The organism is Aeromonas sp. NJAU223 (assembly GCF_051125555.1).
Classification (GTDB): domain Bacteria; phylum Pseudomonadota; class Gammaproteobacteria; order Enterobacterales; family Aeromonadaceae; genus Aeromonas; species Aeromonas veronii_G.
In genome coordinates, this window is the sequence record NZ_CP144204.1 from 4,435,001 (window position 1) to 4,480,000 (window position 45,000).

At 60.3% G+C, this 45,000-nt stretch carries 41 protein-coding genes, 1 tRNA gene and 2 rRNA genes (2 of these 44 only partly in view); 18 read left to right on the forward strand and 26 right to left on the reverse strand.

Annotation, left to right across the window (positions count from 1 at the left end; genetic code table 11):
• Positions 1-1,564, reverse strand: partial view of a DNA polymerase I gene (gene polA / locus VZC39_RS20430; protein WP_434664758.1) — the 5' portion only. The gene continues 1,199 nt to the left of window position 1, outside the view; 1,564 of the gene's 2,763 nt are visible here — the first part of the coding sequence; the start codon lies at positions 1,562-1,564; its stop codon lies off the left edge, out of view.
• Positions 1,565-1,965: 401 nt separating this feature from the next.
• On the opposite strand from polA, the gene elbB reads away from it, so the two are divergent.
• Positions 1,966-2,616, forward strand: a complete 651-nt coding sequence (gene elbB, locus VZC39_RS20435) for an isoprenoid biosynthesis glyoxalase ElbB (RefSeq protein ID WP_434664760.1) — start codon at positions 1,966-1,968, stop codon at positions 2,614-2,616.
• Between the two features lie 86 nt (positions 2,617-2,702).
• On the opposite strand, the gene VZC39_RS20440 is transcribed toward elbB, so the two are convergent.
• The 4 genes from VZC39_RS20440 to fieF form a co-directional block, all read right to left on the reverse strand.
• A complete protein-coding gene (locus VZC39_RS20440) occupies positions 2,703-2,912 on the reverse strand; it encodes a cell division protein ZapB (RefSeq protein WP_349920353.1) in 210 nt (69 codons plus the stop codon).
• Between the two features lie 248 nt (positions 2,913-3,160).
• Positions 3,161-4,441, reverse strand: coding sequence for a hypothetical protein (locus tag VZC39_RS20445; protein WP_349920355.1), 1,281 nt, complete (start codon positions 4,439-4,441; stop codon positions 3,161-3,163).
• A gap of 6 nt (positions 4,442-4,447) precedes the next feature.
• Positions 4,448-5,227: a serine O-acetyltransferase gene (gene cysE, locus VZC39_RS20450; RefSeq protein ID WP_349920357.1), complete on the reverse strand. Its 780-nt coding sequence runs from the start codon at positions 5,225-5,227 to the stop codon at positions 4,448-4,450.
• Between the two features lie 8 nt (positions 5,228-5,235).
• The gene (gene fieF / locus VZC39_RS20455; RefSeq protein WP_349920359.1) at positions 5,236-6,147 is read right to left on the reverse strand and encodes a cation efflux pump FieF; all 912 of its coding nucleotides are present in this window, start codon (positions 6,145-6,147) and stop codon (positions 5,236-5,238) included.
• Between the two features lie 86 nt (positions 6,148-6,233).
• Here fieF and VZC39_RS20460 point away from each other — a divergent pair, with 86 nt between their 5' ends.
• From VZC39_RS20460 to trmL, 3 genes are all read left to right on the forward strand, one after another.
• Positions 6,234-6,926: a response regulator gene (locus tag VZC39_RS20460; protein WP_434664763.1), complete on the forward strand. Its 693-nt coding sequence runs from the start codon at positions 6,234-6,236 to the stop codon at positions 6,924-6,926.
• Positions 6,923-8,278 carry an ATP-binding protein gene (locus VZC39_RS20465; protein ID WP_349920363.1) on the forward strand — a complete coding sequence of 452 codons (1,356 nt, stop codon included), beginning with the start codon at positions 6,923-6,925 and terminating at the stop codon, positions 8,276-8,278. The genes VZC39_RS20460 and VZC39_RS20465 overlap by 4 nt, the downstream gene beginning before the upstream one ends.
• 69 nt (positions 8,279-8,347) lie before the next feature.
• Complete coding sequence (gene trmL / locus VZC39_RS20470; protein ID WP_434664765.1) at positions 8,348-8,812, forward strand: tRNA (uridine(34)/cytosine(34)/5-carboxymethylaminomethyluridine(34)-2'-O)-methyltransferase TrmL; 465 nt, start codon at positions 8,348-8,350, stop codon at positions 8,810-8,812.
• A gap of 61 nt (positions 8,813-8,873) precedes the next feature.
• Here trmL and dinF read toward each other — a convergent pair whose 3' ends face one another.
• The 4 genes from dinF to lexA form a co-directional block, all read right to left on the reverse strand.
• Complete coding sequence (dinF, locus tag VZC39_RS20475) at positions 8,874-10,244, reverse strand: MATE family efflux transporter DinF (RefSeq protein WP_434664767.1); 1,371 nt, start codon at positions 10,242-10,244, stop codon at positions 8,874-8,876.
• A 22-nt stretch (positions 10,245-10,266) separates the two neighbouring features.
• Positions 10,267-10,893, reverse strand: coding sequence for an SCO family protein (locus tag VZC39_RS20480; RefSeq protein ID WP_434664768.1), 627 nt, complete (start codon positions 10,891-10,893; stop codon positions 10,267-10,269).
• A gap of 227 nt (positions 10,894-11,120) precedes the next feature.
• Positions 11,121-11,411, reverse strand: coding sequence for a hypothetical protein (locus tag VZC39_RS20485; protein WP_349920371.1), 291 nt, complete (start codon positions 11,409-11,411; stop codon positions 11,121-11,123).
• Between the two features lie 470 nt (positions 11,412-11,881).
• Complete coding sequence (gene lexA, locus VZC39_RS20490) at positions 11,882-12,505, reverse strand: transcriptional repressor LexA (RefSeq protein ID WP_349920373.1); 624 nt, start codon at positions 12,503-12,505, stop codon at positions 11,882-11,884.
• 213 nt (positions 12,506-12,718) lie between these two features.
• On the opposite strand from lexA, the gene plsB reads away from it, so the two are divergent.
• Positions 12,719-15,142: a glycerol-3-phosphate 1-O-acyltransferase PlsB gene (gene plsB / locus VZC39_RS20495; protein WP_434664770.1), complete on the forward strand. Its 2,424-nt coding sequence runs from the start codon at positions 12,719-12,721 to the stop codon at positions 15,140-15,142.
• A gap of 88 nt (positions 15,143-15,230) precedes the next feature.
• Here plsB and ubiA read toward each other — a convergent pair whose 3' ends face one another.
• Positions 15,231-16,094 carry a 4-hydroxybenzoate octaprenyltransferase gene (gene ubiA / locus VZC39_RS20500; protein ID WP_349920377.1) on the reverse strand — a complete coding sequence of 288 codons (864 nt, stop codon included), beginning with the start codon at positions 16,092-16,094 and terminating at the stop codon, positions 15,231-15,233.
• Positions 16,091-16,642, reverse strand: a complete 552-nt coding sequence (locus VZC39_RS20505) for a chorismate--pyruvate lyase family protein (RefSeq protein ID WP_434664772.1) — start codon at positions 16,640-16,642, stop codon at positions 16,091-16,093. The genes ubiA and VZC39_RS20505 overlap by 4 nt, the downstream gene beginning before the upstream one ends.
• A 145-nt stretch (positions 16,643-16,787) precedes the next feature.
• Between VZC39_RS20505 and VZC39_RS20510 the strand changes: the two genes are divergently transcribed.
• Positions 16,788-17,213 carry a flagellar basal body-associated protein FliL gene (locus VZC39_RS20510; protein WP_349920381.1) on the forward strand — a complete coding sequence of 142 codons (426 nt, stop codon included), beginning with the start codon at positions 16,788-16,790 and terminating at the stop codon, positions 17,211-17,213.
• A gap of 69 nt (positions 17,214-17,282) precedes the next feature.
• Complete coding sequence (locus VZC39_RS20515; protein WP_434664774.1) at positions 17,283-17,453, forward strand: hypothetical protein; 171 nt, start codon at positions 17,283-17,285, stop codon at positions 17,451-17,453.
• Between the two features lie 58 nt (positions 17,454-17,511).
• Here the strand turns inward: VZC39_RS20515 and VZC39_RS20520 are convergent, their stop codons facing one another.
• The 4 genes from VZC39_RS20520 to VZC39_RS20535 all read right to left on the reverse strand — a co-directional run bounded on the left by VZC39_RS20520 (position 17,512) and on the right by VZC39_RS20535 (position 20,263).
• Positions 17,512-17,856: a DUF2799 domain-containing protein gene (locus VZC39_RS20520; RefSeq protein ID WP_434664775.1), complete on the reverse strand. Its 345-nt coding sequence runs from the start codon at positions 17,854-17,856 to the stop codon at positions 17,512-17,514.
• 185 nt (positions 17,857-18,041) lie between these two features.
• The gene (locus VZC39_RS20525) at positions 18,042-18,164 is read right to left on the reverse strand and encodes a hypothetical protein (RefSeq protein WP_349920384.1); all 123 of its coding nucleotides are present in this window, start codon (positions 18,162-18,164) and stop codon (positions 18,042-18,044) included.
• 71 nt (positions 18,165-18,235) lie between these two features.
• Positions 18,236-19,216 (reverse strand): acrylyl-CoA reductase (NADPH), encoded by a 981-nt coding sequence (gene acuI / locus VZC39_RS20530; protein ID WP_349920385.1) that lies wholly within the window; start codon positions 19,214-19,216, stop codon positions 18,236-18,238.
• A 24-nt stretch (positions 19,217-19,240) separates the two neighbouring features.
• A complete protein-coding gene (locus tag VZC39_RS20535; protein WP_349920386.1) occupies positions 19,241-20,263 on the reverse strand; it encodes a LacI family DNA-binding transcriptional regulator in 1,023 nt (340 codons plus the stop codon).
• A gap of 253 nt (positions 20,264-20,516) precedes the next feature.
• Between VZC39_RS20535 and VZC39_RS20540 the strand changes: the two genes are divergently transcribed.
• The 4 genes from VZC39_RS20540 (at position 20,517) to VZC39_RS20555 (ending at position 23,903) form a co-directional block, all read left to right on the forward strand.
• Entirely contained in the window at positions 20,517-20,960 is a 444-nt protein-coding gene (locus tag VZC39_RS20540) for a PTS sugar transporter subunit IIA (protein WP_349920387.1), read from the forward strand.
• 34 nt (positions 20,961-20,994) lie between these two features.
• The gene (locus tag VZC39_RS20545; protein WP_349920388.1) at positions 20,995-21,282 is read left to right on the forward strand and encodes a PTS sugar transporter subunit IIB; all 288 of its coding nucleotides are present in this window, start codon (positions 20,995-20,997) and stop codon (positions 21,280-21,282) included.
• Positions 21,283-21,351: 69 nt separating this feature from the next.
• Complete coding sequence (locus VZC39_RS20550; protein ID WP_349920389.1) at positions 21,352-22,608, forward strand: PTS ascorbate transporter subunit IIC; 1,257 nt, start codon at positions 21,352-21,354, stop codon at positions 22,606-22,608.
• Positions 22,609-22,838: 230 nt separating this feature from the next.
• On the forward strand, positions 22,839-23,903 hold the full coding sequence (locus VZC39_RS20555; RefSeq protein WP_349920390.1) for a glycosyltransferase family 9 protein: 1,065 nt from the start codon (positions 22,839-22,841) through the stop codon (positions 23,901-23,903).
• Here the strand turns inward: VZC39_RS20555 and VZC39_RS20560 are convergent.
• The 6 genes from VZC39_RS20560 to rfaD form a co-directional block, all read right to left on the reverse strand.
• The gene (locus VZC39_RS20560) at positions 23,854-24,936 is read right to left on the reverse strand and encodes a glycosyltransferase family 9 protein (protein WP_434664778.1); all 1,083 of its coding nucleotides are present in this window, start codon (positions 24,934-24,936) and stop codon (positions 23,854-23,856) included. The genes VZC39_RS20555 and VZC39_RS20560 overlap by 50 nt on opposite strands.
• Positions 24,936-25,613, reverse strand: coding sequence for a glycosyltransferase family 25 protein (locus VZC39_RS20565; protein WP_349920392.1), 678 nt, complete (start codon positions 25,611-25,613; stop codon positions 24,936-24,938). Before VZC39_RS20565 ends, VZC39_RS20560 begins: the two co-directional genes overlap by 1 nt.
• The gene (locus VZC39_RS20570) at positions 25,610-26,821 is read right to left on the reverse strand and encodes an O-antigen ligase family protein (protein WP_434668532.1); all 1,212 of its coding nucleotides are present in this window, start codon (positions 26,819-26,821) and stop codon (positions 25,610-25,612) included. Before VZC39_RS20570 ends, VZC39_RS20565 begins: the two co-directional genes overlap by 4 nt.
• 6 nt (positions 26,822-26,827) lie before the next feature.
• A complete protein-coding gene (locus tag VZC39_RS20575) occupies positions 26,828-28,588 on the reverse strand; it encodes a glycosyltransferase (protein ID WP_434664779.1) in 1,761 nt (586 codons plus the stop codon).
• A gap of 95 nt (positions 28,589-28,683) precedes the next feature.
• On the reverse strand, positions 28,684-29,805 hold the full coding sequence (locus VZC39_RS20580) for a glycosyltransferase (RefSeq protein ID WP_434664781.1): 1,122 nt from the start codon (positions 29,803-29,805) through the stop codon (positions 28,684-28,686).
• Positions 29,806-29,891: 86 nt separating this feature from the next.
• Positions 29,892-30,851: an ADP-glyceromanno-heptose 6-epimerase gene (gene rfaD, locus VZC39_RS20585; RefSeq protein ID WP_434664783.1), complete on the reverse strand. Its 960-nt coding sequence runs from the start codon at positions 30,849-30,851 to the stop codon at positions 29,892-29,894.
• Between the two features lie 156 nt (positions 30,852-31,007).
• Between rfaD and VZC39_RS20590 the strand changes: the two genes are divergently transcribed.
• The 5 genes from VZC39_RS20590 (at position 31,008) to VZC39_RS20610 (ending at position 37,146) form a co-directional block, all read left to right on the forward strand.
• Positions 31,008-31,652, forward strand: coding sequence for a TetR/AcrR family transcriptional regulator (locus VZC39_RS20590; protein WP_434664785.1), 645 nt, complete (start codon positions 31,008-31,010; stop codon positions 31,650-31,652).
• Positions 31,653-31,831: 179 nt separating this feature from the next.
• Positions 31,832-33,022 carry a glycine C-acetyltransferase gene (locus VZC39_RS20595; RefSeq protein WP_434664787.1) on the forward strand — a complete coding sequence of 397 codons (1,191 nt, stop codon included), beginning with the start codon at positions 31,832-31,834 and terminating at the stop codon, positions 33,020-33,022.
• 90 nt (positions 33,023-33,112) lie between these two features.
• Complete coding sequence (gene tdh / locus VZC39_RS20600) at positions 33,113-34,138, forward strand: L-threonine 3-dehydrogenase (RefSeq protein ID WP_349920399.1); 1,026 nt, start codon at positions 33,113-33,115, stop codon at positions 34,136-34,138.
• Positions 34,139-34,332: 194 nt separating this feature from the next.
• On the forward strand, positions 34,333-34,785 hold the full coding sequence (locus VZC39_RS20605) for a c-type cytochrome (protein WP_349920400.1): 453 nt from the start codon (positions 34,333-34,335) through the stop codon (positions 34,783-34,785).
• An 84-nt stretch (positions 34,786-34,869) separates the two neighbouring features.
• Positions 34,870-37,146, forward strand: a complete 2,277-nt coding sequence (locus VZC39_RS20610) for a putative bifunctional diguanylate cyclase/phosphodiesterase (protein WP_434664789.1) — start codon at positions 34,870-34,872, stop codon at positions 37,144-37,146.
• 37 nt (positions 37,147-37,183) lie between these two features.
• Here the strand turns inward: VZC39_RS20610 and rep are convergent, their stop codons facing one another.
• On the reverse strand, positions 37,184-39,196 hold the full coding sequence (gene rep, locus VZC39_RS20615) for a DNA helicase Rep (RefSeq protein ID WP_349920402.1): 2,013 nt from the start codon (positions 39,194-39,196) through the stop codon (positions 37,184-37,186).
• 152 nt (positions 39,197-39,348) lie between these two features.
• Here rep and VZC39_RS20620 point away from each other — a divergent pair, with 152 nt between their 5' ends.
• Together VZC39_RS20620 and VZC39_RS20625 are read left to right on the forward strand one after the other, a co-directional pair.
• The gene (locus VZC39_RS20620; RefSeq protein ID WP_349920403.1) at positions 39,349-40,569 is read left to right on the forward strand and encodes an aminotransferase class V-fold PLP-dependent enzyme; all 1,221 of its coding nucleotides are present in this window, start codon (positions 39,349-39,351) and stop codon (positions 40,567-40,569) included.
• Positions 40,570-40,582: 13 nt separating this feature from the next.
• Positions 40,583-41,020, forward strand: coding sequence for a SufE family protein (locus VZC39_RS20625; RefSeq protein ID WP_349920404.1), 438 nt, complete (start codon positions 40,583-40,585; stop codon positions 41,018-41,020).
• 95 nt (positions 41,021-41,115) lie between these two features.
• Here VZC39_RS20625 and tcdA read toward each other — a convergent pair whose 3' ends face one another.
• From tcdA to VZC39_RS20645, 4 genes are all read right to left on the reverse strand, one after another.
• A complete protein-coding gene (gene tcdA / locus VZC39_RS20630; RefSeq protein WP_434664791.1) occupies positions 41,116-41,922 on the reverse strand; it encodes a tRNA cyclic N6-threonylcarbamoyladenosine(37) synthase TcdA in 807 nt (268 codons plus the stop codon).
• Positions 41,923-42,086: 164 nt separating this feature from the next.
• Positions 42,087-42,163, reverse strand: a tRNA-Asp gene (locus VZC39_RS20635).
• 95 nt (positions 42,164-42,258) lie between these two features.
• A 5S ribosomal RNA gene (rrf, locus tag VZC39_RS20640) occupies positions 42,259-42,373 on the reverse strand.
• A 119-nt stretch (positions 42,374-42,492) separates the two neighbouring features.
• A 23S ribosomal RNA gene (locus VZC39_RS20645) occupies positions 42,493-45,000 on the reverse strand (it continues 381 nt past the right edge of the window).

Here is a 45,000-nt window from a genome sequence, read left to right on the forward strand (position 1 = left end):
GCTCTATCTCGGTGAATACCTTGGCAAGCTCCGGCAGTTTGCTCAGGTTGCCCCACAGGGTCTGATGCAGACGCAGGGTGATGTCGGCATCTTCCGCCGCGTAGGGGGCCGCCTGCTCCAGTTCGATCTGGTTGAAGGTAAGCTGCTTGGCCCCCTTGCCGGCGATCTCCTCGAAGGAGATGGTCTCCACGCCGAGGTACTTGCTGGCCAGGGAATCCATGTCGTGACGGCTGGCGGTGGAGTTCAGCACATAGGACTCGAGCATGGTATCAAACGCGATCCCCTGCAGATCGATGCCGTGATTCTTCAGCACGTTGCGATCGTACTTGAGATTCTGGCCAACCTTTAGCAGCGAAGGGTCTTCCAGCAGCGGCTTGAGCTTGCCGAGCACCAGCGCTTCGCTCAGCTGGGCCGGCGCGCCCAGGTAGTCGTGGCCGAACGGCACATAGGCGGCCTTGCCCGGTTCGATGGCGAACGACACGCCAACCACCCGCGCCTCCATGTAATCCAGACTGGTGGTCTCGGTGTCGAAGGCAAACAGCGGGGCAGCCTTGAGGCGCGCCAGCCACTCATCGAACTCGGCTTCGTCCAGAATGCAGCGATAGTCGGTCTCGATGGTCGCGGCTGGGGCAGCCTCTTCATCCACCGACTCCTGGCCGGCACTCGCACTGGCCCCCTCATCACCGGACTCCAGCTCCTTGATCAGGTTGCGCAGCTCGTATTCGCGGTAGACCGCCAGCAGGGACTCCTTGTCGATGGGGCCCAGTTGCAGTTGCTCCAGTTGCTGCTCCAGCTCGACGTCGGTCTTGATGGTCGCCAGCAGATAGGAGAGGCGGACCTGTTCCTCCTGCTCGCGGAACTTGTCCGCAAATGCCTTGGAACCGCGAAAGCCCAGCGCCGCCACCTTGTCCAGATTGGCGGCGATCTCGTCAATGCTGCCTATCCCCTGCAGCAGGGCCAGGGCCGTCTTCTCCCCCACCCCCGTCATGCCGGGAATGTTGTCCACCTTGTCCCCCATCAGGGCCAGGTAATCGATGATGAGCTCGGGCGGCACGCCGAACTTCTCGATCACCCCTTCCCGATCCGTGGTCACGTCCTTCATGGTGTCGATCAGGGTGACATGGTCGGAGACCAGCTGCGCCATGTCCTTGTCCCCGGTGCTGATGAGCACCGGCAGCTTCTTCTCGGTGGCCTGACGGGCCAGGGTGCCGATCACGTCGTCCGCTTCGACCCCTTCCACCATCAGGAAGGGGAAGCCCATGGCCTTGATCATCTGGTGGATGGGGGCGACCTGGCTGCGCAGATCGTCCGGCATGCTGGCACGGGTCGCCTTGTATTCGGGGTAGATGTCGTCGCGGAAGGTCTTGCCCTTGGCGTCGAACACCACGGCCACGTGGCTATCGGGATATTGCTTGCGCAGGCTGCGCATCATGTTCGCCATCACCCGGACGGCGCCGCTTGGCAACCCGGTCGATGTGCGCAGATCGGCCTGCTGGGAGGCGAAGAAGGCGCGATAGAGGTAAGAAGAGCCGTCGACCAGGATGAGGGGATTGCTAGAGGCCATGAAAATAGTCCTGCCAAGAATAAACAGTCGCTAGGATGCCACAGGGCCCGCGGCACACCAAGGGGCGTACAAGCATGCTTTCGGGTCGGGCGCGAGCACTTTTTCTGTGGATAACTCTGTGTTCAAAATTGCAGGCTCGCCGTTCCCACAGTGATCAAGCTGTGAAAAAAAAACAAAAACACAATTAAAACAATGACATGAAATCACACATCGAGAGCATCATTTCGTTAAGATGATCTCGATCAATGTGGAAAAAATTTCAAGGGGGTCAGTACGGCAGGATCCAAAACGAAACAATCCTAGCACAGCGGGATGACTTGACCAGCGAGAGGCAAGGGATAACCATACAAAAAACCAACAATCTACCCTGGCTCACATTTTCATCAATAAAGGAGTTCACCATGAAAAAAGTGGCAGTGATCTTGAGTGGCTGCGGCGTCTTCGACGGGAGCGAGATCCATGAGGCCGTCATCAGCCTGCTGGCGCTGGCCCGCCAGGGGGCCCAGGTCCAGTGCTTCGCGCCGAACATCCCCCAGTTGCATGTCATCAACCACCTGACCGGCGAGGTGAGCGAAGGGGAGAGCCGCAACGTGCTGGTCGAGGCGGCCCGCATCTGCCGTGGGCAGATCAAGGATGTGGCCGAGCTGGATGCGGCGGACTATGACGCCCTGCTGGTACCGGGTGGCTTCGGCGCCGCCAAGAATCTGTGCGATCTCGCCATCCAGGGGGCGGACTGCCGGATCCAGCCGGACGTGCTCAAGGCCTGCCAGAGCTTCGCCAGGGCCCGCAAGCCTGCGGCCTATATCTGCATAGCGCCAGCCATGATCCCGCTCATCTACGGGGCCGGCACCCTGGCCACCATCGGCCACGACGCGGGCACCGCCGGTGCCATCGAGGCCATGGGTGGCAAGCATCTCGCCTGCCCGGTCAGCGAGTTCGTGGTGGACGAGACCCACAAGGTAATCTCGACCCCCGCCTACATGCTGGCCCAGAACATAGTGGAGGCCGCCGATGGCATCGAGAAGACGGTCAAGCGGCTGCTGACCCTGTAACCGCTCACCCCGCGACAGTCTGTCATAAAACAAAAAGGCCGCTCATGAAGCGGCCTTTTTCGTGTTTGTCAGCAGAAACTGCCAGATTAGATGGCTTCGCCCATCTGATCCATCTTGCCCAGCAGGGCGCGCAGACGCTCTTGCCATGCAACATGCTCGTTGCGCAGCTGATGGTTCTCGTCTTGCAGCTTGCTGTTCTGCTCTTTCAGCTCGTCCAGCTCCATCTTCAGCAGGGAGATGTTGTCGACGGCGGATTGGACTTTGGATTCGAGTTGCTCAAGGACTTCTAGTGACATATGTGCATACCTGTTTGTTCAATTGCGATGCCCCGACGCGGGCGATTCAAGCGCGTGAGATGAGCATACCCCGATGCGCTCGGCACAAACAAGACGGCGCGCCGGAAAATGCGCCCTCCATCCCCGTATTGCCTAAATATGCGTCTGTTTTTCTCGCAGGCAGCATGAACAGCGGGTCAGGATAAGGGAAGCAGCACAACAACGCGGTGAAACACGGGATCGGGCAGCGTCTCATCTCACCGCAATCCTCACCCATTCAGGGCGATGAAGCCCCCCATCAACAGGCAGGCGACCCCGTACATCAACAGGCCGTAGAGCAGGTTCCAGCGTAGCAGCAGACCGGCACTCAGGTTGTAGCGCGATGCCAGAGCCAGGTTGGATCCGGACAACGGGCTGGTGCCGGTGGCGAGCCCCCAGCCGAGCAGGAAGCACATGCCGAGCAGGCTGGGATCCGGCGAGAGGGGCCACAGCAGGGGCGCCACCCCGGAGATGCTGATGAGGGGGTGAACGCCGACGATGGCCACCAGGAAGATCAGCAGCAGGGTCAGGCTCGCCTCCAGCCAGCCGAAGTGATTGAACAGCGGCAGGCCGTGGCCACCCCCGAGATCCAGCACCGAGAGCGCGCTGTTGATCCCCGCCGCCAAGAGGCCCGCCCCGAGGAACAGCACCAGCTGGCCGCCGATGGCGGGGAAGCGCTCCACCACCTGGCGCTTGAGGGCGGCCCCGCGCCCGGCGCTCGGCATGAACAGCAGCGCCAGCAGGGGGGCCACCAGAGCGATCACCGCCAAGATGCTGAGGCTCGGCCAGAACTGGTGCACCAGCAACACCAGCAGCGCCAGGGTCACCGGCAGCCCGAGCGTCTGCAGCCGCAGCGGGTAACCGGCAAAGTCCGCCACCCCGAGTCGCTCCACCTGCCAGGCGGTCAGCCCCATGGCCAGCAGGGCGGCCAGTATGCCGAACGGCAATATGCTGGCCAGCTTCAAACCGGGGGCATAGGTGAGCGCCACCGCCATGGCGACGAAGAAGGGGGACCAGAAGGCGGCGGCGCAGAAGATACGGCTCAGCACCATCACCTGACGCCGCTCCAGGGTGCCGTTTTTCTCCAGCCGATCGCCGATGATGAAGAGCACCGAGAGGTTGATGACGGCACCCAGCAGATTGAGGCTCGCCATGGTGCTCCACAGCCCCTTGCGCCCGGACCAGGAGGTGGTGCCGGTCAGCAGGCCCGAGGTGGCGAGGTTGAGGGTACTGACGGCGGCGAACATGGTGAGCATGTTGATGTTGGGGAGCAGCCAGTCCCCGGGACTGAGACTGGCCCCGCGCCACCAGGATAAGAGTAACAGCGGGAGCGCCGCCCCATACAGGGCCAGGGCCTGGCGCCGCGCGGCCCCCACCAGCCAGGGCCAGGTGAGCAGAGAGGCGGCCCAGGCGGCGATGGCGGCCGGCCAGGGGGAGAATCCCAGATAGAGATGCAGCAGGTTGAGCAGCCACATCCCCAGGATCAGAAAACCTGACCAGCGCTTGACCATGCGTCCCTAGATGTTCTGATTCATGTCGAAGGAGGGTTTGTCACACTCCGGTCGGCCCACTATCTTGGCGGGGACGCCGGCCACAGTGGTATGGGGTGGCACGGGATTGATCACCACGCTGCCGGCCCCGATCTTGGCACCCACCCCCACCTCGATATTGCCGAGCACCTTGGCCCCCGCCCCTATCATGACCCCTTCCCGGATCTTGGGGTGGCGATCGCCGCTCTCCTTGCCGGTTCCCCCCAGGGTCACGCTCTGCAGGATGGAGACGTCGTCCTCGATCACCGCCGTTTCACCCACGACGATGCCGGTGGCGTGGTCAAACATGATCCCCTTGCCGATCCGCGCCGCCGGGTGCACGTCGACCCCGAACACCACGGAGATCTGGTTCTGCAAATACAGCGCGAGGGAGCGCCGCCCCTGGCGCCACAGCCAGTTGGCGACCCGGTAACCCTGCAGGGCGTGAAAGCCCTTGAGATAAAGCAGCGGAGTGGAAAAGAGGTCGACGGCGGGATCCCGGTCCTGCACGGCGCAGATGTCGGCGGCGACCATGGCCAGCAGCTCGGGCTCGCTGCGCAGGGCCAGCTCGATCACCTCTCGCAGGGCGATGGCAGGCATGGTGGTGCTGTCAAGCTTGTTGGCCAGCTGGAAGCTCAGCGCCGAGCGCAGATCCCCGTGGTTGAGGATGGTGGAGTGAAAGAAGCTGGCCAGCATGGGCTCCTGGGCCGCCATGCATTGCGCTTCTTGCTGAATTTTTTGCCAGGTGTTGGCAACCAGATCGTCCATGTTACAGCCTACTGTTGTTCAGGGTGAGGGCCTTGTTGTTCTTTTGTCAGCACCGAGATGGGGTCCATGTGAATGATCACATCCATCCGCTCAAAGGCCTGGCGGACCGCCAGTTCAGCCTCGTCGGCTATCTGATGAGCCTTGACCAGCGGCAGCTGATCATCCAGTTCCAGATGCAGTTGTGCGAAGCGGGTCGGCCCGGATTGGCGGGTACGCAGATCGTGGACGCCATGCACCCCGTCTACGGCGCAGCAGAGGGCCATTATTCTCGCTTGTTCCGCCTCTGGCAACTGACGATCGAGCAGGGCCTGCACCGATTCGTAGCCGATCTGGACGGCGCCCCACACCAGAAACAGCCCGATCAGGATGGCAAACAACCCGTCAGCCCAGTACCACCCCTGCCCCGCCAGCACCAGGGCCAGCAAGACGCCGGCGTTGAGCAGCAGATCGGAGCGGTAATGCAGCATGTCGGCCTTGATGGCCACGCTGTTGGTGCGTGCCACCACCCAGCGCTGGAAGCTCACCAGCAGCAAGGTCAGCAGGATGGAACCGCCACTGACCCAGAGACCGGCCTCCAGCCGCTGCACCGGCACCTGATTGAGCAGGGAAGAGATGCCATGCATCATGAGCAGCAGGGCGGAGCCCGAGATGAAGGCCGACTGGATGAGGCCCGCCAGGGACTCCGCCTTGCCGTGGCCGAAGCGGTGCTCGTCATCCGCCGGCACCAGGGCATAGCGAATGGCGAACAGGTTGATGAGGGAGGCACTGACGTCCATGAAGGAGTCGGTGAGGGACGCCAGCAGGCTGGACGAGTCCGTCATCAGCCAGGCAACCAGCTTGCCGACGATCAGCAGGGTGGCGACGGTGACCGCCGCCATGCTGGCCAGGGTGACCCAGCGAGAATATTGTTGATGGCTCAAAACCGGCTTTCCTCTGGCGCGTAAAACCCTATTATACCCTGACACGAACGCCTGTTTGACGTTCAAAATCAACGGAGTGACTCCAGATGAACAAAATACTCCTGGTCGACGACGATCTCGAACTGACCCAGCTGCTGACCGAAATCCTGACCCTGGAAGGGTTCGAGGTGACGGTGGCCGAGGACGGCGAAGAGGGGCTGCAGCGGCTGGCGGAGCAGCGGTTCGACCTGGTGTTGCTGGATGTGATGATGCCGAGGCTCAACGGCTTCGCCATGCTGACCCGACTGCGCAAGCGTTATGAGACCCCGGTACTGATGCTGACCGCCCGGGGAGACAGCCAGGACAGGGTCAACGGGCTGGAGGCCGGCGCCGACGACTACCTGGCCAAGCCATTCGACGACCGGGAGCTGCTGGCCCGGGTGCGGGCCATCCTGCGCCGCACCCAAAGCCCCCAGCCCCAGCGCGGCGCCCCGGACGAGCTGAGATTCATGGATCTGGTGCTGCAACCCGGCCTGCAACAGGCCCGCTGCAATGACGAACTGCTGGAGCTCACCGCCACCGAGTTCGGCCTGCTGGAGTGTCTGCTACGCAGCCCCGGCCAGATCGTCAGCAAGAATCTGCTGTCCGAACAAGTGCTTGGCAAGAAGCTCGAACCCTTCGATCGGGCCATCGACATGCACCTGAGCAACCTGCGCAAGAAGCTGCCGGAGCGGGCCGATGGCCAGCCCCGCTTCAAGACGGTGCGTGGGCGAGGCTACCTCTGGCTGGAGCAGGCATGACCACCCACCGCCCCTTTGGCGGACTCTCCACCCAGATTTTCCTCTGGTTCTGGTTCATGTTGCTACTGGTTGTCGCTGCGGTAGTCATATTGCCTACTCTGGACCCGCGCAACATCATCCCCCTGCCCGAACACGAAGTGACCCGGATGAACAACAACCTGCGGGCACTGCAGGCGGGGGCGGCCCCCGAGCAGGATTTCGTGCTGATGCAGGCCATCGACGCCGCGGGGCTGCTGCCGGTGGACAACGTCTATCTGCGCGATGCCAAGGGTCAGATGCAATCCACCACCCGGCTCAGCAAGTTCGTCATCCGCTTCATGCTGGAGTCGGACGACCCGACCAAACCCATGCTCGGCAGCGAGCACCAGCGGGCCATCGCCGGCCCCTTCCTGATGCAGCACCACGGCCAGGACTATCACGTCTACTTTGGCCTCAACGTGGAAAACTCCTACCTCTTCCTGTTCATCCAGATCCTGGATCACCCCATCCAGATCCTCGGCATCGCCATGCTGGTCAGCACGCCGCTCTGCCTGCTGCTGGCCTGGCGACTGACCCGCCCCCTGCTGCAGTTGCAGCAGTCCGTCTCCCAGCTGGCGGAGGGCAAGCTGGAGACCCGGATCCCCAACCTGGGACGCCAGGACGAGATCGGCCAGCTGGCGGATCATGTCAGCCACATGGTGGATACCCTCAAGCGCATGATCCAGAAGCAGAAACAGCTGCTCTCCGACATCTCCCACGAGCTGCGCAGCCCCCTCACCCGCATCCAGCTCGCCCAGGCGCTGATCCGCCGCAAACAGGGTGACAGCAGCGAGCTGGCCAGGATCGAGGCGGAAATAGCCCGGCTCGACAAGCTGATCGGCGATCTGCTGGATCTCTCCCGGGTGCAGCAGCACGTAGAGGCTCCGGTGGAGCTGCCGCTGGCGGATCTGCTGGAGCCCATCCTGGATGACGCCATGTTCGAAGCCAACCAGAATGGCAAGCAGCTAAGGCTGCCGCCCCTGCCGGAGGAGTCCATCCGGATGTGGCCCGAGCTGCTGGGGCGGGCGCTGGAGAATCCCCTGCGCAACGCCCTCAAATATGCGCGGGAGTTCATCAAGGTGGACTGGTATCGGGAAGGTCGGGAGTGGGTGATGACCATTCGCGACGATGGTCCCGGGGTGCCGGTGGAGCAGCAGGATCAACTGTTCCTGCCCTTCTTCCGGGTCGATGACGCCCGCAACGCCAAGACCGGCGGCACCGGGCTCGGGCTTGCCATCGCCGCCGAAGCCATCGCGCGGCACGGCGGCACCATCCGGGCCGGCACCAACCACCCGAACGGCCTGGTCATCACCATCCGCCTGCCCATGGCGTGACAATCCCTTTTCATCACGGCGGGCGCTGGGTATGCTGGCGCCCCTTATCGCCTCCCTCAGGATCCCGTCATGCTCGACATCGTGCTCTACCAGCCGGAAATCCCGCCCAACACCGGCAACATCATCCGTCTCTGTGCCAATACCGGCTACCGGTTGCACCTGATAGAGCCGCTGGGATTCGAGTGGGATGACAAGCGGGTGAAACGGGCGGGGCTCGACTATCACGAATTTGCCGAGGTGAAGCGCTGGCCGAGCTATGAGGCGTTTCTGGCGGCGGTCGCACCGAGCCGGGTCTTCGCCTGTACCACCAAGGGACGCACCGCCCACTCGGCGGTTCGGTTCGCCCTGGGGGACGCCCTGCTGTTTGGCCCCGAGAGCCGCGGCCTGCCCGCGGAGATCATCGAGAGCCTGCCGTTCGAGCAGCGCCTGCGCATCCCCATGCTGCCCCAGAGCCGCAGCATGAACCTGGCCAACGCGGTATCCGTGTTCGTCTACGAGAGCTGGCGCCAGTTCGATTATCAGGGCGCACTCTGAGTCGCTGCCTGCAGGCGCCGTCCCTCAGGCCTGGCGCCCGGTCAATCCATCCGTTTGCCGACTAGGCTGATTGCACCGGCCGGACCTGTTCCAGCAAGCGGCCATCGCGCTCCAGCCGCCAGCACAGCCAGCCAAGGGTCAATCCCCGCCCCGTCATCAGCGCCGCCATGGCGGCCCACAAGGCCGCCACACCCCAGTCCTGGCACAGCCACCAGATGGGGAAGAAACCGGCAAACACCGCCACCAGCATGCTGTTTCGCATCTCCCGTGCCCGGGTCGCCCCGATGAAGACCCCGTCCAGCAGATAACACCAGACCGCCAGCAGCGGCATGACCACCAGCCAGGGCAGTTGACGGTTTGCCTCGGCGATCACCGCCGGAATGTCGGTGATATGGGCGATGAGGTGTCCACCCCCCAGGGCAAACGCCAGGGTGAAGCCCAGGGCGATCAGCCCGGCCCAGCCCAGGTTGAGGGCGATGGCCTCTCGCAGCGCCTGCCGATCCCGCCGCCCGATGGCACGCCCCACCATGGCCTCCACCGCGTAGGCGAAACCATCCAGCCCGTAGGAGATGAGCATCAGGAAGTTGAGCAGCACCGCGTTGGCCGCTACCGCCACGTCCCCGAGCCGCGCCCCCTGCAGGGTCATGAAGGCAAAGCAGAGCTGCAGGCAGAGTGAACGGATGAAGATGTCCCGGTTCAGGCCGAGCAGACGCCGCAGGGCGGGCCACTGACGCCAGCGTTGCCAGGCCCCGCGCCAGGTCTCTGTCGGCAGGTGGCGCAACCGGCGGCTCACCAGCCAGAGCCCCAGCACCAGGGCGCCGTAATCGGCCAGCAGGGAGGCCGCCGCCACCCCTTTCACCTGCCAGCCCAGCCCCAGCACGAAGCCGGCATCCAGCACCATGTTGACCAGGTTGCTGAAGATGAGCAGCAGCATGGGGCTGCGGGCATCCTGCATGCCCAGCAGCCAGCCCATGATGACCAGGTTGCACAGGGCCGCCGGGGCGCTCCAGATCCGGATCGACACATATTCACCGGCATGGAACTGCACCTCGGGCGAGCCACCACTCAGCGCGATGAGCGCCGGTAAAAAGGGCAGCAACAGCAGCAGGAGCGCAGCACCGAGGCCGACCGCCAACCCCAGCGCCCGCGCCAGGGTATCCAGCTGCCCCTCGGCACTGCCCGCCCCCTGAGCCTGGGCAGTCAAGCCCGTAGTGGACATGCGCAGGAAGCCCAGCAGCCAGAACAGCAGGTTGATGAGAGTGGCACCGACCGAGACGCCACCGAGGAACCAGGCCTGGCCGAGGTGACCGATCACCCAGGTGTCCACCAGCCCCAGCAGCGGGGTGGTGACGTTGGAGAACACCATGGGCAGCGCCAGGGCAAAGACGGCGCGATGACGCCCGGGGTCACGAAGCCAGGGCGGGATCAGCATGCACAATCTCCGGCGGCAGGCATCACTCGCCAGCCAGTCGCACGATCCGGGTGAAATCGGACACCATGGTCGCCATCGACACATGGGGCACCTGGCCCTCCTGTGCCTGGGGGCGGAACACGGCCACCAGCTTGCCTGCCGGGCTTATCAGCACGATGGAGGCGGAGTGGTCGATCAGGTAGTCCTTGCTGTCGTGCTCCACGATGGAGTAGACGAGGCCCAGGTTGCGCACGAAGGGGAACAGATGATCGTGCTGCGCCGTCACCGCCTTGAACTCGGGCTGGAAGAAATCGACATACCCCTTGAGGCGGGCGCTGTCGTCCCGCTTGGGATCCGCCGAGACGAAGACCACCTGACTGCGCGGTGCTATCTGCTTCAGTTCCGGATAGACGGCGCGCAGATCCGCCAGGGTGGTCGGGCAGATGTCCGGGCAATAGGTATAGCCGAGAAACAGGAAGGTCCAGTGGCCATGCAGATTGGCCTCGGTGAAGGGTTTCCCATCCTCATCCACCAGGGTGAAGGGATTGATGTCCCGTCCCGCCGGATAGTAATTGGCCTGCTCCGGCTGGAGGGGCCGACTCCAGTAATAAATGACCATGATGCTAACGACCAGCAGCATGAACATCAGGGGATAACGGGGTTTCACCATATAAAATTTGCCTTGCCAGGGAGTTCAGCCAGGGGATCGGACCAAATCGAGGGTCATTGTAACCTGCCAGCCCCTGTCGCTGGCTACCCCAAGGTCTGAATAGGGGGTAGGACCCCATCCCGCTGGCACGGTCAGCAGGCCGTCCACTCCCACGCTTTGCCTCGGGCTTGCCCGAAAAACAGAAGCCCCACACAAGGTGGGGCCTGGAGCAAACGGGCGGTGATCACTCAGGGGCGCCACCGCTGCCGAACCTGGGGACGCCTGATGACGGCATGCAACGGGACGACAGGAGCTGTCCAGGGGGCATCCGGCAAGCCGATGTCGTGATGGCGACGAAACAGGCGCACCAGACGGACTATCTTGTCCTTGGGGCACCCCAGCCAGATGGTCCAGCCACTCCCCTTGTGATACACCCAGAGCGCGTAGAACCACGTCATCCGGCTGCCCTTGATGAAGCGGGTGATAGAAGATGCGGGGGCCGTCTCCGGACCCGGATCCCATGGTGAGCTTGAAGCCATACCTGTCCTCCTTGCGCAACAGGCTACGTCGAGCCGCCCCCTTGCCAGCGGCAAGCTGATGCAGGACCACGTACTGACGCTGTGGGTCGCTTCGAGACATGGACACTGACCACATCCGAGCGACTCTCCCTTCTATCCCGTGCCGCCCCAGCAGCATCGGCGTTGCATCCCTGCGGCCTTATCCCGGCCAGCTCAGGCAATCCTTCGGGGGATGGCAACCCCCCTGGCCCGCCAGCGCGAGACGGACATACCCAAGGATATATCTGAAATGCCGACCCGGTGGTGGTGGCGTGGTGTGAGGGCAACAAAAATGGCGAAGGTGGCGAAGGTGGCGAAGGTGGCGAAGGTGGCGAAGGTGGCGAAGGTGGCGAAGGTGGCGAAGGTGGCGAAGGTGGCGAAGGGTACGGCAGATGCGGGGGAGACAGAAACGACGCGGCCTCCCGCAGGAGGCCGTCTGATGGCTGCCGAGATTACATCCAGTCGGCGTTGCGGATGACGCCGACCGCCAGACCCTCGATGGTGAGGTGCTGACTGGCAAGATCCACCGAGATGGGGGATAGCTCTTCGTTCTCCGGCAGCAGCCACACCTGGCTGCCCTTGCGCTGGAAGCGCTTGACGGTGACATCCTCATCGAGGCGGGCCACCACCACCTGGCCGTTGCGCACGTCCTGGGTCTTGTGCACCGCCAGCAGATCACCGTCCATGATGCCGATGTTCTTCATGCTCATGCCCTGCACCCGCAGCAGGAAGTCTGCCCGTGGGTGGAACAGGGCGGGATCCACCTGATAGTGGCTCTCGATATGCTCCTGGGCCAGGATGGGTTCGCCGGCGGCCACCTTGCCGATGAGGGGCAGACCACTCTCTTCCGGCGCTTCTTCCTCTTCGAGCAGCAGGCGGATGCCGCGAGAGGTGCCGGGCATGATCTCGATGACCCCTTTCTTGGCCAGGGCCTTCAGATGTTCCTCGGCCGCATTGGCCGACTTGAAACCAAGCTTCTGGGCAATCTCGGCACGAGTCGGCGGCATGCCGGTCTCGTTCATGTTCGCCTTGATAAGCTCCAGCACTTCAGCCTGGCGGGGAGTAAGGGGTTTCATAACATGGGCACCTGTCTTTTTATACAGCACACTGGCAGTATATACAGTGCTGGGGCCAAGGCAAGGCGTAGCTGATATTTGTCCCGTCTTCGTCGCACTTATTGCGGCAAATGACCCATTCTTGATCCTGTGCGCCACTCATCCTACCTCTCGGCGACAAGCCAGCGGTGATTTGTTATGCTCACGCCGCATTTTTTTGGAGAGCAGACACCCATGTCCATCGGACAGAACATTTCCAGAGCCATTCTGCAATGGCCGGTCAGCGGCTTGGTCAATCACAAGAGCCTGCCGGAAAACCCCATTACGGAACTGGATCTGGACCCGGCCAGACCCATTGTCTATGCCCTGAAAACCAGCTCGATCACCGACCTCTTGACCCTGCAGCAGTGCTGCGAGGATCTCGGTCTGCCCGGTCCCTTCACCCCGCTGGAACTGAACGGTCAGCTGCTGCCGCGCTATGTCTGTCTGGATCGCCCGCCTCCCCTGTTTGGCAAGCGCACCAAACCGCTGCCCTTCTTGCAAGAATTTCACCAGCTGCTGGATCTGCACAAGCAGGATCCGGCGCTGGACATCCAGGTCGTTCCCGTCACTCTGTTCTGGGGCCGCGGTCCGGGCCGGGAAGGGGAAGAGGCCTCCGGCTGGAACATCATCAGCAGCCTGGCACCGAACCGCCTCAAGAAGGCGCTGATTGTGATCCTCAAGGGCCGCGAGAACCTGGTGCGCTTCTCTCCGCCCCTCTCCCTGCGCTACATGGCGGACAAACACGGCACCGACGAGGCCATCGCCCACAAGCTGGCGCGGGTGGCGCGTACCCACTTCAGCCGCCAGCAGCTCGCCGCCACCGGCCCCAAGCTGCCCAACCGCAACCTGCTGTTCAAGCAGTTGCTGGACTCCAGCGTGATCCAGCAGGCGATCGAGGAAGAGGCCGAGCGTGAGGGCATCAGCCTGGAAAAGGCGCAGAAACGCGCCCATGGCTACATGGACGAGATCGCCTCCGACTTCTCCTACCGGCTGATCCGCCTCGGCGAGAGCTTCCTCGGCTGGCTCTGGAACAAGCTCTATCGCGGCCTCTCGGTCAACGGCGCCGAGCGGGTACGCCAGCTGGCCCAGGAGGGACACGAGATCGTCTACGTCCCCTGCCATCGCAGTCACATGGACTACCTGCTGCTCTCCTACGTCATCTACCACCAGGGCATGGTGCCGCCCCACATCGCGGCGGGCATCAACCTGAACTTCTGGCCGGCGGGCCCCATCTTCCGCCACGGCGGCGCCTTCTTCATCCGCCGCACCTTCAAGGGCAACCCCCTCTACAGCACCGTATTCCGTGAATACCTGAACCTGCTGTTCGCCAAGGGCTACTCGGTGGAGTTCTTCACCGAAGGGGGGCGCTCACGCACCGGTCGCCTGCTGCCCCCCAAGACCGGCATGCTGGCCATGACCCTGCAGGCCATGATGCGCGGGCTGGACAGGCCGGTGACCCTGGTCCCCGTCTATCTGGGCTACGAGCACGTGATGGAGGTGAACACCTATCACAACGAGCTCAAGGGCAGCCGCAAGGAAAAGGAGAGCTTCCTGCAGGTGCTCGGCATCCTGCGCAAGCTGCGCAACTACGGCCGCGGTTTCGTCAACTTCGGCGAACCGCTGACCCTCAACAGCTATCTCGGTGAGCATGTTCCGAACTGGAAGGAGAGCATCGGCAAAGAAGAGCGCCCGGAATGGATGGCCCCCACCGTCAACCAGCTGGCCGAGCTTCTGATGACCCGCATCAACGACGCCGCCGCCGTCAACGGCCTGACCCTGAGCGCCCTGGCCCTGCTGGCCGCCGAACGCCACGCCCTGACCCGGGACGAGCTGCAGGCCCAGATCAACACCTATCTGGACCTGCTCAAGCAGGTGCCCTACAGCCCCCAGAGCACCATGCCGGACGAGGATGCCAAGACCCTGCTGGATCAGGCGATGGAGCTCAACAAGTTCGAGGTGAGCGAGGACAAGCTCGGCCAGATAGTCAGCCTGGATCGCTATCAGGCCATCCTGCTGACCTACTATCGCAACAACATACTGCACCTGTTCGCCCTGCCTTCCCTGGTGGCCGCCTTGATCGAACGCTGCGAGGGCATAAGCCGCAGCGAGATCGTCGCCCGCTGCATCGACATCTATCCGCTGCTCAAGACGGAGCTGTTCCTGCGCTATGACGAGGAGGAGCTGCCGGCACTGGTGGACGCCCTGCTGGCCGAGCTGCAACGCCAGCAGCTGATCGAGCTGCGCGAGGGCGGTTACTGGGTCAACCCGGTCAACCAGATGCGATTGCTGCTGCTGGCAGAGAGCATTCAGGAGACGCTGCAACGCTACGCCATCGTGCTGACCCGCTTGCTGGCCCAGCCCCGCATCGAGGCGGAGCAGCTGGAAGCGGACGGCCTGATGATGGCGGAGCGTCTCGGTACCCTGCATGGCATCAACGCCCCCGAGTTCTTCGACCAAAAGCTGTTCAGCACCCTGATCCACTCCCTACGCCAGGAAGGCTATCTGGATACCGGTAGCAAGCCGGATCTGGGCCGCTTCCAGGCCCTGGCCGACAACATAGTGCCGCTGCTCAGCACCCGGATCCGCCGCACCATAGAGGCGGGCAACCGCACCTGATGCCCTGACGAGGCGTCGGGAAACATAAAAAAAGGCCGCATCAGATGCGGCCTTTTTCATGGGTTCAGCCCCTGGTGCATGAGCCTGCCTAGAGGTAGTGAACCACGACCCCGAGCAGCACCAGAGCCCCCACATAGTTGTTGTTGAGGAAGGCCTGGAAGCAGGCTTCACGCTGGCGCGCCCGGATCAGCCACTGCTGATAGACGAACAGCGCCGCCGCCCCCAGCAGGCCCCAGTAGTAGCTGGCGCCCATCGCCATCAGCTCCCCCACCAGCAGCAGCACCAGCAGGGTCGCCAGTTGCAGCATGCCGATGATCCGCTTGTCATGGCGGCCAAACAGGATGGCGCTCGATTTCAGCCCCAGCTTGAGATCGTCGTCCCTGTCCACCATGGCGTACTGGGTGTCATAGGCGATGGTCCACAGCAGGTTCGCGAGAAACAGCAGCCAGGCCACGGGGGGCAGCGCATTGGCCTCCGCCGCATAGGCCATGGGGATGGACCAGGAGAATGCCATGCCCAGCACCAGCTGGGGGATGGGGATGAAACGCTTCATGAAGGGGTAGCAGACGGCCAGCAGCAAGCCGGCGAACGACAGCCCTATGGTGAGCGGGTTCAGGGTCAGCACCAGGCCGAACGAGAGCAGCGCCAGCACGGCAAACAGGGCCAGCACCTCCCGCGGAGCCACCTTGCCCATGGGCAGGGGGCGACCGGCCGTGCGCTTCACATGGCCGTCAAAGTTGCGATCCGCATAATCATTGATGACGCAGCCAGCCGATCGCATCAGGAAGACGCCCACCACGAACACCAGCAGGATCCACAGACTCGGCACGCCACCGGCCGCCAGCCAGAGTGCCCACAGGGTGGGCCAGAGCAGCAGCAGGGTGCCGATGGGTTTGTCGATGCGGGCCAACTGCACATAGGCCAGTCCCCGCTCCTTGGTTAACAGCTTCACTCCGGCTCCTTAGGCAATGACGGCGAATGGGACAACAACGAGGGCAGGAAGAGTTCGTGGACCAGCAAGGGCCACGGCCCCAGATAGAGACGGGAACGGCGACCCCAGACGATGGCGGTCGGGCAGCAAGGATTGGCTGCTATCTCAAAGCGAGCCAGCAGCAGATTGTCTCGCTGGGTTGGCTCTGAGCCAAAGATACGTTCGCCCAATGGCTGTTCACCGAGATCCTGCAAACCACTGCCCTGCAGGGCCGCCTCGGCAAACAGGGTCCAGCCCAGGACGGCGGGCCCGCCATCCCCGTGCAGGATCACCTCGCGGCACAGGCCCTGGGGACAGTCGGCGGCGACCAGCGCCTGTTCGTCGGCCGCGAGCGGCACGCTGCGATTGGCCAGCAGTTGCACCGACAGCCGACGATGATGGCGACGCAGTCGCCGGGTCATGGAGTCGGCCTCCAGCAGCCAGGGGCGCAGTGCCTCGGGGGGCTCACAGTACTCGGGGACCCGCCAGGGATCGAGCTGGATGAGGGGAACAGTCGGCTCAGACTTCACAGCTTCACCATCCGGAGGTTTCCGTTATCAGGTTAAAATCCGGTTTATTATCCGTAAATCAATGGCGAAATGTAAGAACATCCGTGCTTGACGGCCCCGATGACAGCATCAAAAATGGGGCATCCATCGTTGCCGAGCCATTCAGATGAAGATGATCCAGGTCCTGTTGATGTTATTGCTGAGTGTTACCGCGCTGACTGCCTCCGCCTCCGAGGAGGCTGGCGATGCCGCCTCTGCGGCCGTCAAACCCGGCTTTGCCTACCACGCGCTGGATCCGGACATCATCACCAACTACCTGGGCGAGGGCAAAACCCTGGGCTATGTGCGGGTGACGGTGGAGCTGATGGCCGAAAACGAGGCGGATCTCAAACTGCTGGAGCAACATGACCCGCTGATCCGCGACGCCATCATCCGTCTGATTGGCAGCAAGACAGGCACCCAGATCAAATCCCTGGCGAGCCGGGAAGAGCTGCGCAAGGAGTGCCAGGACAAGGTCAACGAGCTGCTGGTAAAAGAGAGCGGCAAGAAGGCGGTGCGCGAGCTCATCTTCACCAAGTACCTGTATCAATAAGCCCTGGGTGACACAGTGCTGACCCAGCCCCCCATCCGTCCTTTTTTTGTTGTCGAGGAATGAAGCGCCATGGGCCACAAGACGCTGTGTGAATGGCGCCGCCACGAGATCCCGTTCGAACTCAAGGCCTTGCGCAAGATAGTGCGCAAACCCAAGTTCGTGTGCGGCAAGTGCGCCCGCAGCGCCAATGACAAGCAGTACCTGTGTCAGCCGCTGCGCCTGAAAGAGAAGGGGGACTGACCCCCTTCATCCCGAGGCCCCGATCCCGGGGCCATCTCCGTGAATCTCCGGGTCAGACTTATTGATCGGTCCAGCCCTGACGTCCCTGCTCAAACAAGCGACGAGCCTGCACATCGTTCGGGCAGACGCCGCGATACTCCTCCCCCGCACGACCGGCCAGGTAGAGGTGCTCCGGACGGCAGTACCAGGCCAGCCCCTTCTGGCGACCTTGCTGCCACATGGCCACATCCACCTTGTCTGCGCATTGGGTCTGGTGGAATTCGACCCGATCAGCGGCGAAGCCGAGCTTGCCGTCGGCTTCACCGACATCGGCCCAGACTTTCTCGCACGGGTCGTCCGAGTTGGAAACGCAGCCCCCAAGCAGGGCGGCAAACAGCATGATGACGAGTGAGCGCATAATCATCCTTGAGCGTCGGGTGAGTGGTGACAGGGCTCGCTGGCGTGACGACCTGTCGTCGGCTCATCCAATCTGAGCGCCATTTGAGCAATTCATTCTAACCAGCCCCGCCACGGCCACCAAGCCGCATCCTGCGCAATAGACAAAAAATAGGGCGAGCCCCAGGGCCCGCCCACGCACTCAACCGGGATTCACTGATCGTCGAGGGATTCAAAATCCTGCCACCCCTCGTCGTCCAGCTCCTCCAGTTCGTCCTCCCAGGATTCCGGCTCCCAGTCATCGTCGAGCTCGTAATCCGACCTTGGTTCACCCATGCTCATGCTCCTTGGATAGTGCACCGGCCTTCAAAGTCTATCCAGAATCACCGGGCTCGCCAGTGCCTCGCTCAGAGCTTGACCAGGGTACGGCCCGCCACCTGACCCCGGGTAATGGCGTCGGCGGCAGCGACCACCTGCTCCAGACCGATCTCGGTCACCGCCTGTTCGAAGAAGCGGGCAGGCAGGTCTCGCGCCAGCCTCTCCCAAGCCTGCTGGCGGCGGGCCAGCGGACACATCACCGAATCCACCCCCTGCAGACGCACGTTGCGCAGGATGAAAGGCATGACGCTGGTCGGCAGATCGAAGCCACCCGCCAGCCCGCAGGCGGCCACGGCGCCGCCGTAGTTCATCTGGGCCAGCAGCTTGGCCAGCACCTGGCTGCCGACAGTGTCGATGGTACCGGCCCACAGCTGTTTCTCCAGCGGCTTGGCGGGCTCCAGCAGTTCGCTGCGCGGCACGATGCGACTCGCCCCGAGGGCCGTCAGCATCTCCCCCTGCTCCTCAGGGCGCCCGGTCAGGGCCGCCACGCGATAACCCAGCGCCGCCAAGAGGGCGATGGAAATGGAGCCCACCCCACCGGCCGCCCCGGTCACCAGGATCTCGCCGCAATCCGGGGTGATGCCCGCCTCTTCCAGCGCCAGCACGCAGAGCATGGCGGTGAGGCCGGCGGTGCCGATGCACATGGCCTGACGCTCATCCAACCCGGCCGGCAGCGGCACCAGCCAGTCCGCCTTGACGCGGGCCTGCTCGGCCATGCCGCCCCAGTGCCCCTCACCCACGCCCCAGCCGGTCAGCACGACCTTGTCACCGGCCTGATAGCGCGGGTCGGCGGATTCCAGCACGGTCCCGGCGAAGTCGATGCCCGGCACCAGCGGCCACTGGCGCACTATCTTGCCCTTGCCGGTGATGGCCAGTCCGTCCTTGTAGTTGATGGAGCTGTAACTCACCGCGATGCGCACCTCCCCCTCCGGCAGCTGGCTCTCTGCCAACCGGGTCAGGGTGGGGATCGTCTTGCCGTCTTGGTTTTCCAGTAACAGGGCCTTGAACATGCTTACCTCTCGGGTTGTGTATCGTCAGGTGCTCTGACGCTTTTGCAGTTGAAAATCCAGGGTCAGGGCCGTATTTGCCACGGCCTCCCCCGACAGCTGGCGCAGGATGAGATCCGCTGCCTGCTGCCCCATCTGGTGATAAGGGATCCTGACCGAGGTGAGGGCCGGGTAACAGGCCCGCGCCACGTCCAGATCGTCGAAACCGGCGATGGCGAGCTTGCCCGGTACGCTCAGGTGGCGACGCTGGCATTCAAATAGCACGCCGGCAGCCAGCTCGTCGTTGACGCAGATCAGCGCATCCAGTTCGGGCCAGCGCAGCAGGAACTCCCCCAGCATGGCGGCGCCCGTACTGAAACTGGGCAACTCCGAAGTATTGACGATGGCGTCCGGCGAGAGATAGTTGTCCAGCAGGGCCTTCTGCCAGCCCTGCATGCGTTGCTGCAGCATCCATTGCTCCTGGCGGGCGCAGAGGAAACCGATGTTGCGATAACCCCGTTCGATGAGGTGGCGGGTCAGCTGATAACCCGCGTCAAAATTGGAGACGCCGACGTTCATGTCGATGGGCTGACGCGCCATGGCCCCCACCTCCACCACCGGCAGGCGTGCCGCCTTCAGGCGGGTGCGCACCGTCTCGCCAGGATCGCCGCCAAACAGCACCACGGCGGCCGGATTGTGCTGCAGGAAGTTGCCGAGCAGGCTCTCCTCCTGCTGTTTCATGTGTTGGGCATCCCCCAGCATGATCTGGTAACCCTCCGCCAGCAGGGTCTGCTGCAGACCGGCGACCATGTCGCCACAGCCGCGCTCCGCCAGGCTCGGGACTATGACCACTATGGTCTGGGAAGTGGCGGAAGCGAGTGCCCCGGCGGCCCGGTTGGGGATATAGCCGAGCTCATCCACCGCCGCCTCGATGCGCTCGCGCATCTTGTCCGACACCAGCTCGGGAGTACGCAGCGCCCGCGATACCGTCATGGCACCCACACCGGCCAGCCTGGCGACCTCATTGAGGGTCACCCGACCCGTGCTGCGGCGTTTCTTAACTTCTGACATCTATTTCCTTCCTCGGCATGCGGGCTTGCTCACTTTAAGGCAAAAGCGGGGCACTGACTATTTGCTCAAGCCGGATTCTACTCCGTATCGACCTGCCAGGGGTTAGGATGACTCCCTTTTAACAATAAAATGATAGCGCTATCACAATTCACTGTTAGCGCTATCTGGTAGCGCTAACTTTCGAGATCAGGCTCACAGTTATGCCGAGGCAAGATCGCTAGATTGGCCCCATCTCAACCAGCCGGATACCACCATGCTGACTGAACTGCTGACTGAAGAGGTCATTTCCATCGAGGCGGGCGCCCGCGACTGGCGCCATGCCATCGAGCTCGCCACCGCGCCCCTGCTGGCCAACGGCACCATTGAGCCTTCCTACGTGGCGGCCCTGTATCGCTCCCACGAGGAACTCGGCCCCTACTATGTGCTGGGCCCGGGCCTCGCCATGCCCCATGCCCGCCCGGAAGACGGGGTCAACCGGCTGGGACTGGGGCTGACGGTGCTGAAAGAGGGGGTCAATTTCGACTCGGAGGGCAATGACCCCATCCAGCTGCTGGTCACCCTGGCCGCCAGCGACAGCAACTCCCACGTGGAGACTATCGCCCAGCTGGCCGAGCTGTTCATGAACGAAGAAGACGTGGCGGCCATCATCGCGGCCGACACCAAAGACGACATCTTGCGCATCCTGGCGCGCTATTGAGCTGCGCCCCGGCGCCCTGACAGAGGTAGAGACAATGAAAATTCTGGTTGTATGCGGACACGGCCTGGGCACCAGCCTGATGATGGAGATGAGCATCAAGAGCATCCTGAAGGAGCTGAATGTGACCGCCGAAGTGGATCACCGGGATCTCGCCTCCGCCGGCAGCGAGAGCGCCGAGATCTTCGTCGCCACCCGCGACATCGCCGAGCAACTCACCAGCATGGGGGTCAACGGCCGGTTGGTGTCGCTGGACAACATGGTCGACAAGGTTGCCATGAAGGAGCGGCTCTCCGCCGCCCTGCGCGAGCTGGGCGCACTCTGAGTTCGTGACCCTGCGGCGAGTTCAACACTGCGGCCCGAGGGCCGCCTCTTCCATTGATTGGAGCTGACCATGGAATTTTTCAATTTTCTGATGTTTGACGTGCTGTCGGAGCCGGCCGTGCTGGTCGGCCTGATCGCCCTTATCGGCTTGATTGCCCAGAAGAAACCCGTGACCGAGTGCATCAAGGGCACGGTCAAGACCATCATGGGCTTCGTCATCCTGGGGGCCGGCGCCACCCTGGTGGTGAACTCGCTCGGCGACTTCGCCACCATTTTCCAGCACGCCTTCGGCATCAAGGGGGTGGTCCCCAACAACGAGGCCATCGTCTCCATCGCCCAGCAGTCGTTCGGCAAGGAGATGGCGATGATCATGTTCTTCGCCATGCTGGTGAACATCCTGATCGCCCGCCTCACCCCCTGGAAATTCATCTTCCTGACCGGTCACCACACTCTGTTCATGTCCATGATGGTGGCCGCCATCCTCTCCGCCGGTGGCATGAGCGGCATCCCGCTGATCGCGGTCGGCAGCCTGGTGGTCGGGGTGACCATGGTGCTGTTCCCGGCCCTCGCTCACCCCTACATGAAGCAGATCACCGGCTCGGACGACGTGGCGCTCGGCCACTTCTCCACCGTCTCCTACGTGCTGGCCGGCTGGATTGGCGCCAAGTTCGGCAACAAGGCCCACAGCAGTGAAGAGGTGCAGGTGCCCAAGAGCCTGCTGTTCCTGCGCGATACCCCGGTGGCCATCTCCTTCACCATGGGCATCATCTTCCTCATCACCTCCGCCTTCGCCGGCCCCGAGTTCGTCTCCAGCGTCGCCAAGGGCAAGCACTGGTTCATGTTCTCCCTGATGCAGTCCATCACCTTCGCCGCCGGTGTCTACGTCATCCTGCAGGGTGTGCGCATGGTCATCGCCGAAATCGTGCCGGCCTTCAAAGGGATCTCCGACAAACTGGTCCCCAACGCCAAGCCGGCACTGGACTGCCCCATCGTCTTCCCCTATGCCCCCAACGCCGTGCTGATCGGCTTCCTGTCGAGCTTCACCGCCGGCCTGGCAGGCATGGTGCTGCTCTACCTGCTGGGGCTCACCGTCATCATCCCAGGGGTGGTACCGCACTTCTTCGTCGGCGCCGCTGCCGGGGTCTTCGGCAACGCCACCGGCGGTCGTCGCGGTGCTCTGCTGGGTGCCTTCGCCAACGGCCTGCTGATCACCTTCCTGCCGGTGTTCCTGCTGCCGGTGCTGGGGGATCTCGGCTTTGCCAACACCACCTTCAGCGATGCCGACTTCGGTGTGGTAGGCATACTGCTTGGCCTGATCGTGCGCTGATCCGACATCGCCACGATATAGCCGACAAAAGGCACGACCCGGGGTCGTGCCTTTTTACATGTCGCTGCATCAACCCGCCCTGCGTGGCGGATCTCCCCGCACCGATTAAATAAATCTGGTCACCACAGTGCCGGTGATCGGATTTTCACACCGTCGCGGCAGCATCTGACCAATGAGTGCGATATGCTGTCGGGCTCACGAACCACCCGACCTCCATCGAGGCCTTCTCCATGAAATACCTGGTAGTACAAACCAAACAGATAGGGGACGTACTGATCTCCACCGCCCTGTGCAACAACCTCAAGCAGCATGATCCCGCTGGGGAAGTGCACTATCTGGTGATGGATTACTGCGCGGGCATGGCAGAGGGCAACCCGAATATCGACAGGTTGATCGTCATCGAGAAGAAGCGCCGCAACGAATGGCGCTATATGAAAGACGTGTTGCTTGATATTCGACGCGAGCGCTACGACGTGGTGGTGAACAGCCAGGGCCAGATGATTGGCCTGCTGACCTGCCTGCTGTCCGGGGCCCGATTGCGCATCGGCTTTGACTCCTTCCCCTGGCGACTCGGCCACAATCGCATAGTGCGGTTTCGCAAAGACACAGAACATCAGGGCAACAGTACCCTGGTTGACGACAGATTCTCACTGCTAAAACCCCTCGGACTAGCACAAGAGGATCGCAACTACTATCTCTGGCTGAGTGATGCGGAGAAGCAACAGGGACGCGAGAGCCTGCAGGCGGCCGGGGTGGATCTGAGCAAGCCCCTCATCGCCATGGGCGTCAACTCCCTCGGTCACTACAAGCGCTGGCCCATCGATTGTTTTGCGGCGGTGGCGCGCTGGCTCATCGAGGAGCACGACGCCCAGATCCTGATCTACTGCGGCCCGGGGGAAGAAGAGTACAACCGGGGCCTCAAGCCACTGCTACCAGAAACGCTGCAAGCCAGCGTGTTTGACCATATCCAGACCCGCTCGGTACGGGAGCTGGTCGGCCTCTTCGCCCACTGCCAGCTGTTCGTCGGCAACGACACCGGCCCGCGGCACATGGCCCAAGCCATCGGCCTGCCGCTGCTGACCATAGTGGCCCCGGGTGGCGACAAGATCATCGCCAACCCGGTGAACCACCCCCGCTATCAGGCCATCGATATCTTCGATGCCAAGGGGGCAGATTATCAGTTGCCGACTCAGGAGAAGGACGCCTTCGATGAGGCCCTGTTCCGCTCAATTACGCCAGAATTGGTCATTCAGCGGCTCGCGGCTCTGCTGGTTCAGTCACAGACAGCAGACTAGACAGCGCCTCGCAGACGGCCCTGTCATCGACATTGTTCATGTCGGCATTCAGACCAGGGGAATCGCTGAACAGGATCCGGACCCGCGGCGTGCTGGTCGGCAGCCACTGGTTGAACGTTTCGCCGTGGCGTGGATAGATGGCTACCAGCGGCTTTTGCAGTCCGACAGCGATATGCACTATGGCGGTATCCACTGACAGCACAGCCTTCGCTTTCTGCACGCAATAGATAGCATCATCTATCGTCAATACGCCTTCCACCAGCATCACATTGCTAGTTGAACAGGCGTTGACCATGGCTCTCGCCACGGTATCCGTCGCCGGGGATGACAGTACACCGAAGCGGTGATCCGCGAATTCCCTTCCCAACGTCTGCAGCAAGCTGACCACCTTGTCGTGGGAGAAGGACTTGTACTGGGTGCTGCCAAAGGGATTGATGAGGATGAGCCCCTCACAGGGCGAGGTCACATTGCCCTTCCCCGCCACCGGGATGATGTACTGCTGATCCACCTCTTTAGCCCCCAGCAGAGAGAGCAGATAGCGGTATTTATCCTGGAACAGCAGACCGGCCGTCGCCTTGGACAGCTTGATATTCACACGCCCGATGCTGTCATCGAGCGAGGCAACGTGGGTGGGAGAGAGCCGGTGAAGGAGATAGAGATCCTTCATCTTCATCCCCTCGGTGAGGTGTATCACCAGATCGACATGGGGAATGGCTGCGGCCATCTTCTTGATGGCACCATAGCCGGGCCGCTTGTTGATCTCGATGACCTCATCGACACCAAAGCAATCCCGATACAGGCTGGCCAGGGCTGGGGTCGTGATAACCGTTACTTTCTTGTTACCCGGCAGCTTTTTTATCTCCCGGAAGAAAAAGGAGGAGATGAAGGAGTCCCCCAGCTTGGCATCCCAGCGCACCACCAATATATGGTGGATCTCCCCCTGGATACCGGACGGCATCTTCTTGTCAAACAAGAAGATGCCCAAGGCCCTACGCACCCGATCACGCAGCAGTTGAAGGTAGCCTATCACCATCACGCCCCTTCACCACCCACATGGGGGCCGTAATTGCGGTCATCAATAGTGGTATCGAACAGGCCGACATCCATGCAGCAGGGCTCAATCCCCGAAGCCGTCAGGCCGTTGAGCTGCAATCTTCCCGTCAGATAATCAGACGGCATCCGGATGGGGTAGGCTTTGCTCAACAGCTTCTTGGCGCCAGACAAGGTCAATATATATCCTGCCGTCGATATGATTCCGCGCTTGGAGTTGCGGCTCGGTGAGATATAGCTGGCAAGGCGATATCCTTCCGGCATTTTCTTCATCCATGGCCAAGATTTCACCTTGCCATGGTGCAAGAAAATAATATCAGACTGGCTGGCGGATATTGCTTTTGACAGGATTGACTTGAAGTTGCTGTGCAGATAGATATCGTCTTCCAGCACGACACAGCGCTCAATATTCCTGGCGACCATCATCTCGTAGATACGGATATGGCTCATGGCGCAGCCAACTTCCCCCAGACTCAGGTCGTGACCGCAAAACTGCTTGGCCATGGGGAAATCCACTTTTTTCAATTCATCTTCTGACAATGACTTTCCGTCTACGGCATCAAAAAATGCGAAGTCGATAGCCCGACCACCCAAGTGCTGATCGATAAAATGGCGGCGATCATGGCTTCTAAGAAGGCTGATGACAAAGACTGGGATCATGACTGATTCTCTTTAATAGTGAATTCTGTCGCACACCAAGCAAAAATAAGACTCAGTGAATATAGATAGAGTACATTTTGATGTTCAAACGGGACATCGCTGAATGCGCAAATAGAAATAGACAGTGGGATCATCATATAGAGAGATCCCCAGCCAGTTTTCTCTACCAGCAGCTTCATCGGGTAGAAGATGAAAATCAGCAAACCAAATATTCCGATAAGCCCCCTAACCACCAGATTCTGCATATATTGACTATGTGCATGTACTAACGCCGGATCCATTACCAAGGGGGATACCAAGCCCTGTGCAACTTGCTGCTCTTTGACCGCAGTAAAGCCATCAGTACCGACACCGATGATCGGTGAGTTCAAGAAACCTAGCCACGCACTCTCCCATGCAACGACTCGCAGTCCCCATGAGGAGTAATAAGTCCCACCTTCTATCCCTCTTATATCCGAGGCAGCATCGGCGACTCTATCCTGCACAATTGTATTGGTTTGATATATCCCACCCATCGAGGCTGCCAGCAAGAGAGCAATAATGGTATATTTAACAGGCTTATGAAAGCCCTTGTATATGACATGTATAATAATCACGCCCCCCAACGCCAGCCACACCCCCCGACTCTGAGAGAAATAAAGTGCAACAATAGAGGACATCATGGAAAACAGGGCAATGTATTTTATTATATCATTTTCTTTTGACTGACTGAAAGCACACCAATTTAATATGGCAAGAATCAGTGCGGCCTGAGAGAAAAGTATGGCGTTGGTAAACCCTTCGACTCTTATCAGCCCAGATTTGAACTGCCAGACACTCAATAAACCTAATCCAATTCCCCCAGCGACAATCGCGACCCAACCCAGAGAGAGTATTATTTTATTCTTGGGCATCATCAGAGAGAATATTGACACGTAGAACAGGCCTCGCATAATGCCATATTGATCACCATGCACAACCCTGTTAAGCAAGATTATCGCCGCATAAAACATAAATGCCCATAGCAGACGACGATCGATAAAGAAGACATCCCTGTTGCCTCCCACGAAATAATTCAGCAGACCAAACACTCCTGATACCACCAGCAGATTGGATAGAATGCTTTGACCAGACGGAACCAGGAAAAGTCCGCAGAAGGCAAACATGATGGTCAGTGCATAAACAGTGGTCGTTGCTCTATCGAGCAGTTTACGAGGCTTAATCAACATCAAGTCTTATTTCCTGAACACATAGTTGCCACGGATCTTTCGCCACAGCCCGAACATATCGGTACGGGGGAAGATGGCGATTCGGCGGATCTGGAGCGGATCCTGATGCATGGCTTTGGGGCCACTGTTGGTAGCCACAGCATAGCGATAACCCGCAGCCGTTACCTGAGCTTTAGCACTGTCATTCAGATCCCCGTAAGGGTAGGCAAACGTGATGAGTGAATGATCGAGCAACTGCTCCAGTCTCTGTTTGTTGGCCTGGATCTCGTGTGCCTGCTGCTCGGGGGTAAGCTGGCTCAGACGTGGGTGGGTCAAGGTATGACCCCCGATCTCGATATGCTCAGATGCCCCCAACATTCGAATTTCGTCGCTATTCATCAGGGATACCGGCCTGTCCGGGTGGGTCGGATGCTCCACGTCCCAGCGATTGTGATCTTCACCCGTCACTATGTACACCACGGCTTTGTAACCATATTTTTCAAGCAGTGGCAGCATGCGGGTCAGGTTGTCCCGATAACCGTCGTCGACGGTGATCACCAGATATTTCTTGCCGTATTGCAGACGGTGGATAAATCCCTTGTCTGCAAAGTCCCTGAAGGTCAGGGTCTCGTAGCCGAGCCACTTCATCAGTTTGAGGTGCTTTTCGAACATGGTGATGGGCAGCCAGGTGCCATGCACCCCCTTCTCGCTCTCATGTTCGATGAAACGATGATACATGATGACCGGCACCTCACGGCGCAAGGTCTCCACCACGGCATCCTGATAGATGGACTCAAGCCCCGTCACCACGCCCTGCAGGTCATATTCCTGATGGATACGCTGGCGAATGGGATCGGGCACGCCGGTACAGGTAAGGGCCGAGACAATCTGAGCTCTCAGTGCGGCAAAATCGATCGCCAGATCCTTCGGACCGATGTCGCCGAAGTTGCTGGCCAGCGCCTCGTCCAGGTTGAATTCATCCACCAGCCCGATGGCCTTGGCCTCACCGATGGCAAAGGCAGGACGGCCACAGAGCAAGGCCTCCATCGCCACCCGACCAGCCCCGATCACCAGATCGCAACCTGCCAACAAGGTAGGGACATCGTCCACATAGCCGACGAATTCAACCTTGTCCTTGAAACGGGCAAAGCGCTCCGGCACCTGAGTGCCACTGACGACCCGCACCAGGCAGGCATCCAAGTCCAGCACCTCATCCAGCAAGCGATAGCAGAGCTCGCCCTTGGGACCGCTCAGCCGTCCTATGATGGCGATCACCGGTTTGGGATTGTTGGGGGCAGAGACAGGCTGGAACTTGTCGGTTTCAATGCCGTTACGCAGCACCTGTACCTTGGCGGGATCCACGCCCAGGTTGTCGATGATCTGATGGGCGATGTCCTCGCATACCGCTACCGCCCGGTAGCCCAGCGCATGGAATGCCTTGCGCGATGCATGCACCGGCTGGCGGCCGTGAACCGTGGTGATCATCGGCGTGCCGGTCAGCTTGCAGGCCACGTAGCTGCTCCAGCCGGAGGCTCGGGAGTGGGCATGCACCAGCTGGATGTGATGCTTCTTGATGAGATAGATGAGGTAAAACACATGCCAGAAGCGGCGCAAGATGCTGCGCTTGTTGAAGCGCAGCTTGAAAACAGGCCCCTGGGTCGGCTTGGTCAGGGTGTCAGAAACGTAGAAGACGTTGTGGCCACGGCGGGTCAACTCGTTGCCCACCGTGGTGGCATAAACCTCGGCGCCCGTCACTTCAAGCTGGGAGAGTGCCATCAATATATTCATAGTTATTCGGCTCACGACTAAGACTGCTCATCCACTCTGCCACAAAACCACACTTCTTTGGTAACGGTGGCCGAACAGGTACAAGCAACGGAGGATTAGGAATCTAGCAAGCGCTCGACATCCATCATGCTTCGTCTGAAGCTAAAAATATCGGATCTCTGCCTGGATAGACTGGCGTAGCGGTCGCGGACCTCCTCATCCTCCAACAGGGTCCTTATCCCCTCGGCCAGGGCATCAACGTCATTGACGGGGACCAGGTAGCCAAATTCACCATCATGCAGAGCCTCTTTCGGCCCGGTACAATCCGTCGAGACAATCGCCTTGCCCAGTGTCATGGCTTCAACCAGAACGACCGGGTAGCCCTCATAGCGAGAGGACATCACGAAGAGATCACAGCCAGCTATATATGGATAAGGATTGTCCTGAAAACCCAACAAGCTGGTGTGAGCGCCCAATTGGTGCTCCTGAATATATTTTTCCAATCCCTCTCTATCCGAGCCCTCACCAAGAATGGTGAGATGATAATTCAGCCCTGCTGCAATATTCCGATGATGGGCTATCAGCAACAGATCAAAGGCCTTTTGTGAGTTCAACAATCGTCCAATCGCCAGCACATTCAAGCCATCACCGACCTTGATGCATTCCTGGCCTTTGAATGCGATATGGTTAATATCAACCGGATTATAAATAACCGAAATATTGCTCTCGAGGGCAGGATGGAGATTCAGTACGGATTGCTTGACACCTTCCGACACGCAGACGACCTCATCCATCCGCTCGTACACCACCTTTTCAATCTCCCTCGGCAAGGTGTGGTGCCGTTCAAGGTCGATATGAACCCAAGCTATTTTTTTCTGAGGGCCGTTGAGATAGGAGAGCAACAAACTGGCATCTCCTTCTAGAAATGAGACACCCACATCGTAATAGTCGGGAAGCAGCATATTGGCCAGCCATGGCTTGGCCAGGATCAGGGAATACCAGCGCTTCTTCATGGAATAGATGATTCCACGACGCAGGAAGCCCGTAGGCTCAGGCCCCAGCAAATATTTCACCTTGATGTGACTCGGCAATGAAGACAGGTAAACTCCTTCATATTTCAGCAACAGCAAGGTTATTTCATATTTGGCTTCATCGAGATGATTGAGTATGTTGACCAGTACTTTTTCGGCCCCTCCGCCCTCCAGGGTTTTCATCACGAACAGCACTTTTTTCTTCATACTTGAAATCACATAATTTAAGGCGTGAACAAAGAATACAAGGGCTACCCGATATAGGGGTAGCCCTTGTCACTGAAAAAATGACATCAAACCCGGTTTAGCCAGGCCATGTAATCGGCCACGCCTTCGGCCACTGTCTTGAACTCGCCATCATAGCCGACACCGCGCAAGCGGGTGAGGTCGGCCTGGGTGAAGCTCTGGTAGCGACCCTTCAAGTGATCCGGGAAGGGGATGTATTCGATGGCGCCTTGCTGATGATGCTTGATCACCGCTTCCGCCACATTCTGGAAAGGTTCGGCGCGGCCGGTGCCGCAGTTGAAGATGCCGGAGTGCTGCGGGTTCTGCCAGAACCACAGGTTCACCTTGCAAACGTCGTCCACGTAGATGAAATCGCGCATCTGACCGCCATCCGGGAAGCCATCACAACCTTCGAACAACTTGGGGTTCTCACCCAGTTTCACCTGGGTATTGAGGTGGAAGGCGACGGAAGCCATGGAGCCCTTGTGCTGCTCACGCGGGCCGTAGACGTTGAAGTACTTGAGGCCAACGACCTGGGAGTCTATCTCCGGCATCAGGCGACGCACGTACTGATCGAACAACTGCTTGGAGTAGCCGTAGACGTTGAGGGGCTGCTCGAACTTGGGATCTTCGATGAAGTTGTCGTTGCGCCCGCCGTAAGTAGCGGCGGAGGAGGCGTAGATGAAAGGGAGCTCGCGCTCGATACAGTAGTGGAACAGATCCTTGGAGTACTCGTAGTTGACCTCCATGATGAACTTGCCGTTCCACTCTGTGGTGGCGGAGCAGGCACCCTCGTGGAAGATCACCTCGATGCCGCCATCCCACTCCTCGAACTCGTCGCCGGAGACAATCCGCGCCTGGAATTCATCCTTGTCCATGTAATCGGCGATGGTGAGGTCGACCAGGTTGACGAACTTGGTGCCGTCGGTCAGATCGTCGATGACCACCACATCGGTGCGTCCCATGGCATTGAGTTGCTTGACCAGATTGCTGCCGATAAAGCCAGCGCCGCCAGTTACTACGATCATGGAGTTTGCCTCGCATACGTTGATGGCCACGTGTGACTGCCTGTTAAAGCTGTGTATAGTGAGCCAATTTGAAATTGCCGAAAAGTTTATCACGGGCCGCAAGGGGATTCGACCTCGATGACTTTCCCCGGCAGGGGCCCGGCAGAGGGATCAGCGATGAAGACCAGAGACAGGATCATTCACAGCGCCACCGAGCTGTTCAACGATCAGGGTGAACGCAACATCACCACCAACCACATTGCCGCCCATCTCGGCATCAGCCCGGGCAATCTGTATTACCACTTTCGCAATAAAGAAGACATCATCCACTCCATCTTCGATCAATATGCCCGCCACCTGAGCGAGAGCTTTACTCCGGCTCGCAGCCACGATATCAAGCTGGAAGACCTGATGGGCTACCTGGACGCCATCTTCTACCTGATGTGGCAGTTCCGCTTCTTCTACGCAAACCTGCCGGACATTCTGAGTCGCGACGCCCCCCTGCAGCAGAAGTATCTCAAGGCCCAGGAGCAGCTCAGGGCCGCCGTGGAGGCCCTGCTTCGCAGCCTGCGTGATGGCGGCATCATTACCGTCAGCGACGATGACCTGCCAGATCTTGGCCAGACCATCAAGATGGTGGTGACCTGCTGGATCCCCTTCCAGATAGCCCAGGCCCCCGCCACCCGCATCACCAAGCCCTTGTTGTATCAAGGGGTCTTGCGCGTACTCTTCCTGCTGCGCCCCTATGTGCAGCCCCTGGTGTCGGATCAGATCCGCCAGCTGGAACAACACTACCACCAGCTGGCCCAACCAGCTGGGTGAGATCTGTTTCACAATTGTTGAATATCAGCACAATAATTTGAATTAACGAGCAGAGGTTGCAGTAAAATCTCGCCCACTCCAGGGTCTGCTGGCGTTTCATCATGAAGGCGGCAACGGCCAGATGGCCGGCACAGGCAGACCCGGAACGACACAGCTAACACAGCGAATGAGGACCGAGGATGTCTAACGGATTCTATCGTCACCTGACCGAGCAGCTCGAACAGGTCAAAGCGGAAGGCCTGTACAAGCAGGAGCGCGTCATCACCTCGGCCCAGCAGGCCCGGATTTCGGTGGGCGGCGAGCAGGTATTGAACTTCTGCGCCAACAACTACCTGGGACTGGCCAACCACCCCGAGCTTATCTCCGCCGCCCATCAGGGGCTGGACAGCCACGGCTTCGGCATGGCCTCGGTACGCTTCATCTGCGGGACCCAGGATCAGCACAAGGTGCTGGAGCAGAAGCTGTCTGACTTCCTCGGCACCGAGGACAGCATCCTCTACTCCTCCTGCTTCGACGCCAACGGCGGGTTGTTCGAGACCCTGTTCGGTGCCGAAGACGCCATCATCTCCGATGCACTCAACCACGCCTCCATCATCGACGGCGTGCGGCTGTGCAAGGCCAAACGCTACCGCTACGCCAACAACGACATGGCCGAGCTGGAAGCCCAGCTCAAGCAGGCCAACGCCGATGGCGCCCGCTTCAAGCTGATCGCCACCGACGGCGTCTTCTCCATGGACGGCGTCATTGCCGATCTGAAATCCATCTGCGATCTGGCGGACAAGTACGACGCCCTGGTCATGGTGGATGACTCCCACGCCGTCGGCTTCATCGGCGAGAACGGTCGTGGCACCCACGAATACTGCGACGTGCTGGATCGGGTCGACATCATTACCGGTACCCTGGGCAAAGCCCTCGGTGGCGCCTCCGGCGGCTATACCTCCGGCAAGAAAGAGGTGATCGACTGGCTGCGTCAGCGCTCCCGCCCCTATCTGTTCTCCAACTCCCTGGCTCCCTCCATCGTTGCCGCCACCATCAAGGTGATCGACATGCTGGCCGAGGGCCACGCCCTGCGCGCCCGGTTGAAAAAGAACAGCGATTACTTCCGCACCCGCATGAGCGCCGCCGGCTTCACCCTGGCCGGTGCCGATCACGCCATCATCCCGGTCATGCTGGGGGATGCCAAACTGGCCGCCGAGATGGCGAGCCGCATGCTGGCCGCCGGCATCTACGTGGTGGGCTTCTCCTTCCCCGTGGTGCCAAAGGGCCAGGCGCGCATCCGCACCCAGATGTCCGCCGCCCACACCCGCGAGCAGCTGGACAAGGCCATCGATGCCTTCATCCGCATCGGCCGCGAACTGGGCGTGATCTGAGCCCATGGCTGATTGATTAAAACGGGGGCCAAGGTTGGGCCCCATTTTATTACCCTCTGTCTTCGGCCAAGTGCCCTGAGGAACCCTGTCATGAAAGCACTCTCCAAACTGAAGAAAGAAGTCGGCATCTGGATGACGGATGTCCCGGCCCCGGAACTCGGCCACAACGATCTGCTGATCAAGATCCGCAAGACCGCCATCTGTGGCACCGACATCCACATCTACAACTGGGACGAGTGGTCCCAGAAGACCATCCCGGTCCCCATGGTGGTGGGTCACGAATATGTAGGCGAAGTCGTCGCCGTCGGTCAGGAAGTACGTGGCTTCGCGGTCGGCGATCGCGTCTCCGGCGAGGGTCACATCACCTGCAGCCACTGCCGCAACTGCCGTGCCGGTCGTACCCACCTGTGCCGCAACACCATAGGCGTCGGCGTCAATCGTCCCGGCTCCTTTGCCGAGTACCTGGTGATCCCGGCCTTCAACGCCTTCAAGCTGCCGGACAACGTGCCCGATGAGCTGGCCGCCATCTTCGATCCCTTCGGCAACGCCGTGCACACGGCGCTCTCCTTCGATCTGGTAGGGGAAGACGTGCTCATCACCGGCGCCGGTCCCATCGGCATCATGGCCGCGGCCGTCTGCCGTCACGTGGGTGCCCGCCACGTGGTGATCACCGACGTCAACGAATACCGGCTGGAGCTGGCCCGCAAGATGGGCGCGACCCGCGCCGTCAACGTGGCCAAGGAGCAGCTCTCCGATGTCATGGCCGAGCTCGGCATGACCGAAGGCTTCGACGTGGGGCTGGAGATGTCCGGCGTGCCCAGCGCCTTCCAGGACATGATCGACAAGATGAACCACGGCGGCAAAATCGCCATGCTCGGCATCCCCCCCGCCACTATGGCCATCGACTGGGGCAAGGTGATCTTCAAGGGGCTCTTCATCAAGGGCATCTATGGCCGCGAGATGTTCGAGACCTGGTACAAAATGGCCAGCCTCATCCAGTCCGGCCTGGATCTCTCCCCCATCATCACCCACAACTTCCACATCGATGATTTCCAGAAAGGCTTCGATGCCATGCGCTCGGGTCAGTCCGGCAAGGTGATCCTGAACTGGGATTGATGTGAAGACCTTACCCCCAGAGACCCGGCAAGCGCCGGGTTTCTTTTTGCCTGCGCTCCGTCGATCCCCTCGTTCGCTGTCGAAACTTTCTTCACAGATTGCTTAACACTTCACACACAAGCGTTTAAATGGCTGTAACTATTCGGTTATAATCCCGTCGTTTTCTAGGGATAATAAGAACCAGCTGGGAGTGGATGAGCGTGTTGAGAAAACTGAGCTATTTATGGGCTGTCGGTGTCACGGCCATCAGCCTGTCCGGCGCCACGTTTGCCGCCGATGAGATGTCGCCAGAGGCCATCGCCGAGCGCATCGCCCCTGTCGGTCAGGTCTATACCGCCAAGGATCTGGAAGGGATAGCCACGGCAGCCGCCCCCGCGGCCGCTGCCTCCTCTGGCCCCCGTGACGGGGAAACCGTGTTCAAGGGTGCCTGCTTCGCCTGCCATGATACCGGCGCTGCCGGTGCCCCCAAGCGGGGTGACAAGGCCGCCTGGGAGCCTCGCATCGCCCAGGGGTTTGACACCCTGCGCAAGCACGCCATCGAGGGCTTCACCGGCAAGACCGGCATGATGCCACCTCGGGGTACCTGCGCCGCCTGTAGCGATGAAGAGCTCGAGAATGCCATCCACTACATGATCGATAAGCTCTAAGTAATTGAAAGGGCTCCTATTGTAGCCCTTTCAATCTGTCTACTTCCGGCTACCCTTGAAGGTACGTTCAATCGGGAGTGTTGCATGTCCGTTCAGCCAGCCGTACCGCACGATGCCACGCCCTTGCTGGCGACCGTCTCTTCCATCATGGATTTCCCCGCCCCCGGCGCCGCCTCTGCACAGGATTATGGCCGCCTGGTGCAGCAGCTCGACCAACTCTGCCCCCTGCAGCACTTTGCCATGCTGGGCCTGGCCGACGGCGGCGTGCACTGGCTGTATGAAGAGCGGCTCCCCCAGACGTTCAAGCAGTGGCTGGGACGGGAAGAGCCCCGTCTCACGGAGCAACTGACCCAGCTCGACGAACAGCAGGGCTGGTGCGTGCAACCCGTGGAACACGTCGAGGTACAGTGGTTGCTGGCCCGCTCGACCCCGGAGCAGATGCCTACCCTGCGCCTGCTGCTGGAGTGTCTGGCCAAGCGGCTGCACGAAACCCAGACGGGTACCCAGCTAGCCGGGCAGGCCTCCCCCCTCATGCAGCGGGATCCCCACTGGCAGCAGAAGATAGAGAAAATAAGTCGCATCATGCGGCTGGCCCACAGCCTGCCCCAACACGCTCTGCTCTCCCAGCTTGAAGCCGTGCTGCGCCAGATGCTGGCCGTCCAGGACATGCTGCTCGTTCATCAGGGCAGCCAACGGCTGGAGACGCTCTACCCGGCACAACTTGCCCACCCGGCTGACTTCATCCGGGGCCTGTGCCACAGCACCAACGGCGTCGAGCGCTGCGAGCAGGGCATGTACTGGTACAGCTTGCCCCTGCGTCAGCAACAGCAATATTTCGCGCACCTCATCATCAACACCCCTCATCCCCTGGAAGCCGACGACCGGCTGTTCCTCGACTTTCTGCGCCATCAGCTGACCCTGCTGCTGGAACTGAAACGCGTCAGGCATCAGTTGGATGAACTCAACTCCGAGGAGTCCATCAACCGACGGCTGCAGCAGTTGCGCCAGACCAACCTGAGGTTGCAGAAGCAGCTCAAGCAGCATCAGGAGCTGGAGCGTCGGCTGCAGTTCAACGCGCTGCACGACCCCCTGACCATGCTGCCAAACCGGGCCCTGCTGATGAATCATCTCCATCACGCCATGACCCGTTTTCGCCGCTACCGGACGGCCGGCTTCACCCTGATCTTCCTCGATGTGGATCACTTCAAGCAGATCAACGATGCCCTCGGCCACAGCGCAGGGGATCAACTGCTGCAGGAGATCGGCAAACGCCTGCAGAGCTGCATCCGGCAAAACGACATGGTGGCGCGGCTCGGGGGAGATGAGTTCGTCATCTACCTGGACAACAGCCAGGAAGAGGAGGATGTCAGCCCGGTACTCAACCGCCTGATCGGCCGCATCGCCCATCCGTTCCGGCTGCAGGGCAACGAGCTCAGCATCACCGTCAGTCTGGGGGTGGCCAGCGTCTCCGAGCAGATCAACGATGTCAGCGAGCTGTTGCATCAGGCGGATCTCGCCATGTATCAGGCCAAGCGCAACGGCCGCAGCCGCATCGTCAACTACTCGGAGGCGTGCAAGGAGAGTGCGGGGTCACCGGAGGAGCGGCTCGCCAAAGCCTTGCGGGAAGGCAGGATAGTGCCCTATTTCCAGCCGGTGATCCGGCTCGAAGACAGCTGCCTGACGGCGCTGGAGGTGATGGCCCGCTGGATCACGGAGGAGGGGGAATTGAAAGACGCCTTCGACTTCATTCCGCTGGCGGAGCAGTGCGGCCTCATCCAGGAGCTGGACAGACAGATCCTCAGCCGCACCAGCCAGCAGCTCAAGCGCTGGTTGCCGGTGTCCGGCCCCGGTCGCTTCAAGGTCGCCCTCAACCTGTCAGGCAAGCATCTGGCCAGCCGGGAGCATATCCTGCAGCTGGTCAACATCATGGAGGAAGAGGGGGTCATGCCGGGCTACTTCATCTTCGAGTTCAACGAACGAGAGCTGTCGCGCCAGAGTGCCGACTCCCTCACCGCCCTGCATGAACTCAGGGCCAAGGGGATCCAGATCAGCCTGGATGACTTCGGCACCGGCTTCTCCTCCCTCAATGCCCTGTTCCACTTCCCGGTGGACTACATCAAGGTGGATGACAGCTTCACCCATCGCATGCTCAATTCCCCCAAGGATCTGGCGCTGATCCGGGCCATGCGGGACATCTGCCAGGATCTTGGCTTCACCCTGGTGGTCGAGGGCATCGAGAGTCCCCAGCAGTTGCAGAAACTGATCGATCTCGGCTGCGCCATGGGACAGGGCCGCCACATCTCGCCCCCTCTGCCGGGGGCCGACATCACCCCCCTGCTGGGTCAGGCGGGCATGGCTTGACGCAGGTTTCAACCATCGCGTTCAGCCCTTTTGGCACTCAATCCTTTTTAAACAGGGCCCGCAGGTTGGCAACCCCGACCTGCCCCTTCTGCTGGCGCTCCTCGGCGGTCACCTTCTTCTGGTTTTCCCACTCCAGGTCGTCCTGGGGTAATTCCAGCAGGAAGCGGCTCGGCTCGGGCCGCACCGACTCCCCGTACTGACGCCGCTCCTTGCAAAGGGTGAAGGTGAGCTCGGTCTGGGCGCGGGTGATGCCCACGTAGGCGAGGCGCCGCTCCTCCTCCACGTTATCTTCATCTATGCTGGTCTGGTGTGGCAGCAGACCCTCCTCCATCCCCACCATATAGACATAAGGAAACTCCAACCCCTTGGAGGCATGCAGCGTCATCAACTGCACCTGATCCGCGTCATCCTCCCCCTCGTTGCGCTCCATCATGTCCCGCAGGGTGAGTCGGGTCACCACCTGGGGCAGAGTCATGGGCTCGTCCAGCTCGTTCCCCTCCAGCATCTCGGTGATCCAGCGATAGAGGGTGGAGACGTTCTGCATCCGCATCTCCGCCGCCTTGGGGCTGGGTGAGGTCTCGTAGAGCCACTCCTCATAGTGGATCTCCTTGATCATGTCCCGCACCGCCTCCACCGCATTGCCGCGCTGGGCCTCGTCCCCGAGTCGCACCAGCCAGTTGGTGAAGGCCTGCAAGGCGACCAGACCGCGGCCTGACAAATGTTGCTCCAGCCCCAACTCAAAGCTGGCGGCAAACAGACTCTTGCCACGCTGGTTCGCGTACTGGCCGAGTTTCTCGAGGGTGGTAGGGCCTATCTCCCGACGCGGCAGGTTGACCACCCGCAAGAACGCCGTGTCCTCGTCCGGATTCACCAACAGCTTGAGGTAGGCCATGATGTCCTTGATCTCGGTGCGGGAGAAAAACGAGGTCCCCCCGGAGATGCGATAGGGGATGCGGTTGGTCATCAGCGCCTTCTCGAAGATGCGCGACTGGTGGTTGCCCCGATAGAGGATGGCGTAGTCCTTGAAGCGGGTGCGGTTCATGAACTTGTGGCCCATCAGCTCGGCGGCGATGCGCTCCGCCTCGTGCTCCTCGTTCTTGGCGAACAGCACCTTGACCGGCACCCCGTAGTCGAGTTCGGAGAAGAGTGCCTTGTCGAACACATGGGGGTTGTTGGCGATCAGGATGTTGGCGCACTTCAGGATACGCCCCTTGGAACGGTAGTTCTGCTCCAGCTTGATCAGCTTGAGGCTCGGGAAGTCCTCGTTCAGCAGCACCAGGTTCTGCGGCTTGGCGCCACGCCAGGAGTAGATGGACTGGTCGTCGTCCCCCACCACGGTGAAGCGGGCCCGCTCACCGACAATCTGCTTCACCAGCTCGTACTGGCTGGTGTTGGTATCCTGATACTCATCGACCAGCAGGTAGCGGATCTTGTTCTGCCAGCGGGTGCGCACCTCTTCGTTGTTCTTGAGCAACAGGGTCGGCATCACGATGAGATCGTCGAAATCCAACGCGTTGTAGGCCACCATCTGACGGTGATAGCGCTCGTAGAGCTGTGCCATCAGCACCTCTTCCGGCCCGCGGGCGATACGCATGGCGCGGGCAGGCAGGATGAGATCGTTCTTCCAGTTGGAGATCTGGGTGATGAGGGCGGAGAGTTTGTCCTTGTCGTTGTCGAGCTCGGCCTCGGTCAGCTCTTTCAGCAGCGCCAGCTGATCGGTGTCGTCGAACAGGGAGAAGTTCGCCTTGAGATTCAGGCTCTTGTGCTCGCGGCGGATGATATCCAGTCCCAGGGTGTGGAAGGTGGAGACCATGAGCCCTCGCGCCTCCTTGCGGCCCAGGGTCTGGCCCACCCGCTCCTTCATCTCCCGCGCCGCCTTGTTGGTGAAGGTGACCGCCGCAATGTTGCGGGCGTTATAACCACACTGCTGCACCAGGTAGGCAATCTTGTTGGTGATGACGCGGGTCTTGCCCGATCCGGCGCCCGCCAGCACCAGGCAAGGGCCGGAGACAAACTTGACCGCTTCGTTCTGATTGGGGTTGAGCTTCATGGGCCGGATCTCTTGGCTTATGATGAGGGGCGGCATTGTAACAGAGATCCCGCGGGCAGCCGAAACCACGCGCAGACCCCATCACTTCGCCTTGTGTTTGGCCACCATTTTCAGGATCATGACCGACTTTTCCAGCAGATGACGAGGGGAGCATGAACCAGCAACAACACGCCGGGCTGCGCAGCCAGTTTCCGGCCTTGGCGCAGAAGGTCAACGACCATCCCCTGATCTATCTGGACAACGCTGCCACTACCCAGAAACCGCAGCGGGTGCTGGACGCGATCGCGCGCTACTACAGCACCGACAACGCCAACGTGCACCGTGCCGCCCACGCCCTGAGCGGCCGTGCCACCCGCGCCTTCGAAGCTGCCCGCGAGACGGTCGCCCGCTTTATCAACGCTCCTCGCCCGCAGGAAGTGATCTGGACCCGGGGCACCACGGAGGCGATCAATCTGGTAGCCCAGAGCTGGGGCCTGAGCGAGCTGCAACCGGGGGATGAAATCATCCTCAGCACCCTGGAGCACCATGCCAATATCGTCCCCTGGCAGCTCGTCGCCCAGCGCACCGATGCCCTCATCCGGGTCATCCCCCTCGATGAGCGGGGCGATCTCGACATGGATGCCTACCAGAGCCTGCTGGGGCCGCGCACCCGACTGGTGAGCGTGGCTCATGTCTCCAATGCCCTCGGCACCGTCAACCCGGTCAAGGAGATAGTCACAGCCGCCAGGGCGGTGGGTGCCCTGACCCTGATCGACGGTGCCCAGGCGGTGGCCCACCTCGACGTGGATGTACAGGAGATTGGCTGTGACTTCTACGCCTTCTCCGGCCACAAACTCTATGGTCCCACCGGGATCGGCGTGCTCTGGGGTCGTACCGACCTGCTGGAGCGCATGCCCCCCTGGCAGGCCGGCGGCGAGATGATCGACAGGGTCAGTTTTGCAGGCACCAGCTTCAATATCCTGCCCTTCAAGTTCGAGGCGGGCACCCCTCATATCGCCGGTGCCATCGGCCTCGCCAGCGCCATCGACTTCATCGCGGATCTGGACAGAGCCGCACTGATCCGCCACGAAGCGGTCCTCACCGACTATCTGGTGATGGGACTGCAACAGGTTCCGGGCCTGCGCCTTGTCGGCGCGCCCAGGCAGCGCGCCGGCGCCGTCTCCTTCCTGCTGGACGAGATCCATCCTCAGGATGCCGCCACTCTGCTCGACATGCAGGGCATAGCGCTGCGGGTCGGCCATCACTGCGCCATGCCGCTGATGGAGAGCCTCGGGGTCGGCGGTACCCTGCGCGTATCGCTGGCCTGCTACAACGATCAGAACGACGTGGATACCCTGTTGGCCGCCCTGCACAAACTCTGTGACTTCTTCTAAGGCAGATCATCCAATGAACAGTCTCGCAACCTATACCCGGATAGGCGTTGAGCCCGACGCAAATAGCATCCGTCAGCAGTTTGCGGCAGCCAAGGGCTGGGAGAACCAGTACCGGCTCATCATCCAGCTCGGCAAGCTGCTACCTGCCCTGCCCATGGAGTGGCAGATCGAAGAGAACCGCCTGAAGGGGTGCGAGAGCCAGGCCTGGCTGAAAGGAGAACAGTGCGAGGATGGCTGCTGGCACTTCGCCTGTGACTCCGATGCCCGCATCGTGCGCGGGCTGATCGTCATCGTGCTGGCGGCGCTCAATCACCAAAGTGCTGAGACTATTCAGACGTTCGATATGGATAGCTACTTTGCCGAACTGGGGCTGGAGAAACACCTGAGCCCGTCGCGGGGCAACGGCCTCAGAGCCATAGTGCAGGGCATAGTGGCACTGGCTGATAGCTGATAGCTGGCTGATACCAAATACCACAATAAAGAGCACCACTAGAAATAAAGAGAGCGCCCTTGGGCGCTCTCTTTATTTCTGCGTTGTCTGCAAACCTACTCGACGGATTTCTCGGCTCGGGCGCCCCGTTCGGCGATCTTCTTCAACACCCGGGATGCAGCCACCAGGCCGAAAGTGGCCGTCACCGGCGTCACGGCGCCAAAGCCGGAGGCACAATCCATCTTCATGTTGCCATCGCTGGCTGCCTTGGCCTGACAAGTACCGCCATTGCCATCCGGGTAGCTCAACTGCTCGGTGGAGAAGACGCACTCCACCCCGAACTTGCGGGCCGGATTCTTGCTGAAGTTATGCAGACGGCGCAAGTCAGAGCGCACCTTGGCCGCCAGCGGATCCTGAATGGTCTTGGCGAGATCGGCGACGGTGATCCGGGTCGGGTCCATCTGCCCGCCAGCACCACCCGCCACGATCACGGGTATCTTGTTGCGCTTACAGAAGGCGATCAGCGCTACCTTGGCCTTGACCGAGTCGATGGCGTCCACCACATAGTCGAACTCTTTCTTGATATGTTCGGCCAGGTTGTCGGCAGTCACGAAGTCATCCACCTCGGTCACTTCGCAATCCGGGTTGATGGCACGGATACGCTCCGCCATCACCTCGGTCTTGAGACGACCAACAGTCCCCTGCATGGCGTGGATCTGGCGGTTGGTATTGGTGATGCAGATGTCATCCATATCGATCAGGATGATCCGGTTGATACCGGCACGGGCCAGTGCCTCCGCCGCCCAGGAGCCCACACCGCCTATGCCCACCACGCAGACACTTGCCTGACTGAAAGAGCCAAGCGCGCGCTGGCCATAAAGACGGGCAATGCCCCCGAATCGCTGTAGATATTCTGCTTTCATACCACCACCTTGCTTGAGGGCGGCCATTATAGCGGCAACGGCGACCTACGACATCATCGGATAGGATAGGGTGGGTACGGGGAATGAAGGGTTAGGCTTACAAGGCAGATTCAGATAGCTGAAACGAAAAAAAGCCCAGTCGTTAGACTGGGCTTCTTAAGTAGTGGCGGAGCGGACGGGACTCGAACCCGCGACCCCCGGCGTGACAGGCCGGTATTCTAACCGACTGAACTACCGCTCCGCATTCGGTTAGCTTTCGCTAAATCTTTTGCCGCTTATCTGAGGTGTCATCCTCGCAGCCAATCGCGCAATGTGTGCACAACTGTTTAATTGGGTGCCTGGCAGTGTCCTACTCTCGCATGGCGAATGCCACACTACCATCGGCGCTACCGCGTTTCACTTCTGAGTTCGGCATGGGATCAGGTGGTTCCACGGCGCTATGGCCGCCAGGCAAATTCTTAATCTAGAAAGCTGACGTGAATAACGATGTCGCTCTTGGCTCGTCGCTATCACTGAATTTGAGTAGTTCATGCACTTGCTACAAGGCCAGAAACACTTCTTGGGTGTTGTATGGTTAAGCCTCACGGGTAATTAGTATGGGTTAGCTCAACACGTCGCCGCGCTTACACACCCCACCTATCAACGTTGTGGTCTCCAACGGCCCTTTAGGACCCTCAAGGGGTCAGGGATGACTCATCTCAGGGCTCGCTTCCCGCTTAGATGCTTTCAGCGGTTATCGATTCCGAACTTAGCTACCGGGCAGTGCCACTGGCGTGACAACCCGAACACCAGAGGTTCGTTCACTCCGGTCCTCTCGTACTAGGAGCAACTCCCTTCAATCATCCAACGCCCACGGCAGATAGGGACCGAACTGTCTCACGACGTTCTGAACCCAGCTCGCGTACCACTTTAAATGGCGAACAGCCATACCCTTGGGACCGACTTCAGCCCCAGGATGTGATGAGCCGACATCGAGGTGCCAAACACCGCCGTCGATATGAACTCTTGGGCGGTATCAGCCTGTTATCCCCGGAGTACCTTTTATCCGTTGAGCGATGGCCCTTCCATTCAGAACCACCGGATCACTATGACCTACTTTCGTACCTGCTCGACCTGTCCGTCTCGCAGTTAAGCTGGCTTATGCCATTGCACTAACCTCCTGATGTCCGACCAGGATTAGCCAACCTTCGTGCTCCTCCGTTACTCTTTGGGAGGAGACCGCCCCAGTCAAACTACCCACCAGGCACTGTCCGCGAGCCCGATTCAGGGCCCTGCGTTAGAACATCAAACATACAAGGGTGGTATTTCAAGGACGGCTCCACGACAACTGGCGTCATCGCTTCAAAGCCTCCCACCTATCCTACACATGTAGGTTCAATGTTCAGTGCCAAGCTGTAGTAAAGGTTCACGGGGTCTTTCCGTCTAGCCGCGGGTACACCGCATCTTCACGGCGAATTCGATTTCACTGAGTCTCGGGTGGAGACAGCATGGCCATGGTTACACCATTCGTGCAGGTCGGAACTTACCCGACAAGGAATTTCGCTACCTTAGGACCGTTATAGTTACGGCCGCCGTTTACCGGGGCTTCGATCAAGAGCTTCGCTTGCGCTAACCCCATCAATTAACCTTCCGGCACCGGGCAGGTGTCACACCCTATACGTCCACTTTCGTGTTTGCAGAGTGCTGTGTTTTTGATAAACAGTCCCAGCCATCTGGTCACTGCGACTCCCGACAGCTCCATCCGCAAGGGACTTCACCATCAAGAGCGAACCTTCTCCCGAAGTTACGGTTCTATTTTGCCTAGTTCCTTCACCCGAGTTCTCTCAAGCGCCTTGGTATTCTCTACCCGACCACCTGTGTCGGTTTGGGGTACGATGACTTGTAATCTGAAGCTTAGAGGCTTTTCCTGGAAGCAGGGCATCAATGGCTTCCGCACCGTAGTGCGTTCGTCTCGTGTCTCAGTGTTGTGTCTCCGGATTTGCCTAGAAACACCACCTACGCACTTTCACCAGGACAACCGTCGCCTGGCCCACCTAGCCTTCTCCGTCCCCCCATCGCAATTACAAGTCGTGCAGGAATATTAACCTGCTTCCCATCGATTACGCCTTTCGGCCTCACCTTAGGGGTCGACTCACCCTGCCCCGATTAACGTTGGACAGGAACCCTTGGTCTTCCGGCGAGGAGGCTTTTCACCCCCTTTATCGTTACTTACGTCAGCATTCGCACTTCTGATATCTCCAGCATACCTCTCGATACACCTTCGCAGACTTACAGAACGCTCCCCTACCACTCACGCTTAGCGTGAATCCGCGGCTTCGGTGCCTGGTTTGAGCCCCGTTACATCTTCCGCGCAGGCCGACTCGACTAGTGAGCTATTACGCTTTCTTTAAATGATGGCTGCTTCTAAGCCAACATCCTAGCTGTCTGAGCCTTCCCACATCGTTTCCCACTTAACCAGAACTTTGGGACCTTAGCCGGCGGTCTGGGTTGTTTCCCTCTTCACGACGGACGTTAGCACCCGCCGTGTGTCTCCCGGATATTACTTACTGGTATTCGGAGTTTGCATGGGGTTGGTAAGTCGGGATGACCCCCTAGCCCAAACAGTGCTCTACCCCCAGTAGTATTCGTCCGAGGCGCTACCTAAATAGCTTTCGGGGAGAACCAGCTATCTCCGAGTTTGATTGGCCTTTCACCCCCAGCCACAGGTCATCCCCTAACTTTGCAACGTTAGTGGGTTCGGTCCTCCAGTTGATGTTACTCAACCTTCAACCTGCCCATGGCTAGATCACCCGGTTTCGGGTCTACACCTTGCAACTAGACGCCCAGTTAAGACTCGGTTTCCCTACGGCTCCCCTATACGGTTAACCTCGCTACAAAATGTAAGTCGCTGACCCATTATACAAAAGGTACGCAGTCACCCCGAAGGGCTCCCACTGCTTGTACGTACACGGTTTCAGGTTCTATTTCACTCCCCTCACAGGGGTTCTTTTCGCCTTTCCCTCACGGTACTGGTTCACTATCGGTCAGTCAGGAGTATTTAGCCTTGGAGGATGGTCCCCCCATGTTCAGACAGGATGT

Coding starts and splice junctions, on each gene's coding strand:
- plsB (WP_434664770.1), top strand. CDS start 12,719: ATGTCCATCGGACAGAACATTTCCAGAGCCATTCTGCAATGGCCGGTC.
- VZC39_RS20525 (WP_349920384.1), bottom strand. CDS start 18,164: ATGGGTGAACCAAGGTCGGATTACGAGCTCGACGATGACTGGGAGCCG.
- VZC39_RS20540 (WP_349920387.1), top strand. CDS start 20,517: ATGCTGACTGAACTGCTGACTGAAGAGGTCATTTCCATCGAGGCGGGC.
- VZC39_RS20590 (WP_434664785.1), top strand. CDS start 31,008: ATGAAGACCAGAGACAGGATCATTCACAGCGCCACCGAGCTGTTCAAC.
- VZC39_RS20460 (WP_434664763.1), top strand. CDS start 6,234: ATGAACAAAATACTCCTGGTCGACGACGATCTCGAACTGACCCAGCTG.
- VZC39_RS20515 (WP_434664774.1), top strand. CDS start 17,283: ATGGGCCACAAGACGCTGTGTGAATGGCGCCGCCACGAGATCCCGTTC.
- VZC39_RS20620 (WP_349920403.1), top strand. CDS start 39,349: ATGAACCAGCAACAACACGCCGGGCTGCGCAGCCAGTTTCCGGCCTTG.
- tdh (WP_349920399.1), top strand. CDS start 33,113: ATGAAAGCACTCTCCAAACTGAAGAAAGAAGTCGGCATCTGGATGACG.
- tcdA (WP_434664791.1), bottom strand. CDS start 41,922: ATGAAAGCAGAATATCTACAGCGATTCGGGGGCATTGCCCGTCTTTAT.
- VZC39_RS20595 (WP_434664787.1), top strand. CDS start 31,832: ATGTCTAACGGATTCTATCGTCACCTGACCGAGCAGCTCGAACAGGTC.
- rep (WP_349920402.1), bottom strand. CDS start 39,196: ATGAAGCTCAACCCCAATCAGAACGAAGCGGTCAAGTTTGTCTCCGGC.
- VZC39_RS20545 (WP_349920388.1), top strand. CDS start 20,995: ATGAAAATTCTGGTTGTATGCGGACACGGCCTGGGCACCAGCCTGATG.
- cysE (WP_349920357.1), bottom strand. CDS start 5,227: ATGGACGATCTGGTTGCCAACACCTGGCAAAAAATTCAGCAAGAAGCG.
- VZC39_RS20555 (WP_349920390.1), top strand. CDS start 22,839: ATGAAATACCTGGTAGTACAAACCAAACAGATAGGGGACGTACTGATC.
- VZC39_RS20605 (WP_349920400.1), top strand. CDS start 34,333: ATGAGCGTGTTGAGAAAACTGAGCTATTTATGGGCTGTCGGTGTCACG.
- VZC39_RS20570 (WP_434668532.1), bottom strand. CDS start 26,821: ATGTTGATTAAGCCTCGTAAACTGCTCGATAGAGCAACGACCACTGTT.
- VZC39_RS20485 (WP_349920371.1), bottom strand. CDS start 11,411: ATGGCTTCAAGCTCACCATGGGATCCGGGTCCGGAGACGGCCCCCGCA.
- VZC39_RS20565 (WP_349920392.1), bottom strand. CDS start 25,613: ATGATCCCAGTCTTTGTCATCAGCCTTCTTAGAAGCCATGATCGCCGC.
- VZC39_RS20440 (WP_349920353.1), bottom strand. CDS start 2,912: ATGTCACTAGAAGTCCTTGAGCAACTCGAATCCAAAGTCCAATCCGCC.
- VZC39_RS20445 (WP_349920355.1), bottom strand. CDS start 4,441: ATGGTCAAGCGCTGGTCAGGTTTTCTGATCCTGGGGATGTGGCTGCTC.
- VZC39_RS20610 (WP_434664789.1), top strand. CDS start 34,870: ATGTCCGTTCAGCCAGCCGTACCGCACGATGCCACGCCCTTGCTGGCG.
- dinF (WP_434664767.1), bottom strand. CDS start 10,244: ATGCTGATCCCGCCCTGGCTTCGTGACCCCGGGCGTCATCGCGCCGTC.
- VZC39_RS20580 (WP_434664781.1), bottom strand. CDS start 29,805: ATGAAGAAAAAAGTGCTGTTCGTGATGAAAACCCTGGAGGGCGGAGGG.
- rfaD (WP_434664783.1), bottom strand. CDS start 30,851: ATGATCGTAGTAACTGGCGGCGCTGGCTTTATCGGCAGCAATCTGGTC.
- elbB (WP_434664760.1), top strand. CDS start 1,966: ATGAAAAAAGTGGCAGTGATCTTGAGTGGCTGCGGCGTCTTCGACGGG.
- VZC39_RS20480 (WP_434664768.1), bottom strand. CDS start 10,893: ATGGTGAAACCCCGTTATCCCCTGATGTTCATGCTGCTGGTCGTTAGC.
- acuI (WP_349920385.1), bottom strand. CDS start 19,216: ATGTTCAAGGCCCTGTTACTGGAAAACCAAGACGGCAAGACGATCCCC.
- VZC39_RS20575 (WP_434664779.1), bottom strand. CDS start 28,588: ATGAATATATTGATGGCACTCTCCCAGCTTGAAGTGACGGGCGCCGAG.
- VZC39_RS20535 (WP_349920386.1), bottom strand. CDS start 20,263: ATGTCAGAAGTTAAGAAACGCCGCAGCACGGGTCGGGTGACCCTCAAT.
- VZC39_RS20520 (WP_434664775.1), bottom strand. CDS start 17,856: ATGATTATGCGCTCACTCGTCATCATGCTGTTTGCCGCCCTGCTTGGG.
- VZC39_RS20550 (WP_349920389.1), top strand. CDS start 21,352: ATGGAATTTTTCAATTTTCTGATGTTTGACGTGCTGTCGGAGCCGGCC.
- VZC39_RS20465 (WP_349920363.1), top strand. CDS start 6,923: ATGACCACCCACCGCCCCTTTGGCGGACTCTCCACCCAGATTTTCCTC.
- trmL (WP_434664765.1), top strand. CDS start 8,348: ATGCTCGACATCGTGCTCTACCAGCCGGAAATCCCGCCCAACACCGGC.
- VZC39_RS20560 (WP_434664778.1), bottom strand. CDS start 24,936: ATGGTGATAGGCTACCTTCAACTGCTGCGTGATCGGGTGCGTAGGGCC.
- VZC39_RS20510 (WP_349920381.1), top strand. CDS start 16,788: ATGAAGATGATCCAGGTCCTGTTGATGTTATTGCTGAGTGTTACCGCG.
- lexA (WP_349920373.1), bottom strand. CDS start 12,505: ATGAAACCCCTTACTCCCCGCCAGGCTGAAGTGCTGGAGCTTATCAAG.
- VZC39_RS20625 (WP_349920404.1), top strand. CDS start 40,583: ATGAACAGTCTCGCAACCTATACCCGGATAGGCGTTGAGCCCGACGCA.